This window comes from Stenotrophomonas sp. C9D9 (genome assembly GCF_056491205.1).
The window spans coordinates 1,347,140-1,403,729 of sequence record NZ_JBSZIF010000004.1 but is presented as its reverse complement, the minus strand read 5'-3'; the positions used below and the strand labels follow the sequence as shown (position 1 = coordinate 1,403,729).

Below are 56,590 nucleotides of genomic sequence, written 5' to 3'. Positions count from 1 at the left end.
AAACCACTGGAGCGTTGCTTCAGCCCTTGGCGACGGTGGCCACGGCCTTGGCGACGTATTCCAGGTTGTTCTGGTTCAGCGCGGCCACGCAGATGCGGCCGGTGCCGACGGCGTAGATGCCGAACTCGTCGCGCAGGCGCTCGACCTGCTCACGGCTCAGGCCGGAGTAGGAGAACATGCCGGCCTGCTCGTTGATGAAGCCGAACTGCGGTGCACCTGCAGCGGCCAGCTTCTCGACCAGGCCATGGCGCAGGGCGTGGATGCGCTCGCGCATCTCGGTCAGCTCCTGCTCCCACATCGCGCGCAGTTCCGGGTTGGTCAGCACGCCGGCCACCAGCGCAGCACCGTGGGTGGACGGGCTGGAGTAGATGGTGCGGATCACGCGCTTGACCTGCGACTGCACGGCCTTGGCGTCAGTGGCGGTCGGCGCCACCATCGACAGCGCACCCACACGTTCGCCATACAGCGAGAACGACTTGGAGTACGAGTTGGCGACGATGAAGCTGTCGATGCCGGCTTCGGCGATGATGCGCACGGCGGCGCCGTCCTGCTCGATGCCCTTGTCGAAGCCCTGGTAGGCCATGTCGATGAAGGGGAACAGCTGGCGGTCCTTCAGCAGCTGTGCCACCTGCTTCCACTGGCTGACCGTGAGGTCGGCACCGGTGGGGTTGTGGCAGCAGGCATGCAGCAGCACCACGGTGCCGGCGTCCAGCTTGCCCAGGTCGGCCAGCAGGGCATCGAAGTTGACGCCATGGGTGGTCGGGTCGAAGTAGGAATACTCCACCACCTCGAAGCCGGCCGCGCTGAACACGGCGCGGTGGTTTTCCCAGCTCGGGTTGCTCAGCGCAACGGTGGCGTGCGGCAGCAGCTTCTTCAGCACGTCGGCGCCGACGCGCAGCGCACCGCTGCCACCGACGGTCTGTGCGGTGGTGACGCGGCCGGCGGCCAGCAGCGGCGAGTCCTTGCCGAACACCAGCTCACGCGTGGCCTGCGTGTACGCCGGCAGGCCATCGATCGGCAGGTAGCCGCGCGGTTTGGCTTCAGCGGCAAGCTGCTGCTCGATCTGCTTGACGGCGCGCAGCAGCGGAATGCGGCCGCTCTCGTCGTAGTAGATGCCCACACCCAGGTTGACCTTGGTCGGGCGGCTGTCGGCGTTGTACGCCTCGGTCAGGCCCAGGATCGGGTCGCCTGGGACCAGTTCCACGTTTGCAAAGAAGGACACGGCGGTACTCGTTCGGTAGACGGAAAGGGGGAGGAAGTGCGCTACGCGGCTTGCGGCTTTTCGGCCGGAAACAGCCCATCGTAACAAAGCCTGCCGGGGCTGGCCGCCGCCATCGTCATCCGCGGCCCCGTACCATGGCGTGCGTTGCCGCCCGATCCATCAACCTGAATCATGAATCCTGCCGCACGCCGCCGTTGCCTGCCGTTGTCCGCCCTGCTGCTGTCGCCCTGGGCGGCCGTGGCCGAGCCCGCACCGACCGCCCTGCCCAGCGTGCAGGTGCAGGCTGCGCGGGTGCCGGGCATCGACCCGTTCGCGCTGCCCGCCAGCCTGGATACGGTCTGGATCGATGCCAGCCGCGCCGGCGCCGGCGCGCAGTTGTCCGAGGCGTTGGCCGGGGTCCCGGGCCTGGTCGCGCGCGACCGGCAGAACTTCGCGCAGGACACGCAGCTGTCGATCCGTGGCTTCGGTGCGCGCTCGACCTTCGGTGTGCGCGGGGTGCGGGTATTGATCGACGGGGTACCGGCGACCATGCCCGACGGCCAGGGCCAGCTGTCGCACGCCAGCCTGTTGGGCGCCGAACGCATCGAGGTGCTGCGCGGGCCGTTCTCGGCGCTGTACGGCAATTCCTCCGGCGGCGTGCTGCAGGTGTGGAGCGCGCAGGGCCAGCCCGGCGACCCGTGGCGGCTGCGGCTCAATGCCGGTGCCGACAACACGCTCAGCGTCGGCGCGCAACTGAAGGGTGCCGGCCGTGTTCTGGATTACAACATCGCCGCCAACCACTTCCGCACCGATGGCTGGCGCGACCACAGCCGCGCGCGCCGTGAATCGCTCAATGCGCGCATCGGTGGTGATCTGGGCGGTGGGCGGTTGGAGCTGCTGCTCAATGCGCTGGATGCCCCCGATGCGCAGGACCCGCTGGGCCTGAGCCGTGCCCAGGTGGCGGCGGATCCGCGCCAGGCCACCGCCGTGGCGCACCAGTACAACACCCGCAAATCGGTGCGCCAGCAGCAGGCCGGTCTGCGCTGGACCCGGGAGACCGGGGCGCAGCGCTGGCAGCTGATGGGCTATGCCGGCCAGCGCGCGGTGACCCAATACCTGCCGATTCCGCCGGCTGCCCAGGCCAACCCACTGCATGCCGGCGGGGTGATCGATCTGGAGGGCGGCTATGGTGGGCTGGACGCGCGCTGGGGCTGGCACGGCGACCTCGTCGGCCGGCCGCTGGACGTGGTGGCCGGGCTCAGCGCGGACCGGCAGCGCCAGCACCGCACCGGCTTCGAGAACTTCATCGGCAGTACGTTGGGTGTGCGCGGGCGCCTGCGCCGCGACCAGATCGACACCGTGCAGAACGTGGACCAGTTCGCCCAGGCCTGGTGGCAGTGGAGCCCGCGCTGGTCGTTGCTGGCCGGCGTGCGCCACAGCGCGGTGCGCTTCGCGTCCGACGACCGCTACATCGTCGGCGCCAACCCCGATGACAGTGGCCGCCGCCGCTACCAGGCGACCACGCCGGTGGCCGGGATCAGCTTCGAGGCCAGCCCGCAGTGGCGCCTGCATGCCGCCGTGGGCCGCGGCTTCGAGACACCCACCTTCAACGAGCTGGGTTATCGCGCCGACGGCCAGGCGGGCTTGGCGCTGGATCTGGCGGCGGCGCGCAGCCGCAGCCTGGAGGTCGGCAGCAAGTGGCGCGCACAGGATGGAACCCAGCTTGATGTCAGCCTGTTCCGCGCAGATACCGACGATGAGCTGGCAGTTGCCAGCAACAACGGAGGTCGCAGCACCTATCGCAACATCGGCCGCACCCGCCGCCAGGGGGTTGAACTGCAGTATCGCCAGCCGCTGGCCGAGCAGCTGGAGCTGCAGCTGGCGTGGACCTGGCTGCAGGCGCAGGTGCGTTCGCCGTACCTGACCTCGAATACCCTGGTTGCTGCCGGCAGCCGCCTTCCCGGGGTACCGCGCCAGCAGGCCTTCGCCCGGCTGCAATGGTCACCCGGCGAGTGGCAGTGGGCGCTGGAGGCCGCCGCCAGCAGCGATACCGTGGTCAACGACGTGGCGACCGAACGCGCGCCCGGCTTCGCCCTGCTGCATCTGGAAGCCGGCCGTCGCTGGACCCTGCCGGGTGGCGAGCTGCGCGCCTTCGCCCGGCTGGAGAACGTGCTGGACCAGGCCTACATCGGCTCGGTGATCGTCAACGATGGCAACGGGCGCTTCTACGAGCCGGGACCAGGACGGCGGGCCAACGTCGGCCTGCAATGGTCGTGGCGCTAGGAGGGTAGTGCCGGCCGCTGGCCGGCATCGCTTCGCCTCGGGTATTCAAGGTGCCGGCCAGCGGCCGGCACTACCCATCAGTCAGGCGCCTTGGCCGGCACGAAGGGCGAGGTCGGGTCGCTGGCCGGGAACGTCTCCTCCAGCGCCTCGTCCTGGTTGTCGCTGGCGCGCTGCTTGCGTTCGCGCCGCTTGAGCGGGCTTTCCTGGCCGCCGCGATGGCGGTCACCGCCGTCCTTGCGGTCCTGGGCTGCCTGTTCAGCCTCGTGCTTCACCGGCAGATGCTCTCCGGCGTGCCCGGCATCGAAGAACGGCGCGCCGGTGCCGCGGTAGTCGGCATTGTCGGCATCATGTTTGCCGCGCTGCTCGCCGGGAATGGGCGGATGGTTCGCGCGCAGCGGATCGCGGGAGGTCTCTCGGCTCATGGTCTGGCTACCTGCGCTCGGGGGTTCCCACTACACCGCGCCACAGGTAAAGCCACCGCGAACCTGGCGTCATGAACATCTCGCTCACCCCCCGGTAACGGCACCGCGCGTATTCCTGCCCACCCGCCCCCGCTGCAGGAGCCGGCCATGCCCCGTCTTGAACGACCCGCACCGTCCGTGTTCAACGCCCTGCTCGATCCGCTTGGCCAGCGCACCGCGCAGCGCCGCACGCGTCGCCATGAGGATCCGCAGGCGGTGGCCCAGGACTACCTGCAATACATGCTCACTGACTACGAGGAACGTCGCGGGCAAAGCCATCGCAACTGGCGAGATCTGTGCCCGGTCTATGCCTTCGCGCTGACCACCCATGCTGCCGACTGGCCGCGCGGTGACGCCGCCGATACCTGCGAGGAACTGGCCGAGCACTGGGAACAGATGCGCGGGCAGTCGCGGCTGGGCTGGTCACAGGCGCGGCCGGTGGTGGAAGACGCCTGGCGTGCGCTGGACCATATTCCGGCGGCGGCAGTGAGGCCGTTGCTGCAGTAACGCTGGGGTTCTGCGTACACGCGCGGGTGTGCTGTGGTTGCCGGCCAGCGGCCGGCACTACCGTTTTCCGTAGAAGCCACCTGCACGACATCGACACGGCCGGTTTACACCGCCCGGAACACGCTGGGCACCCTGCCCCATCAAAGGTGCACCCATGGCCCGCCCGATCTGGACCGGCACGCTGTCGTTTGGCCTGCTCAACGTGCCGGTGTCGCTGATGTCAGGCGAACGCAAGGTCGACCTGCAGTTCCGCATGCTTGACTCGCGCGACCGCAAACCGATCCGCTTCGAGCGGGTCAATGCCGATACCGGCGAGGAAGTGCCGTGGAAGGATATCGTCAAAGCCTACGAGTACGACAAGGGGAGCTATGTCGTGCTGGAGGAAGGGGATATCCGCTCGGCAGCACCGGAAAGCCACGAAGCGGTGGAAGTGGAATCGTTCGTGGATGCGGCGCAGATCGACCCGCGCTACTACGAGAAACCGTACCTGCTGGTACCCGGCAAGAAGGCCGAAAAGGGCTACGTGCTGCTGCGCGAGACCTTGCGCAGCACCGGCAAGGTGGGCATCGCACGGGTGGTGGTGCGCACGCGCGAATACCTGTGCGCGGTGATGCCGCATGAGGACGCGCTGGTGCTGATGATCCTGCGCTATCCGCAGGAACTGGTGGATCCCGAGGACTACAAGCTGCCCACCGGAAAACTCTCCGACTACCGCATCAGCAGCAAGGAAACGGCAATGGCAGAGCAGCTGATCGAGTCGATGGCCGGTGATTGGGACCCATCCCAATACCACGACGAGTTCCGCGAGCGACTGCAGCAGGTGTTGAACAAGCGCATCAAGTCCAAGGGCGGCACCACCCGGGTGGAAGATGAGCCCGCACCACGCGAGGACGCCACCACCAATGTGGTTGATTTCATGGCGCTGCTGCAGAAGAGCCTTGATGCGAACAAACGTACGCCAGCGAAGAAGACCGCAACGCGCAAGGCAGCCACAAAGTCGACGGTGAAAAAGGCCGCAAAAAAGGCGACGAAGAAGGCTGCAAAGAAGACCGCACCACGGCGCAAGGCAGGTTGAGCCATGTCGTTGCACCAGTACAGGCGCAAGCGCCGACTTGGAGGTGGCGCCGGGCAGACGCCGGAACCTGACGAAACGCCTGTACGTGCTGATCCCAAGCGGCGGCCGATCTTCGTCATCCAGCTGCACCATGCCAGTTCGCGCCACTACGACTTCCGTTTGGAGATGGACGGTGTACTGAAGAGTTGGGCGGTGCCGAAGGGACCTTCGCTGCGTGTCGGTGAGAAGCGGCTGGCCGTGGAAGTGGAAGACCATCCGCTGTCCTACGCCGGTTTCGAAGGAGACATTCCTGAAGGCCACTATGGTGCTGGCCACGTGGATGTCTTCGATCACGGCACCTGGGCCTGTGAAGGCGATCCACTGCAGGCGCTGGCCGCTGGAAAGATCGACTTCGTGCTGCATGGGCAACGCCTGGCGGGCGGCTGGAAGCTGGTGCGCACGGCAATGAAGGGGCGTCAGGTACAGTGGCTGCTGATCAAGCGCGGTGACGAGGAAGCGCGCGACGCCGAAGCAGACGATCTGCTGGGCGCGCCCGCGCCCGAGCGCGCATCCGCAGTGATGAAGCGCACTGCGGGGAAGACAGGGCGTGCTGTGCCGGCCGCACGCACGTCTACCCGCAAGGCCGATGCACGCTGGCATGCGCGCGCGCTGAAATTGGACGGCGCACGTGACGCGCCCTACCCGCATGGGTTCAAACCGCAATTGACCGATCATCGCGACAGTGCGCCGGACGGCGCGCACTGGCTGCACGAGATCAAGTGGGACGGCTATCGCCTGTTGGCCGATCTGCATGACGGCGAGGTGAAGCTGCGCTCACGCAATGGCCTGGATTGGACCGATGATTTTCCCGAGGTGGTGCAGGCCGTGCGGGCGCTGCCGGTGCGTGATGCGCGCCTGGACGGTGAGCTGGTGGTGCTGGACCCGGAAGGGCGCAGCGATTTCGCAGCGCTGCAGCGCGTGATCGATGGAAGCTCGAAGCAACCACTGCGCTACATCGTGTTCGATCTTCCGGGTGTGGCCAACGCGGACATCAGTCGTGCGCCATTGCTGGAACGCAAAGCGCTGCTGAAGGATCTCATCGGACCCATGCCGGGCATCCTGGCCTTCAGCGAACATGTGATCGACCACGGCCCGCAGGTGTTCGATGCCAGTGGCGAGGCGGGATTCGAAGGCATCGTCAGCAAGCAGGTGGACGCGCCGTACGTGAACGCCCGCGCCCGCAGCTGGGTGAAGGTGAAGCACGAAGACACCGACGAGTTCGTGATCGTCGGCTATACGGCGCCAAAGGGTTCACGCGTGGGCTTCGGATCGTTGCTGCTGGCAACGCCGGACAAGGAGGGCCTGCGCTATGTTGGCCGCGTCGGTACCGGCTTCGATGACGAGAACCTGCGCGCGCTGCTCAAGGCACTGCAGCCACTGGCAGTAAAGACGCCTGTGCTGCAGCTTCCGGCGCATGTACCGTTCCGCGCCGCCAGCGTGCGCTGGGTGAAGCCAGTGACGGTGGCGGAAGTGGCGTTCCGTGGCTGGGGCAAGGAAGGCCTGCTGCGCCAGGCCAGTTTCAAGCGGCTGCGCAGCGACAAGCAGAAGGAGGACCTGGGAATGAGCACAGCAACGGCAGATGATGAAGTCGGAGGCGAGGTCCAGATCACTCATCCGGAGCGGGTGGTGTTTCCCAGGCAGAGACTAGGCAAAGGCGACGTGGCCGACTATTACCGGCGCATGGCGCGCTGGATCCTGCCCGAGATCGCCGGACGGCCGCTGTCACTGTTGCGCTGCCCCGATGGGGTGGGCAAGGTCTGTTTCTTCCAGAAGCATCATGGCCCCGGCCTGGGTGACGCGGTGCATGCGGTGCCCCTGCAGCAGAAGAGCGGCCGCGAGGACTATGTCTATATCGACGATGCGCGGGGCCTGCTGCAGCTGGTGCAGATGAACACGCTGGAGCTGCATCCATGGGGTGCGACCGTGGCCGACCCGGAGCATCCGGATCGACTGGTGTTCGATCTCGACCCTGGTGACGGCGTCAGCTGGGCACAGGTGAAAGCCGGTGCACGCGATGTGCGTGACCGCCTGCAGCAGGCAGGTCTCGAGAGCTTCGTGCGGCTGTCCGGTGGCAAGGGCGTACATGTGGTGGTACCGCTGCAGCCCAAGGCTGGCTGGGACGAGGCGAAGGCATTCTGCGAAGCCTTTGCGCAGGCAATGGCACAGGAGCAACCTGATCGCTATGTGGCGACGATGAGCAAGGCCAAGCGCCGTGGCGTCATCTTCATCGACTGGTTGCGCAACACCCGGGGGGCCACCAGCGTGTGCTCGTGGTCGCTGCGCGCGCGCGATTCCGCCGGTGTGGCAGTGCCACTGCGCTGGGAGGAGCTGGCTCGTATCAGTGCCGCCGACGCATTTCCCATGGGCAAGGCGCTGGCGAGGGCGAAGCGCTTGAAGGGTGACCCTTGGCAGGGCATCGAGCGGTTGAAGCAGACGCTGCCGTCGCTGAAGCGGTAGTGCCGGCCGCTGGCCGGCAACAGCAGGATGGCCGAGGTTGCCGGCCAGCGGCCGGCACTACCTGTATGCGCTCAGCGCGGATCGCGCGAGGCGCGACGGCCGAACCACCAGCCGACCAGCAGTTGCAGCGGCAGCGATGCCAGCAGCGAAATGACGAACCAGAACGGGAAATCCGCACCGGCCGTCCACATTGCGTAGCCACAGCCCAGCGCGATCAGCGACCAGATCGAGAAGCCATGCGAACGCGGCCAGCAGGGGGCGTAATAGGTGGCGAAGGAAATGCCCGCGATGCCACCGAGCACGCTGAAGGTGAGATCCCACCCCAGCTGCACGCTGTTGTTGTCCGGCGACAGGCCCAGCAGCGGAGGCAGCCAGCTGGCGACGCTGCTGACCAGCGCAAGCGACAGCACGCCGCCGATCAGGGCGACGATGGACAGGAACAGGGTCTTGAGCAGGCCGGGCATGCGCGCATTGTACGGCGGCGCGAAGTGCCTGGGGTTGCGGGCCGGCGGCCGGCACTACCGATGGATCGGCATGGCCGCCGCGTCCGTGGGAGAGGGGGACGGAGCGACGGCGGCCATGCACAGGCGGTCAGGCGGCGAAATCGAGCACCACGCGGCCTTCGATGGTGCCCGCATGCATGCGCGCGAACACGTCGTTGATGTTTTCCAGGCGGTCGGTGCTGACCGTGGCCGCAACCTTGCCTTCGGCCGCGAACTGCAGCGACTCCTGCAGGTCCAGCCGGGTGCCGACGATCGAGCCACGCACGGTGATGCCGTTGAGCACCATGCCGAAGATGTCCAGCGGGAAGTTACCGGGCGGCAGTCCGTTGAGCGAGACGGTGCCGCCACGGCGGACCATGCCCAGCGCCTGCTCGAACGCCTTCGGCGACACCGCGGTGACCAGCGCACCGTGCGCGCCGCCGATTTCCTTCCTGAGGAAGGCGGCCGGATCGGTGGTACGCGCGTTCACGGTGATCTGCGCGCCAAGCTGCCGGGCCAATGCCAGCTTGTTGTCGTCCACATCCACCGCAGCCACGTTCAGGCCCATCGCGCGGGCGTACTGCACCGCCATGTGGCCCAGGCCACCGATGCCGGAAATCGCCACCCAGTCACCGGGTTTGGTGTCGGTGACCTTCAGGCCCTTGTAGACGGTCACGCCGGCACACAGCACCGGCGCGATCTCGACGAAGCCCACGTCCTTCGGAAGCAGGCCGACATAGTTGGCATCGGCCAGTGCGTACTCGGCGAAGCCGCCGTTGACCGAGTAACCGGTGTTGCGCTGTGTCTCGCACAGCGTTTCCCAGCCACCCAGGCAGTGTTCGCAATGGCCACACGCCGAGTACAACCAGGGGATGCCGACCCTGTCGCCTTCCTTGACGTGCCCTACCCCGCCTCCCACGGCCACGACGTGCCCCACGCCCTCGTGGCCGGGGATGAACGGCGGGTTCGGTTTCACCGGCCAGTCGCCCTCGGCGGCGTGCAGGTCGGTGTGGCAGACGCCACAGGCCTCGATCTTGACCAGCACCTCGCCCGCCCCCGGGCGCGGTACCGAGACTTCCTCGATCACCAGTGGCTTGCCGAACTCACGCACGACAGCGGCCTTCATGGTCGAATTCATGTTCGGATCTCCGTAGTGCGCTTGCCCACAGAATGACGCCGGCACGAGGCCGGCGCTTTGATCACGATCAAACCTTTGAAGATTCGTGGAGCGGGTTCAGCTGGCCAGCACCGAGGCCTCGCGGGCCAGGCGTTCAATGGCATCCCAGTCGCGGGTCTGCAGCAGCGCCGGGGTGGTCAGCCACGAGCCGCCCACGCACAGCACGTTGGGCAGGTGCAGGAACTGCGGCGCGGTCTGCGCACTGATGCCACCTGTCGGGCAGAAACGCACATCGGCGAACGGGCCGTGCCAGGCCGCCAGCAGCGCAGCGCCACCGGCCTGCACCGCCGGGAAGAACTTGAAGGTGTCGTGGCCGTGCTCCAGGCCCAGGATCAGGTCCGAGGCGGTGGCCGCACCGGGCAGGTACGGCAGGTCGGCATCACGCGCGGCCGCATACAGCGCCGGTGTTGCACCCGGGGACACCGCGAAGCGCGCACCGGCCTGCTTCGCTGCGTGCATCTGCGTGGCGTTGAGTACGGTGCCGGCACCGATCACCGCATCCGGCACAGCCTCGACCATCGCCTTGATCGCATCCAGCGCCTGCGGCGTGCGCAGCGTCACCTCGATCACCGGCAGGCCGCCACGGAACAGCGCCTGGGCGACGTCGACCGCTTCATTCACATCTTCGGGGGTGTACACCGGGATCACCGGTGCCAGCTTCAACAGCGCGCGCAGGCGCGGATCAGCGCTGGACATCGTCTTGCTCCTTGCCCGACCGGGCATCGCGGATCGCTGCCGGGTCCGGCAGCGCAGCGGCGCATGATGCCACGTGGATCGCGAAGGTGCTGGCAGCACCCTGCCCCCGTGCCTGGCTCAGGCGGGGTCGGCCTGCAGTGCCTGGATGCGGCGCTGGTACCAGTCGCCGCCGAGCGGGTCGAACACCGCCGAGCGCTCCATCTGCGCCTCGTACACGTGCACCGAGATCGCCAACGCGTCATCGCTGGCGTTGCGCAGGGTGTGGTACTCGTGCGGCGGGATCAGGCTGCCGGCACTGCCGCAGCCCCCGCGCAGCGCGGCGTGGCGGTGGAAACGCCAGCGCTCGCCGGCGCGCTCCAGCAACTCGTAACGGGTGATCTCCAGCTCGCCCAACCACACTCCCTCCACACACCACATGGCATCGTGGTCGTGCAGCGGCGTGCCCTGCCCTGGGCCCCAGCTCATGGCAATCACGCTGTAGCCGTGTTCGCGGCTGTGGTACAGCGGACGTCGCGCGTAATGATCACTGACCGGCCGATGCACGCATTCGGGCAATTCGATGCGGCTGTCGGTTATGGCTTCCTGCAGCGCCAGCTGCAGGTCGGCGGTGATGCGCCCGGCATCACCGGAGGTCATCGCCGCGTCGACCGCGGCGATCAACCGGTCGCGGCCACGGAACGGCGGAAACGGAGAGGTCATGCAGGTCCATGCACCTGACTGTAGCGGAGCATGGTTAAGGGAATGTTGGCGTTCGCGTGCGTCGCGTCCGCATTCAGGGTGAACACGCGCGGAAGAACGGTTCAGATGCAGAGGCAGTAGAGCGATCACAATGGAACCTCGCGCAGCAGAACGTGTCGAACACGACACGTTTCAGATCCGCTGCGACATTCCGCAACTTCGCGCCCGACGGGCGCAAGGCTAGAATTCTCCGACTTACCTGGTTCTATACATGTCAGTGCGAAATATTAGCGATGCCGCGTTGCCGGCATCGAAGGGCAAGGCAGCCACGATCAACGACATCGCACGACTGTCGGGAGTTATCCAAGAAAACGGTTTCAAGAATCATCAACAACTCGCCGCTGGTGCGCAAAGACACCCGCGACAAGGTCGAGGCGTTGATGCGCGAGGTCGGTTACGTGCCCGACCCCCTGGCGCGCGGACTCGCGTTCCGCCGCTCCTTCCTGATCGGCCTGGTGTACGACGACCCCGGCGCCCAATGCATTGTCGACCTGCAGCACGGCGCGCTGGAAGCGCTGCGCGGCACCGGCTATGAGCTGGTGGTGCACCCGTGCAACAGCCAGGATGCGGACTGTGCGGACGGCGTGCGCCGCTTCGTGCAGCAGCAGAAGCTGCATGGCGTGATCCTTGGCCCGCGCGCCTCCGAGTCGGTGGCGCTGGCGCAGATGCTGGACGCGATCGACTGCCGCTACATCCGCATCAATGCGCATGCATCGGAGGAAGACGTGCAGGCGGTGGTCACCCACGATCGCGACGGTGCCGCTGCGGCTGCGGGCTACCTGCTCTCGCTGGGCCATCGCGATATCGCGGTGATTGCGGGTCCGGGGGATCGCCGTAGCGCACGCGAGCGTACCCATGGCTTCCTCGATCGGCTGGCCCAGGTCGGCTTGACCCTGCCGGGTGAACGCGTGCTGGAAGCGGGCGATACGTTCGAGTCGGGCGTGCATGCCGCCGAGCGGCTGCTGATGGGCGGACAACGCCCCAGTGCGATCTTCGCCGGTAACGATGAAATGGCCGCTGGCGTCTACCAGGTGGCATTGCGCGCGGGCATCGCGGTGCCGCAGCAGTTGTCGATCGTCAGCTACGACGACAGCCCGCTGGCGTCGCGGCTGTGGCCGCCGCTGACGTCGGTGCGCCGCCACGTCTCCGACATCGGCCGCATGGCTGCCGCGATGCTGGTGCAGACCGACGTACCGGAGGCGCCGACTGCGGCCAGCGTGCATCCGCAGCTGATGGTGCGCGGTTCCTGCCGGGCCGTGGACGGCTGAGTGCCCTGCCCTCGCCTGCGCCGTGGCAACGGTGCAGGCCGGTGGAAACGAGAACGGCGCACCAGGGTGCGCCGTTCCAGTGCGAAGCGGTGTGCGTTGCGCGCTTACACGTCGCCGCCGTCGGCCCAGCCTTCGCCCGTGCCGGCCTGGAATACGCGGTCATCGCCCTGCACTTCACCGGCCGGAAGATGCGCCTGGTCGGCCAGTGCCGCGTAGATCGGGGTGAAGTCGGGTGACGTCGCCTGCATCAGCTGTTCGAAGCTGTCGATGACGAAGTAGGTCTTCTGGAAGGTATCGATGCGGTACCTGGTGCGCATGATCCGCTGCAGGTCGAAGCCGATGCGGTTGGGCGCGGCCGATTCCAGCGAGTACAGCGATTCGCCCTTCGACGACACGATGCCCGCGCCGTAGATGCGCAGGCCGTCGGGCGTATCGATCAGGCCGAACTCCACCGTGTACCAGTACAGGCGGGTCAGGTTCTGCAGCGCATCCGGGCCGATCGCGTGGGCTTTGACGCCGCCACGGCCGTACGCCTCCATGTAGTCGGCGAACACCGGGTTCATCAGCAGCGGCACGTGGCCAAACAGATCGTGGAACAGGTCAGGTTCGGCGATGTAGTCGATCTGGTCCGGGCGACGGATCCACCAGGTCACCGGGAAACGGCGGTTGGCCAGGTGGTCGAAGAAATCCAGTTCCGGCAGCAGGCCTTCAACGCCGACCAGGGTCCAGCCGGTGGCGGCGCCGAGCACTTCGTTGAGCTGGTCGAAGCGCGGAATCATGTGCGCGTTCATGCCCATCTCGTCCTGTGCATCCAGGAACTCCTGGCAGGCACGGCCGACCAGCAGCTCGCGCTGGCGCTGGTACAGCGTGCTCCAGGTGGCGTGGTCGTCGGCGCTGTAGGTGTCCCACGGCTGCTCGACGAGCGCGGTGGTATACACCGGCACGTAGCCCTTGTCGGTCTGCTGGTGTTCGACGCGGCGGGGCTGGGCGAGGTCCATGGGGCACTCCTTGACGGGATACCCACGATGCTAGGGCAGGGGGCGCGCAACAGGGTTGCAAAAGTTGCGTCGATTGGCCTTGTTGGCGCAATATCCTTGCGTACTCACCATGTTGCGGGGCAACAATGGCCGGAGAAGTCCAGTTCGATCGCACGGATATACGCCTGCTGGCTGAAATCCAGCGGGATGGGCGCGCCACCAACGCCGAGCTGGCGACACGGGTGAACCTCTCACCCTCGGCCTGCCTGCGCCGCCTGCAGCGGTTGGAAAGCGAGGGCGTGATCGTCGGCTATGGCGCGCGGCTGGAGCCACGGCAGCTGCGCCTCGGCCTGCAGGCCTTCGTGCGCGTGCAGCTGGAAAAGCACGACCAGGCCGCCATCGGCCACTTCGTGGACAGCGTGCAGGGCTGGGATGAGGTGGTGGCCTGCCATGCGCTGACCGGCGACATGGACTATCTGCTGCACGTCTACGTGCGCGACCTGGAGCATTTCTCGCACTTCCTGCTGGACCGGCTGCTCAACGCCGGTGGCGTGGCCGATGCCAATTCCAGCTTCGTGCTGCGCACGGTGAAAGGCTTCCAGGCGTTGCCGTTGTCGCAGCTGGAGCCCTGAGCGGCCACCAGGCGTGCCCGGTGGCCTGGCATCAACGGATCAGCACTTGTCCTTGCGGCCCATCAGCTTACCCAGGCGCGAAGCTTCCTCGCACTTCGGTGCGGCCACCGGCGCCGGTGCTGCTGCTGCGGCGCGCGCGCGCTGCAACTGCTGGATCTTCGCGCGGATCTGCGGCATGGCCGCCATCGCGGCCTTTTCACCTTCCAGGATCGCGGTGCCACGCTGGCTGAAATCGGCGGCGCCGATGTCCAGCACCTTCGGGCGGATGACGATGTCGGCGCGCGCCAGTTCCTGCTCGCCCAGGCGCTGGCCCATGATCGAGATGGACTGGTTGACGATGCCCAGCATGTCCGTCGGTGCCTTGCCGCTGGCCTTGCTGGAGATGTCCACGGCGATCACGAAGTCGGCGCCGAGCTGGCGCGCGGCATCCACCGGCACCGGGCTGACCACGCCGCCGTCGATGTAGTTGCGGCCACCGATCTTCACCGGTTCGAACACACCGGGAATGCTGCTCGACGCGCGCACCGCCTGGCCGACGTTGCCGCGCACGAAGATCGAGCGCTCGCCGGTTTCCAGCTGCGTGGCGACGGCGGCGAACGGCTTTTTCAGGCGCTCGGCGGGACGGTTGGCAACCTGCTCGTTGACGTAGTCCTGCAGCTTCTGGCCCTGCACCAGGCCACCGGAGAACAGGCGCACGTCGCGGATGCTGGCTTCGTCCAGCGCGACCGCCTTGCTCTGCATCTGGAAGGCGTCCATGCCGCTGGCATACAGCGCACCGACCACGCTGCCGGCGCTGGTGCCGGAAACCACGGCCGGCTCGAAGCCGTTGGCTTCCAGCATCTTGATCACGCCGATGTGGGCGAAGCCCTTGGCTGCGCCACCACCGAGAGCGATGCCGATCTTGATCGGCTTGGCCTGCGGCACCACGGTCGGCGCCGGCGGCGGCGTGGGACGGACCGGGTCGCCACCGCAGCCGGCCAGCAGGCCGATCAGGGCGACGGACAGCAGCATGCGGGGGCGGAACAGGCTCATCGGCAGTGCGCTCGCGGCGCCGGATTCAGGAAAGGGCGCCAGCATACCGAAGCTGTGGCGGGGCGGGCAGGGTGGGGGAGATCCCTATTCATAAAGGTAGTGCCGGCCGCTGGCCGGCAACCATTGGGAAACTGGCAACGGTCCACGGGGTTGCCGGCCAGCGGCCGGCACTACCGGAGGCGGTCAGAACCGGTTGTCGCCGTCCAGCATCCGGCCCAGGCCGCCCAGCACCGAGCCTTCGCCGCGGCTCTGGCCGCCGCCCTGCGGTGCGGCCATCCACATGCGGCCGGCCAGGCGCGAGAACGGCAGCGACTGCAGCCAGACCTTGCCCGGGCCGGTCAGCGTGGCCAGGAACACGCCTTCGCCGCCGAACAGCATGCTCTTGATGCCGGCCACCCGGCGCACGTCCATGTCCACGCTGGAGTGGTAGGCCACCACGCAGCCGGTATCCACGTCCAGGCGTTCACCCGCGGCCAGCTCGCGCTCGATCACGCAGCCGCCGGCATGGATGAAGACCCAGCCGTCGCCTTCCAGCTTCTGCATGATGAAGCCCTCGCCGCCGAACAGGCCGGTCATGATCTTGCGCTGGAACTGCACGCCGATCTGCACGCCACGTGCGCCGGCCAGGAAGCTGTCCTTCTGGCAGATCAGGCGGCCACCGTGCTGGTCCAGGCGCATCGCCAGCACCGTGCCGGGGTAGGGCGCGGCGAAGGCGACCTTGCCCTTGCCGTGGCCGGTCTGGGTGTAGACGGTGGCGAACAGGCTCTCGCCGGTCAGCACACGGCGGCCGGCGGCCATCACCTTGTCCATCAGGCCGCCGCTGCTGGCGGCGCCGCTGCCGAACACGGTGTCCATCTGCACCGTGGCGTCCTTGAACATCAACGCGCCTGCCTCGGCCACCGCACTTTCGCCGGGGTCGAGCTCGATCTCCACGAACTGCATTTCATGGCCGACGATGCGGAATTCGATATCGTCGGCACGATTGCCGGCGGTGTTGGAAGGTACCGGCGGCGGGGTTGGCTGGCCCGCACCCGGCGCACGCAGCTCGGCCACCTCGGCGGTCGGCGTCCAGCCCGCCATGCCCTGGCACCAGGCCAGCGCGCGCGGGTTGGCCTGCGCATAGCGGCGCGCGGCCTCGTCATCGAGGGGGCCGACGCGGTCGGCCTGGGCGGAGGCATGGAAGTACCACTGGGTCATTGCGGTGGCTCCGCGGCGCTGGAAAACCCCGAGTCTAGCGAGCGCACCGGGGGCAGGGCGACGGGGCCATGAACGGCCGGCATTTGCGGGGCAGGTGCTGTATTGCAACAATTATCTGGTAGCGCCGTTTTACCACCCCTCCAAACACAGCCTACCGCCATGTCCCCGACCCGCACTTCCCGTGGCCGATTTCCGGTCGCGCGCCCCCTCGTTGCCGCTCTTTCCGCCCTGCTGCCGCTGGTAGCAGCCGCCCAGGAAACCCCCGCTGCCAAGGATCCGGTTGCCCTCGACACCCTGCAGGTGACCGCGCAGCGCCGCGTCGAGAACGCCAAGGACGTGCCGGTCGCGGTCAGCGCGATCCAGGGCGAGAAGCTGGATGTGCTCGGCTCGGCCGGCGATGACATCCGCTTCCTGGCCGCACGCGTGCCCAGCCTCAACATCGAGTCGTCCTACGGCCGTGCCTTCCCGCGCTTCTACATCCGCGGCCTGGGCAACACCGACTTCGATCTCAATGCATCGCAGCCGGTGTCGCTGGTGTACGACGACGTGGTGCAGGAGAGCCCGCTGCTGAAGGGCTTCCCGCTGTTCGACCTGGCCAACGTGGAAGTGCTGCGTGGCCCGCAGGGCACGCTGTTCGGCCGCAACACGCCGGCTGGCGTGGTCAAGTTTGATTCGGCGCGTCCGTCGCAGGATGCCGATGGTTACATCCGCGTCGGCTACGGCAGCTACAACAGCTGGAACGTGCAGGGCGCCTACGGCGGCCCGCTGACCGACCGCTGGTCGGCACGCGTCTCGGCGATCTACCAGCGCCGCGATGACTGGGTCGACAACACCCGTGTCGGCGCCCCCAACAGCGGCTTCGAAGGCTACGACGAAGCCGCCGGCCGCGTGCAGTTCCTGTACGAAGGCGACGACTTCGAAGCGCTGTTCAACCTGCACAAGCGCAAGCTCAACGGCACCGCCCGCCTGTTCCGCGCCAACATCATCGAGAAGGGTGGCAACTCGCTGGTCGAGAACTTCGACCGCGACAAGGTGGCCAACGACGGCGTCAACTTCTCCGACCTGAAGACCTGGGGCGGCAGCGCGCGCCTGCAGTGGAACCTCGGCTCGGTGACGCTGCACTCGATCACCGGCTACGAAACCGCCGAATCGCTCAACCGCGGTGACATCGACGGTGGCTACGGTGCGGCGTTCCTCGGCGCCGGCAACTACGGCCCGGGCTTCATCCCGTTCTCGTCGGAGTCGGCTGACGGCCTGCCGCACCATCGCCAGTGGACGCAGGAATTCCGCATCGAGTCCAACGAGTGGGGCCGCTTCGACTGGCAGGCCGGCGTCTTCTACTTCGATGAAGACGTGACCATCAACAACTTCAACTACGACTCGCTGGCCCCGGGCAATCCGCAGACCGGCCACGTGGTGCAGAACCAGCGCAACAAGGCCTGGGCGGTGTTCGCCTCGGGTGACTTCGATGTCACCGACCGCTTCAAGCTGCGTGCCGGCGTGCGCTACACCCAGGACAAGAAGGACTTCAGCGCCAGCGTGCTGCAGGCCGTTCCGTTCGGCACCCCGGTCAGTGGCCCGTACCTGGCCAACACCGACGTCAACGACGTCAGCTGGGATCTGAGCGGCGTCTACAAGCTGACCGACGACATCAACGCCTATGCCCGCGTGGCCAAGGGCTTCCGCGCGCCGTCGATCCAGGGCCGCCTGGCCTTCGCGCCGGGCCTGTCGCAGGCCGATTCGGAGAAGGTGATCTCGTACGAAGCCGGCATCAAGGCTGATCTGTTCGAGCGCCGCGCGCGCCTGGGCCTGAGCGTGTTCCGCTACAACGTCGATGGCCAGCAGTTGATCGCAGTGGGCGGCACCAACAACACCGCCACCCTGCTCAACGCCGACAAGACCATCGGCCAGGGCGTCGAGCTGGACCTGGAGGCCTACCTGGCCGACAACGTCCTGCTGACCTTCGGCAGCAGCTACAACGACACCGAGATCAAGGACAAGAACCTGGCGGTGGCGATCTGTGGCGGTGGCTGCACCATCACCGACCCGACCACGGTGATCAACGGCCAGACCTATGCGCTGGTGAACGGCAACCCGCTGCCGCAGGCGCCGAAGTGGATCCACAACGCGACCCTGCGCGTGGGCTTCCCGCTCAGCGATGGCAGCGAGCTGTACGCCTACACTGACTGGGCCTACCGCAGCGCGGTGAACTTCTTCATCTATGAGTCGCCGGAATTCCGCGGCCGTAGTTCGCTGGAAGGCGGCCTGCGCCTGGGCTACAACTGGGATTACGGCCAGTACGACGTGGCGGTGTTCGGCCGCAACCTGACCAACCAGACCCGCGTGGTCGGCGCGATCGACTTCAACAACCTGACCGGCTTCCTCAACGAGCCGCGTACCTGGGGCGTGGAATTCACCGCGAAGTTCTGATGCGGTTGCTGCGTTGATGCAATGAAGAAGGGCCGGCGCAATGCCGGCCCTCTGCTTTACACCCATCGTTGCCGAATGGGGTCAGAGCCCTTTCCAGCGGAAAGGGATCCGACCCCGATGGCATCGGCATTCCGCGCTGGGGTCAGATCCCTTTCCGAAGGGAAGGGCTCTGACCCGGATCGCCGCTTACAGCGCGCTCTGCGGGCGGATCTTCAGCACAGCATTCTCGGCCGCGCAGTCGCGGCTGGAGTGCAGGCCGGCCTTGCGCGCGGCAGCGATTTCCCTGCGTGCGGCCAGCAGGTCCTTGTTGAACGCGGCGTTGTCGTGCAGGCGGGCCACGGCGGCGGCGCCCATGAAGCGGCCTTCAAGGATGTCGCTCTGCCAGTGCACGTTGCACACCAGGCGGCTTTCTCCGTAGTTGCGGCCGCGGGCCTGGATGGCATCGGCGCGGTCCGGCGCGATCTCCGACAGGATCAGTGCCCAGGCCCAGCCGATCGAGGTGTGGCCGGACGGGTAGGAACCGTTCTTGCGCAGGCCTTCCTCGTCCTTCGGCGAGCAGGTCGGCTCACCGTTGACCATGAACGGGCGCGGGCGCTGGTAGTGGTTCTTGGCCGCCTTGGTGGCGGCGCTGGCATCGATCCGGCTGCGCTCGAGCAGTCGGTACAGCGCCGGGCTCTTCACCGCATCGACGTCGATGTCGGCGGCGCAGGAGAAGTGGTTGGCGCCTTCGGGGAAGCCGAGTTCGGCATCGACGCCGGCCTGGGCGAAGCGCGGGCTGCCACGCAGCGCGCGGGCTTCACGGCTGACCTGTTCGTCCAGGGCGAGGGCGGCCGAACCGGCGACCGGTGGTGCCGGCACCAGGTCGAGGCTGGCCGGTACCGCGCTCTTGTCGAGATAGCCCACCGCCTTGGTGGTGATGTTGGCTTCGACAGCGGTCGGCTTGGCGGCGGTGGCGGCGCAACCGGCCAGGGCCGCGACGACGGCGAGGCCGAGCAGCGGGCGGGCAGGGTGGGAAATCAGCGACATGGGCAGGCTCCGGGCAGAAAACATCGCGCCATGATCGCAGCCCCCATACGACACCGCAGTGGCCATCGGTCATACGGCCAGACCCGGCATGGTCATCGGAGCGGTATGAAAAACGTCATCGACTGTCGTCAGTCTCCTGAATCCGGGCGCAGCGCACGGACTTTCACACGGCTGCGCCATGAGCATCGGCACAACGGTGATCGACAGGCCGTCCAGTTCCAGCCGGGTCGGGGGGATCCGCTGACAGAGGGAGAGAAGCGATGCGCAGCACCGCAACAGGAAGTACCGTCCTGGCCCTGCTCCTCGGGCTGGCAACCGCCCAAGCGCAGGCCGCCGACGTGGTTGGCGTGGCCTTCGTGCATGGCACCGGCGCGCAGACCAATGCCACCCAGGACTACTGGCAGCCGGCGATCATCGACACCGTGCGCCAGGGCCTGCCGAACAGCAGCAACTACGTCGTCATCAACTGTGACTTCACCCAGTACATGTGGAAGCCGGAAGCCGCCGGCTGCCTGGCCAACCAGTTGACCAGCTTCATCGCCAGCCGTGGCATCACCCAGCTGGTGGTGATCACCCACTCCAACGGCGGCAACGTGATGCGCTGGATCCTGTCCAACCCGACCTACGACAGCCGCTATCCGAAGATCATCCGCACGGTGCGCAAGGTCAACGCACTGGCACCGTCTTCGGCGGGCACGCCGTTGGCCGATGCGGTGCTCAACGGCAACACCTTCGAAACCTCGCTGGGCTGGCTGCTGGGTTACAAGAACGACGCCGTGCGCCAGCAGCAGGTGGCGAGCATGGCCACCTACAACGCGCAGAACCTGTACGGCACCGCAGGTCGCCCGGCGCTGCCCAAACCGTTCCGCGCCGTGGTCGGCAGCGACGTGGAATCGGCGGTGTGGGACAGCAACAGCTACTGCGGTGGCTACGCCGCCAATGTCGGCCTGGAGTTCACCCAGAACTGGCTGTCGTCCTGCTCCGATGGCTTCCTGGAGTGCAGCAGCCAGAAGGCCGCCGGCACCACCTGGTTCACCGACAAGCAGCGCACCAAGGATGCCGAGCCGCTCAGCCACAACCAGAGCCGCCGCGAGTGCTTCGGCCTCGGCACGATCCTGCGCACCGACCTGGCCCAGTGAGGAAGACGACCATGACGAACCATTCCACTCTGCTGGCCAGTGCGGTGCTGGCCGTGCTGTCCCTGTCCACGGCGCAGGCCGCGCAGCCGCTGCAGGCCGCCCGTGCAGGCGATCAGGTGCCTGCCGCATTGGTGGCCGCGCCGCTGCCGGCTGATGAAAGCGAACACGCACCGTTGTCGTTTGCCTGGGCGCTGGACCCGGCACAGCCGCTGCAGGCGGCCACGCCGTATGCCTCGGTCAGCCGCAGCTACTGGCAGCAGGTCGATGGCACGCAGCTGCAGCGCGGCCTGGACCTGCCGCTGACGGCGCCCGATGCGGTGATCCAGCTGAGCCCGGCCGCAGGTGCCCGCGCAGTGCCGGCCAACACCCTGCAGGTGCGCGATCCGGCTGGCCGCAGCAGCGTGGCGCGTAGCGTCGATGCGCGCGCGCTGCAGGATGCCGGCATGCCGGTGGGGGATGGCAGCAGCATGCTGCGCACCGGCGCGACCAGTGCGGCCGGTGCGTACACCCTGCAGAGCACGCAGGCGCAGGGCCGCTATGTGGTGCAGGTGCTGGAGCCGAACAGCCCGCTGCGGCTGGAAGTGCAGGCCAACCAGGCGCAGGTGCTGGCCGGTGGCAACGTGCAGCTGCAGGCACGCCTGCTGGAAGACGGCGCCACCACCGCGCAGCTGGCATCGCGTCGTGGCGGCCTGGGCGGTGAAGCCCTGCTGGTCGCGCCGGATGGCCGCAGCTGGCCGCAGCGCCTGCTGCGCACCACCGATGGCAGCCTGCGCGCGCAGGTACGGATCCCGGCCGATGTCGGCACTGTGCAGGGCCTATGGGAACTGCAGGTGTTCGCCCAGGCCGATGGCGTGCTGCGCGATGGCAAGGTGGCCTTCGCGGTGGCACGGCCGACCGCGCGCTTCAGCGGCCAGGCGGCACCGGACCCGGCCAGCCGCCAGGTGGCGCTGCCGCTGCAGGTAGCAGCGGCCGGACGCTATGAGGCGCGGGGCACGCTGTATGCCACGGCCCGCGATGGCCAGTTGAAGCCGGTCGCGCAGGCACATGCGGCCGCGTGGTTCGATGGCCCGGGCGCAGGCCAGCTGGTGCTGCCGTTCGACCAGGCTGCGTTGCCGGTCGGCTTCGGTGCGCCGTATGAGCTGCGCGACCTGCAGCTTCAGGACCAGAGCCGGATGGCGCCGATCGAGTCGCGTGCGCTGGCGCTGAAGTTCTGAGCGAGGGTGCAGTGGGCCGGGATATCCGGCCCGCTGCACTGCGCATGTCGATCACCCCGCATACGCGGTCAGCCGGCCTTCCTGCTCGATCACCGTGATCGCGCCGTCGAACACCGCCGACAGCGGTTCGTTGCGCAGCAGCTCGGCGCGGGTGCCGTCGGCCAGTACGCGGCCATCGCGCAGCAGCACCACCCGCTCGATCTCGGGAATGATCTCTTCAATGTGGTGGGTCACCAGCACCAGGGTGATGCCCTGCTGCGCCAGCACCCGCATGGTCGCCACCAGCTGCTCGCGGGCGACCAGGTCCAGCCCGGTGGAGGGTTCGTCCAGCAGCAGTGCCTGCGGCCGATTGACCAGCGCGCGCGCGATCAGCACGCGGCGCGTTTCGCCGGCCGACAGCTCGGCATAGGCGCGCTCGCGAAGGGACAGGGCGCCGGTCATCGCCAGTGTTTCGCCGACGCGCGTGCGCATGTCGGCGGTCACTTCGCGGAAGGCCGGCACCACGTAGCTGGCGAAGAAGCCGGACAGCACCGCCTGTTCCACGGTCAGCCCGGGCATGTCGGCCAGGTTGCTGCTGAGGTCGCCGGTGACGATGCCCAGCTGTGAGCGCAGCCGGTCCACCTGCCAGCGGTTCTGGCCCAGTACCTTCACCGCCACCGTGCCGTCGCCCTGGGCCAGCGGGTACAGCTCGCGGGTGATCAGCTTGATGAAGGTGGACTTGCCGCAGCCGTTGGGGCCTAGCAGGGCGGTGTGCTGGCCCTGCGCGATGCGCAGGCTGAGCCCGTGCAGCACCTTCACCTGGCCGCGCACCACGGTGGCGCGGTCCAGTTCGATCAAGGGGGGCAGCTCCGCGACGGGCGGGGCGGCGGTCATGGCGCTGGCGCGTGGATCAAGGCTCGACAACTCAGGTCCCCAACTGTGAACGGTGCCACGGATGGCGATGGGATTCATCGCCGCAGGGATGCAGTTTGCAACGCAAGCGCCCATCATGTCTGCCATCCCCGCGTCGATCCGGAGAGCTGCCATGCCTGATGCCCTGATGTCCCTGTTGACCGGTGGTGTGCTCGGCCTGGGCTGGTGGGCCATGCTGGTGGTGTTGCTGGTCTTCACCCAGATCACCATCTTCTCGGTGACCCTGTACCTGCACCGCAGCCAGGCCCATCGCGGGGTCGATTTCCACCCGGCGCTGGCCCATGTGTTCCGCTTCTGGCTGTGGCTGACCACCTCGATGATCACCCGCGAGTGGGTGGCCATCCATCGCAAGCACCACGCCAAGGTGGAGACCGAGGACGACCCGCACAGCCCGGTTACCCGCGGCATCGGCAAGGTGTTCTGGCACGGCGTGGAGCTGTACCGGGAAGCGCGCGGCATGCGCGCGGACATCGAGCAGTACGGGCGCGGCACCCCGGACGATGCGATCGAGCGCCACCTGTATACCCCGCACGCGACGCTGGGGCCGGTGCTGCTGCTGGTGATCAACAGCGTGCTGTTCGGTCTGCCCGGCGTGGCCCTGTGGGCGATCCAGATGGCGTGGATCCCGTTCTGGGCTGCGGGCGTGGTCAATGGCCTGGGCCACTGGTGGGGCTACCGCAACTATGAGTCGGCCGATACCTCCACCAACCTCACGCCGTGGGGGGTCTGGATCGGTGGCGAGGAGCTGCACAACAACCATCATGCCTTCCCCAGTTCGGCGCGCTTCGCGATGCGGCGCTGGGAGTTCGACATCGGCTGGAGTGCGATCCGCCTGCTGCAGGCGCTGCGCCTGGCCAGGGTGCTGCGGGTGGCGCCGGCCATGGACGTGCGCCCGAACATCGCCGTGCCCGACGCCGAGACCCTGAAGGCGCTGCTGTCGCACCGCTTCCAGGCGATGACCGATTACCAGCGCAATGTGTTCATGCCGGCCCTGCGCGAGGAAGCCGTACAGGCTGGGGCCAAGCTGCGCCGCCTGCTGCCGCGCCGGCTGCGCCGCGGCCTGGTCAACGATGGCCGCTGGCTGAAGCCGGACAGTCGTGCCCAGCTCAGCGAATGGGTGGCGCAGCGCCCGCGCATCCGCACCCTGGTCGAGTACCGCGCGCGGCTGGCGGCGCTGCTGGAAGCCCGCGGCCACGATGCCGCCGAGCGCCTGCATCAGCTGCAGGCGTGGTGCCGCGAGGCCGAGGAAAGCGGTATCGCGGCGTTGCAGGCCTACGCCGCACGCTTGAAGGGCTACAGCCTGGTGGGCGCGTGAGGGCAGGGTACGGGCTTCTGCTGGCGGCGTTGCTGCCGGGCGCGGCGCTGGCCCAGGTCACCGATACCGCCAGCTATCTGCAGCGGATGGACAGCGATGGCGACGGCAGGGTCAGCGAGGCCGAGTACGTGCAGTGGATGCTGTATGCCTTCGACCGCATGGACCGCAATGGTGACGGTGTGCTGACGGCCGAGGAGCTGCCCGGTGGCAAGGGCAGGGTGATCAGCCGCGAGCAGCAGCGGCAGGTGATCGTGCAGCGCTTCCACAAGCAGGATGCCAACGGTGATGGCTTCCTGGATGCGCGCGAACTGGCAGCGCCTCCGCGCTAAAGATTCCCAGCGTGCTGCCGATGGTGGGTTCGACGCGATCCCGGGAACCGGTCGATCCGCACGGGTAAGGCGAGCTGGCATGTCGACCGCGATGGATCGCGGTAGGGGGAAGGACATGGAAGGGAGTGCTGTGCCATTGCGATGATCGATGCCGAACGGAATCGCCTGCACTGGCCCGACACGACCCAAGGATCCCCCATGAAATCGAACCCACCGCTTCTGGCGGCCGCGCTGCTCGGCAGCCTCGTCATCGCCTCGCCTGTGCTGGCCAATGAGCCGCCCCCAACCACCCCGTCCGACACGGCGACGGCTGCAGACGTTCCCGCAGCTGATGCCGGTGCTGTCGCCGTCGTGGAAGACACGGCGGCGGCCACCGTGGCGGAGGTGCCTGCCTGGCAAGGCCGGGTGCCGTTGAGCGTCAAGCTGCAGATGGGCGCAGATGGCCAGCCGGTCGGCGACAAGACGCTGCGCCTGGTGCAGCGTTCCACCACCGGCAAGCTGGTGGCCGCGCAGGTTGCCGTGTCCTTGTTTTCCGGCACGCTCGGTGGCAGCTCGTTCAAGAAGGATCAGCTGAAGGGAACCCGGGTCGAGACTGTTCCGAACCCGGCCTTCGGTTACCTGCAGGACCAGGTGCGCCTGCGCCTGGCCGAATACTTCACCGCGCATCCGGGCGCTGTGCCGGCAGAGGTCCGGCCGGTGCAGATCACCGCCGATGGCTTCACCCTGATCTACAAGGAACTGGGCGATGCCGATACCCAGTACGAGCTGCGCCAGACCCAGCACGTCGGCTTCCCGTATACCCGCAAGCTGCTGCGCCTGGTCGGTGGCGAAGGCGTGCAGTGCCAGGTGGACGAGCCGGTGGCCGCACCCCTGGAAGCCTGGCAGGCCGACGACTACGCCTTGGTCAAGCAGACGGCCGAGCGCTACAGCGACCAGTGCCTGGCCCGGTTCGTGGAAACGCTGCCGTCGCTGTTCCCGGACCGTTCCGCCGCTGCCGCACCTGTCCCGGCGGAGCCTGCGCGCGCCGGGCAGGACGCCTGACACCCGTCGAAGCCGGGGATCATTCCCCGGCTTCGACGGCCAGGTGCCGGCGGCAGAGCAGCGATAGAATCCCTGCATGCCTGAACTGCCCGAAGTCGAAACCACCCGCCGCGGCCTGGCGCCGCACCTGCAGGGCCGCCGCGTGCACGGGGTGATCCTGCGCCGCGCCGACCTGCGCTGGCCGATCCCACCGGAAGTGGCCGAGCTGCTGCCGGGGCAGCGCATCGAGGACATCCGGCGGCGCGCCAAGTACCTGCTGCTGGACACCGCCATCGGCAGCGCGGTGCTGCACCTGGGCATGTCCGGCAGCCTGCGCGTGCTGCCCGGCGATACCCCGCTGCGTGCGCACGACCACGTCGACATCAGCCTGGACAACGGCCGCCTGCTGCGCTTCAACGACCCGCGCCGCTTCGGCAGCCTGCTGTGGCAGCCCGCCGGTGAGATTCACCCGCTGCTGCAGGGGCTGGGCCCGGAACCGCTGGACGACGCGTTCGACGGCGACTACCTGTTCGCCCGCAGCCGTGGCCGCAGCGCGCCGGTGAAGACCTTCCTGATGGACCAGGCGGTGGTGGTGGGCGTGGGCAACATCTACGCCGCCGAGAGCCTGTTCAAGGCTGGCATCAGTCCGTTGCGCGAGGCGGGAAAGATCTCGCGCGAACGCTACCAGCGGCTGGCCGACGCGGTGAAGGAGATCCTGGGCTACGCCATCACCCGCGGTGGCACCACCCTGCGCGATTTCATCAGCCCCGATGGCGCGCCGGGCTACTTCGAACAGGAACTGCTGGTGTACGGCCGTGACGGGCTGCCCTGCCCGAACTGCGGCCGTGCGCTGAAGCACGCCACCATCGGCCAGCGTGCCAGCGTCTGGTGCAGCCACTGCCAGCGCTGAGCCGGGCCGCCAGCGGCAGCTGAACGGGCAGGGCGCGTCTCCGCTGCCCGTTAACGTTTGTCTGCCTATGATGGCCGACCTTCCTCCCTGTGCCTGACGCGCCTGCATGCAACGACGCGACTTCATCCGCAATGCCTCCCTCGCCCTGGCTGCATTCGGCCTGCCGTCCCTGCCCGCGTGCGCGGCCAGCAAGAGCGGCCAGATGGGCCTGCGCCGCCTCGGCCAGCCGCAGCCGTTCGACTTCGCCACCTTGAAGGGCCAGGCGCGCGCGCTGGCGCAGGCGCCCTACAAGAGCCACAAGCGGGTGCTGCCGGGCCGCCTGGAGGGACTGGACTGGGACCAGTACCAGTCGATCGGCTACCGCCAGGACCATGCGCTGTGGGCTGACCAGCCGGGCAAGTTCCAGGCCAAGTTCTTCCACCTGGGCCTGTACTTCCATTCGCCGGTGCGCATGTTCGACGTGGTCGACGGCAAGGCGCAGGAGCTGGCCTATGACGGCGCGGCGTTCAACTACGGCAAGAGCGGCATCAAGGACGGCGAGCTGCCGGCCGACCTCGGCTTCGCCGGTTTCCGCCTGAACACCCGCAAGGACACTGACCGCGACTTTGCCGCCTTCCTCGGCGCCAGCTACTTCCGCGCGGTCGGCAAGGAAGGCCAGTACGGCCAGTCCGCGCGTGGCCTTGCGATCGACACCGGCATGGGCAAGCCGGAGGAGTTCCCGGACTTCATCGCCTACTACCTGGAACAGCCGTCGGCCGATTCGGAGACGATCGTGGTCTACGGCCTGCTGGATTCGCCCAGCGTGGCTGGCGCCTACCGCTTCGCGATCACCAATGGCGACGTGCTGTTGATGGACATCGACAGTGCGCTGTACCCGCGCAAGGCGATCGAGCGGTTGGGCATCGCCCCGTGCACCAGCATGTACCAGGTGGGCGAGAACGACCGCCGCATGGCATGGGACTGGCGCCCGGAGATCCACGATACCGATGGTCTGTCGCTGTGGACCGGTGCCGGTGAATGGATCTGGCGGCCGCTGCTGAACCCGCGCAACCTGCGCTTCAACATGTTCGTGGACCGCAACCCGCGCGGCTTCGGCCTGCTGCAGCGCGACCGCAACTTCGACCATTACCAGGACGACGGCGTGTTCTACGAGAAGCGCCCGTGCCTGTGGGTGGAGCCGAAGGGCGAATGGGGCGAGGGCTCGGTGCAGCTGGTGGAGATTCCCACCGTGGACGAGACCTTCGACAACATCGTGGCGTTCTGGAACCCGAAGGAAAAGCCGCAGCCGGGCCAGGAGCTGCTGGTCGGCTACCGCCTGTACTGGGGCGCCGAACCGCCGGCGCGGCCGCCGCTGGCGCACTGCGTGGCCAGCCGTACCGGCCTGGGCGGTGTGGTTGGCAAGAAGCGCGAGTACTTCAGCTGGCGCTTCGCGGTGGACTTCGAAGGGGGCGAGCTGGCCAGCCTGATCGACAAGGGCGAGGTCGAGGCGGTGGTGGAAGCCAGCCGTGGCCGGGTCGAGATCGTGTCGGCGCGCCCGCTGCGCGAGATCAACGGCTATCGCGCGATGTTCGACCTGGTGCCGCCGGAAGGCAGTACCGAGCAGATCGACATCCGCCTGTTCCTGCGCAGTGGTGGCAAGACGCTTACGGAGACCTGGCTGTACCAGTACACCCCGCCGCCGGCGGGCGCGCCGGAGCGCACGCTGTACTAAGTGGGTTTATCGGCAGGGCTGCGCCCTGCACCCGCAGAGGCTCCAAGCAACGGCAACAGCCGAAGCAAAAGCCGGCATTCCGTGGGTAGGCGGGGTGGGTCCGGTGGTGGGAGACGCCGTAAACCCGTCCATGGGGGCTTGGCCGCGGCATCCATGCCGCGGACACTCCCGCCACCGGACCCACCCCGCCTTCGACAGATCTCCGCGATCTGTGGGAATTGCTCTGGGGGTCAGATCCGTTTCCCGAAGGAAAACGGATCTGACCCCCGGAATTTCATTCGATATCTGACAGATGTGTCGACCAAGGTCGACACCTACCAACAGCCGTGGGGATCTGACAGAGGTGGGGCGGTGTGGGCTTGCAGGACCGTTGGCGCCATGGATGGCGCCATCGAGCCCCCAGGGATGGGTTTACGGCGTGTCCTGCAAGCCCACACCGCCCCGCCATCCCACGGGATACCAGCTTTCGCTGTTGCTGTTGCGTTGAGCAGGTGCAGGGCTGCAAGCCCTGCAAAAGAACACCCCTTACAGCGGCAGGGGTGCCTGCGCCGGATCGATCCGTCCTTCGCCGCGGGTGATCTTCTTGAACTCGGCACGGCTGACCGACACGTAGCGCTCGTTGCCACCGATCTCCACCTGCGGGCCGTCCTGCACGGCGTGGCCATGCTCGTCCACGCGCACGGTCATCGTCGCCTTCTTGCCGCTGTGGCAGATGGTCTTGATCTCCTGCATCTCGTCGGCCCAGGCCAGCAGGTACTGGCTGCCCTCGAACAGCTCGCCGCGGAAGTCAGTACGCAGGCCGTAGCACAGCACCGGAATGCGCAGCTGGTCGACCACTTCGCTGAGCTGCCAGACCTGGGCACGGGTCAGGAACTGCGCCTCGTCCACCAGCACGCAGCCCATCGGACCGTTGGCTGCCAGATCCTGCTCGACCCAGTGCTGCAGGTCGGTATCGCGGTCGAAGGCCATGCCATCGGCGCGCAGGCCGATCCGCGAAGCGACAACGCCGGCGCCGGCACGGTCGTCCAGGCGCGGGGTCAGGATCGCCACCCGCATGCCGCGTTCGCGGTAGTTGTGTGCGCTCTGCAGCAGGGTGGTGGTCTTGCCGGCGTTCATCGCCGAATAGTAGAAGTAGAGCTTGGCCATCGGCCAATTCTAGTCGCCACCCGGCCCGCCGTCGCGGATCTGCCGCGGTGCACCGATCTCGATGCTGGGCCGCAGCCGGGTGTTCTGCCAGATCTGCTCCTGCAGGCACCAGTAGGCCGCCGGTTCCCAGAAGGCATCGCGGTAGTAGTCATCGCCGGTGACCGGCCGGTTGGCCTCCGGCCCCTCGCCCAGCGCCATGCGCAGGCCCGGGTTGACGAAGCCGGTGCGGCTGCCGGTCATCGCATGGCGGGCGTTCCGCAGCACGGTTTCCATGCGCGGCTTGGCCACGGCATCGCCGTACTGCGCGTACAGCGCCGGGCCTTCGGCAAGTACCCGCTGCCGCTGCGCCGTATCCAGCCGTTGCCAGTAACGCTCGCGTTCAACCAGCAGGTCGCGGTAACCGCGCTCGGCGGCCAGGTCCATCCAGATGTAGGCCAATACCGGATCGGCGTCGATGCCGATGCCTTCCTGGTACATGCGCGCAACCAGCGACTGCGAGAACTTGTCGGCGTACAGGCTGGCGCGCTGGAAGCGCAGCCGCGCCTGTGCCGGCTTGCCACGTCGCCACGACAGCTGGCCCAGGTCGCGCCAGTACAGGTCGGGATGGGCCTGCAGGAAACCCTCGGTCAGCAATGCCGACGGAATCGACGCGGCCGGGTCGGGCGCGCAGGTGCTGGCGGCCGCGTACCCCGGTGCCAGCAGCACCAGCACGAAGGCACCGATGGCCCGGCAGGCGCGGGTCATCGCCCCGACCTGGCCAGTTCCTCGTCCTGCCATTGCCGGTAGGCCACCGGGTCCCAGTAACGTGCCAGCTGGTGCTTCTCCGGTTGCAGCACGCGCGGCCCGGCATCGCCGCGGCCCTGGCTGCGCATGGCGCCGCTCCAGCCGGCGCGGCTGCCGGTCTGCTGCATGCTGCCGGCGCGCAGTTCGCGTTCCAGCCGCGGCGTGGCGGCGGGGTCGCCGAACTCGGCGTACAGCGTGCGGCCCTCGCGCACCGCGCGCTCGCGTTCATCCGCTGACAGCGCCTCCCAGAAGCGTTCGCGCTGCGCCACCAGCCATTCGGTGCCACGCTCGGCCGCCAGATCCATCCACGCATAGCCCAGGGCGCGGTCGGCGGGGCCGCCTTGCCCGTTCCACAGCATGTCGGCCAGCGCCGCCTGTGACAGCTTGTCGCCATAGCGCGCGGCATTGCGGAAGTTGTTGCGGGCTTCTTCGTCGCGGCCCCGTTCGCGGGCCTCCATGCCCAGCTGGCGGAAGCGCAGGTCCGGGTGGTAGACGAGGAACTCGTGCGACTGCAGCACGATCGTTTCATAGGCATCCGTGCGCGGCGGCGGGCCGGACCCGGCCGCAGGCATGGCCAGCAGGCCCAGCAGGACGGCCGCAAGCGGACGGGCGATGACAGTCGAGGACATGGACCACGCTCCTGTGTTCCGGTGCCGATTCAATACCTTACGGGCGGGCGCCATGCAAGTCAGGTGGGCCTGCCAGCACCCCGCTACAATCCTGTCCCCATGCACGGTCTGAATCCTCCCCAAGCTGCCGCGGTCCTGCACATCGAAGGCCCGTTGCTGGTGCTCGCCGGCGCCGGCAGCGGCAAGACGCGCGTGATCGTGGAGAAGATCGCCCACCTGATCAGCTGTGGCCGCTACCCGGCCCGCCGCATCGCCGCGATCACCTTCACCAACAAGTCGGCCAAGGAAATGCGCGAGCGCGTGGCCAAGCGCCTGCGTGAGCAGGACGCCGACGAGGTGACCATCTGCACCTTCCATGCGCTGGGCCTGAAGTTCCTGCAGATCGAACATGCCGCCGTGGGCCTGAAGCGCGGTTTCTCGATCTTCGATGCCGACGATGCCGCCGCGCAGATCAAGGACCTGATGTACGGCGCCAAGCCTGATGACATCGAGGACATGAAGAACCTGGTGTCGCGCGCGAAGAACGCTGGCCTGTCGCCCGAACAGGCGATGGCCGCCGCGCGCAGCAACCGCGAGAAGGAAGCGGCCAGCGTCTACGAGCGCTACCAGCTGCGGTTGACCGCGTTCAACGCGGTCGACTTCGACGACCTGATCCGTCTGCCTGTGCAGATCCTGGAAGAGAACCCGGAGATCGCGATGGCCTGGCGCGAGCGCATCGGCTACCTGCTGGTGGACGAATGCCAGGACACCAACGACGCGCAGTACCGCCTGCTCAAGCAGCTGGCCGGCGACAAGGGCAATTTCACCTGCGTGGGCGACGATGACCAGTCGATCTACGCCTGGCGTGGCGCCAACCCGGAAAACCTGCAGCAGATGGGGCGTGATTACCCCGCGCTGGAGATCATCAAGCTGGAGCAGAACTACCGCTGCTCCAACCGCGTGCTGCGCGCGGCCAATGCGTTGATCGCCAACAATCCGCACGAGCACCTGAAGAAGCTGTGGAGCGACCAGGCCGACGGCGAGCGCATCCGCGTATGGGAATGCCGCAACAGCGAACATGAAGCGGAGAAGGTCGCTGCGGAGATTGCCTTCGTGGCGCAGTCGCGCAACGTGCCGTGGAGCGACTTCTGCATCCTGTTCCGTGGCAACTTCCAGTCGCGCCCGCTGGAAAAGGCGATGCAGCTGCTGCGCATCCCCTACCACCTGACCGGCGGCACGATGTTCCTGGAGCGCCAGGAAGTGAAGGACACGCTGGCCTGGCTGCGCCTGCTGGTAAACCCGGACGATGACACCGCGTTCATGCGCGCGGTGCAGTCACCCAAGCGCGACGTCGGTGCCGGCACGCTGGCCAAGCTGGCCGAACTGGCGCAGGAAAAGGACATGCCGATGGCGCAGGCCGCCGAAGCGATCGGGGCGCTGCAGCAGCTGCCACCGCGCGCGGCCAACAGCCTGGCGCGCTTCACCGACATCCTGCGCGACCTGCGTGCGCAGACCCGGCAGGTCACCTCCGGCGACATGATCCGCAAGGTCGCCAAGGAATCAGGGTTGCTGAGTGAGCTGCGCCAGCAGGCCAAGGAAGAGGCCAGCTACCAGCGCCGTGCCAACAACATCGAGGAACTGGCACAGTGGTTCGAGGGTGGCCCGCGCGGTGCCACCGCTGCCGACCTGGCCGGCCAGCTGGCGCTGCTGTCGCGCAGCGACAAGGACGAGGGCGGCAACCAGGTGCGCATGATGACCATGCATGCTTCCAAGGGCCTGGAATTCCCCTACGTGTTCATCGTCGGCTGCGAGGACGGCGTGCTGCCGCACCAGGTCAGCCTGGACGAGGGCAACCTGCAGGAAGAGCGCCGCCTGCTGTACGTGGGCATCACCCGCGCCAAGATCCAGCTGTGGATGAGCTACAGCAAGCTGACGCGCAAGTTCGGCGAGCACGTGCGGTTGAAGCCGAGCCGGTTCTTCGAGGAGATTCCGGCCGAGGAGATCCAGCGCGATGGAGCTGATCCGGTGGCCGATGCGGCGCGCAAGAAGGAGCGGGCGACGGCGGGGTTGGCGGCGATCGAGGCGTTGTTCGACTAAGCCGCTCCAACGGCGCCGCCCCTCCGTGGTGGAGTGCGCGTTGGTCCTGCGGTGTGGCCGGTCGGGGTGGGTTCGCGGGGGACGCCGTGAACCCGTCCTTGGGGGCTTAGCCGCGCCATCCATGGCGCGGATACCCCCGCGAACCCACCCCGACCGGCCTCTGACAGATTCCGGGCGCGTCCTTCCACGGCAATGCAAGGAAAATCAAATTCAACAGCCGGGGGTTGAGGCAGAATCGGGGTTTCGGCTGGAGGTCTGCGCGTGCATCCGATTGAAAGTGAACGCCTGCGACTGCGTGCGATCGAACCTGATCGCGATGCGGCGCCGATGCTGGCGCTGTTGAATGATCCGGGCTTCCTGCGCTTCATCGGCGACCGAGATGTGCGCAGTGAAGAGCAGGCGAGGGAGTACATCGCGCTGCGGGTGCTGCACAGCTATGCGTTGAACGGGTTCGGCATGTATGCCATCGAGCGCTTGTCCGATGGTGCCTGGCTGGGCAATGCCGGGCTGGTGCGGCGGGATGGCCTGCCGGGGCCGGATATCGGCTATGCAGTGCTGTCGGAATTCGCCGGGCAGGGCTATGCCGGCGAGGCGGCGCGGGCGGTGTTCGCGCATGCACGTGCGGAGCTGGGCATCGTGGATCTGTACGGCATCACCGACCTGGACAATGTGGTGTCCGGGAAGATCCTGCTGGGCCTGGGCATGCAGGAACGCGGGGTGATCCAGCTGCCGGGCGTGGACAGCCCGAGCCGGCTGTATGCCACGCCGGGCGCGGCCGAGGTTTGATCGTGGCGGGTGCCGACCGTTGGTCGGCACTGCATCGGCAGGACATCCGGTAGTGCCGGCCGCTGGCCGGCATCTCGGTGAACCTGGGTTGCCGGCCAGCGGCCGGCACTACCGCATATGGACGTTCAACCGCGTAGTTCGGCCAGCTGCGCCTGCAGATCGACCACGGCCGCTTCCAGCTGGGCCACGCGCTCGGCCAGGCCCGGGTCGGCGGCCTCGCTGCCACCACCGCTGCCGGCGTACTTCGCCGCCAGCGCCGCACCGTCCACTTCACCACACAGCAGGTGCATGTAGCGGTCTTCGCGCTGGCCGCTGGCGCGTGGCAGCACCACCAGCAGCGCGCGCTGCTGCAGGCGCTCGATGGCGTGGCGGGCTTCGTCGGTATCGGCGAAGCGGTGCAGGCGTTCGCTGCGCGTCACCAGCTCGCCCAGCGTCTGCGGCCCACGCAGCAGCAGCATCGCCAGCAGCACGGTCTGCTGCCGGGTCAGGTCCAGCGCGGCCTGCAGGCGGTGCTCGTAGCGGTCGGCGCGCGAGGAGAAGTGCTGGCGGGCCAGGCCCAGCGTCTCCAGCTGGCGCAGGGCGTGCTGCACGCTGCCGGCATCAACGTTCATCACCGGCTCGCGGGCGGTCTTCTGGTTGGCGGCCGACTGGGCGGCGTTGACCGTCAGCGGGTAGGTGTCCGGGGTGGTCGCCTCCTTCTCCACCAGGCAGCCCAGCAGGCGGGCCTGCACGGCGTCGAGCAGGGGGACGTCGGGGGTCTGGGCGGAATCGGTCATGGCGGCCTCCGGAAGGGCAACGGGTCAACCGCCAAGCATAGCCGTCCCAAGGCCGGCTTTGCCGGTAAAATGCGCCGGTATATCTGATTGCCGGTGAACCCATGCGTCGTCCCGTTTCCCTGTCCCTGACCCTGCTCGCCACCGCGGCGCTGGGCCTGTCCGCCTGCAAGCGCGTGGATGCGCCTGCCGCCGAAGCCGCTGCCCCGCAGGCCCCGGCCGCCGCCGCCAAGGCCGATGGCGCGCTCGATGCCACCGCCAACGACAACCTCAACGCGGTGCTGTGGATGCAGCGCGCGCAGGAGTACAAGGCGATCACCGAGCAGACCTACCGTGCCGCCGCCGACCGTCTCGACGCGGCGCTGAAGGAAGCCCACTGGGACGCACTGGTGCCGGAAGAACGCGGCAACGAGGCCAAGGGCCTGAAGCCGGCGGTGGTGCTGGACGTGGACGAGACCGTGCTGGACAACTCGCCCTACCAGGCGCGCCTGGTGCGCGATGGCAAGGAATACGACGAGCTGACCTGGGACCAGTGGGTAGCCGAAAAGAAGGCCAAGGCGATCCCGGGCGTGGTCGACTTCGCCAAGGCCGCCAATGCCAAGGGCGTGACCCTGCTGTACATCTCCAACCGCGCCGTGCACCTGAAGGACGCGACCCTGGCCAACCTGCGCGAGCAGGGCCTGCCGGTGGCCGACGACAGTGTGTTCCTTGGCCTGGGCACGGTGGTGCCGGGGTGCGAGCAGAACGGCAGCGAGAAGAACTGCCGCCGCCGCCTGGCCGGGCAGGAGTACCGCGTGCTGATGCAGTTCGGTGACCAGCTGGGCGACTTCGTGGAAGTGACCGCCAACACCAACGACGGCCGCGACGCGCTGCTGCAGCAGTACCACGACTGGTTCGGCGAGCGCTGGTGGATGCTGCCGAACCCGACCTACGGCGGCTTCGAGCCGGCACAGTTCAACAACGACTACAGCCAGTCGCGCCAGGCCCGCCACGACGCCAAGCGCGCTGCGCTGGACTACGCACCGTGAGCCGCGCACCGCTGCCGCTGCGCGATGACGAGCGCCTGATCTTCGCGCTGGACGTACCCGACCGCGTGCAGGCACTGGAGTGGGTCGACCGCCTCGGCGACAGCGTGGCGTTCTACAAGATCGGCATGGAACTGCTCGCCTCCGGCGAGTACTTCCAGGTGCTCGATGCGCTGGCCCGCCGCGACAAGCGCGTGTTCGTCGACCTGAAGTTCTTCGACATCCCGGCCACCGCTGCGGCGGTGATCAAGCGCCTGTCGCAGTGGCCGGTCAGCTACGCCACCATCCACGGCTGGCACCCGGCCATGATGGAGGCCTGCGCAGCCGCCAACAGCAGCGACATGCGCCTGCTGGCAGTGACCGTGCTGACCTCGATGGGCCGCCCCGACCTGGCGCAGATGGGCATCGACCGCGAGCCGGTGGACGTGGTGGTCGAGCGCGCGCTGGCCGTCCAGGCCGCCGGCATCGACGGCGTGATCGCCTCGGGCCAGGAAGCCGCCCCGATCCGTGCCGCCACCGGCGCTGGGTTCTCGATCGTCTGCCCCGGCATCCGACCCGGTGGCCCGGTCGGCGATGACCAGAAGCGCACCGTTGGCGTGGCGCAGGCCTTCGCCGATGGCGCCGATGCCATCGTGGTTGGCCGACCGATCCGCCTGGCGGCTGATCCGCAGGCCGCAGCGCGGGCAATCCAGCAGGAAATCGCGTCGGCTCTGGCTGCCCGCTGAGCCCACCGCCGACGTCGGTCACGCCGGCACGTCGAACGCCATCCCTATCCATGCGGGATGGCGTTCGCATTTGTGGGTCTGCAGCTGTCGCAGGCGGCGCAAGGCTCCGGAACTGTGCGCGCGTTCGCGCTGTTGGCCTCATCACTGCTCCCCAATCGATGCACCGGCACGGACCGCGGCCGCGCCGGTTCCAACCATCGATAGAGGAGTACAGGGATATGTATCGCAGCACCTCTTTGTTCATCGGCCTGCTGTTGGCCGCGTCTGCCGTACCCGCCATCGCTGCGCCGCAGGCACGCGAAGCACCACGCATCATCGGCGGTGAAGCGGCTCCGGCCGGCGAATACCCGTTCATGGTCAGCATCCAGGGCATCTTCGACGGCGATTCGGATCATGACCGCCACTTCTGCGGGGGCACCCTCATCTCGCCCTCGTGGGTGCTGACCGCCGCGCACTGCATGCAGGGGGAAGCGCCTGGCGGCATCGCCGTCGTCGGCAACGCCGCTGCCCTGTCCACCGACGCCTCGCCCCGCGCCTCCAACGTCAAGGCGATCCACGTCCATCCGGCATTCAACAGTGGTAACTCGCTGGAGCACGACGTGGCCCTGATCCAGCTCAGCGCCCCCTTGGATGGTGCACAGCCGGTGGCACTGCGGCTGCGGCCCGACGCCAGTTATCTCAAGCCGGGCCGCGAATTCACCGTGATCGGCTGGGGGGACACCGACATCGGCGATGGCCGGGTCTACCCGACCCAGCTGCAGACCGTGCAGGTGCCGTTCGTGGCATTCAATGAATGCCAGCAGGCCTACGGTGGGGAACTGTCGCGTGGCAAGGTCATCTGCGCCGGCCGCGAGGGCATCGACAGCTGTCAGGGGGATTCCGGCGGGCCGCTGCTGCTGCGCCTGCGCGATGGCTGGACCCAGTTCGGCATCGTCAGCTGGGGCGAGGGCTGCGCGCTGGCCGGCTATCCGGGGATTTATGCCCGAATCGCCGAAAAACACGCCGTAGATTTCATTGAATCTGTCTGGCAGCGTGATTGATTCAATAAAATCAAATACATACATGGCATTACGTGAAGTATTGCCTTAACTTGAAGGGCAGCGTAGGATCGCCGCCATCCGGTCCTCGGACCGGACATGTGCCACAACACTGTCCTCCGGCCTCGCGCCGGTTTGAAGAGCCTGTGATCCCCGTGATCCGGGCTCTTTTTTTATGCCGGCGGCGGCTCCGCGGTCAGATCCCTTCTGCCCGCGGCAGAAGGGATCTGACCGCCTTGGCCGAAAACCGTGACGTCCCGGCTTGCCGCTGTCACGTCGCAGGCCGCAAGATGCGGGCCGGTCCGGGGAGTCCGATTGCATGAGCGTGGCGGTGCGAGGAAGGTCTGCGCGTGGATGGGGGCTGGCGGCCATGCTGCTGCTGGCCGTGGCGGCGTGCCGCGAGTCTGCCAACGATCCGGCCAGGCCGGCGGCCGAGCCGGTGGCTGCGGTGCAGGCGATGGCGTTGCGCCTGGCCGAAGATGATCTGGTCGGCTACGCGAAGCTGTCGGTACCGCCGGGCCAGTACCAGCGCCTGCAGCAGGCCTGGGCGGAGGGCCACAGCCAGTGGCCGCTGACCGAGCTGCCGCTGGGGGACCAGCTGCTGCCGATGCTGGCCGCGCTGCGCAAGCCCGATGCCAGCGCCGAACTGCAGCGCAGCTTCGACCGCCAGCTGGCCGGCCAGGCCAGCGCCGTGCGCCAGGCCGCGCAGTCGATGGGCAACTTCGGCGTGCAGTACCTGCGCCATCAGAAGGGCTACACGCCCGGCCAGCAGGCCCACTACATCGCCCTGGTCGAAACCCTTGCCGTTTGGGCCCAGGGCGCGCCGATCAGTGACCGCGCCCGCGCACGCAGCACCATTGCCGCGCTGGTCGGCGCCGCCAACAAGGTCGGCTTCGATGACGAAGCCGGCCTGCAGGCGGCCGGCATGGAAGGCAGCCTGCAGCAGCTGGCGCCGTTCATCCACACCCTCAAGGCGGTGCTTGGCAGCTACGGGCTGGGCGTGGATGACGCGCTGCGCAGCGTCCGGGGCGAGCTGCTCTCGGTGGAGGGCGACAATGCGCTGGTACGCCTGCACTACGACCTGGCCGGGCGCGAGATGACCCTGCAGCTGCCACTGAGCCGGCGCGAGGGCCACTGGTACCTGACCCGTACCCTGGCCGACACCGACGCGCTGCTGCGCAAGGCCGACGCGGCCCGCGCGGCTGCGTCGCCGGCACCGGCTGAAGCCCCCGCGGAGGGTGGGGAAGCGGCAACGCCGCCGCCTAAGCCATAATGGCGCCGATGTCGAAACAGAACCCGCTGCCGTTCCCCGGCGAAGAATCCCAGTCGACGCCCGCCGATACGGTGCCGGCGTCCCCCTCGACCGGTACCGGCCCGAACCCGGTACCGCCGCCCGCGCACGCGCGTCCGGCCGGCCGCCGCCCGCTGTGGGCGCGGTTGCTGGGCCGCCTGGTCGAGCCGTGGCTGTCGCTGAAGATCGAGCCGGAAGACCCGGGCCAGTACAACGATGGCCGCCCGGTCATGTACGTGCTGGAAGACTACGGCCTGTCCAACGCGCTGATCCTGGACAAGGCCTGCCGCCAGGCCGGCCTGCCGTCGCCGCTGGTGCCGCTGGCCGGTGACCCGACCGGCCGCAAGCGCGCCTACCTGGCGCTGTCGCGGCGCAGCTCCAGCAACTCGCTGATTCCCGAGCAGCGCGGCGCGAAGACCCACTCCGACTCGCTGGCCAAGGTCCTGCAGGCACACCGCGTGCGCGATGACCTGGACGTGCACCTGGTGCCGGTGTCGATCTTCGTTGGCCGCGCCCCGGACAAGCAGAGCGGTTGGTTCGCGGTGCTGTTCTCGGAAAACTGGGCACTGGTCGGCCGCTTCCGTCGCCTGCTGGCGGTGTTGCTCAACGGCCGCAGCACCATCGTCCGCTTCGCCCCGCCGATCTCGCTGCGCAACACCGTGGATGAAGGCCTGGAGCCGGAGCGCACGGTGCGCAAGCTGCAGCGCGTGCTGCGTACGCACTTCCGACGCATCCGTGAATCGGTGATCGGCCCCGACCTGTCGACCCGGCGCCTGCTGGTGGACCAGGTGCTGGCCGCCGAGCCGGTACGCGAAGCGATCGCCGCGCAGGCCAAGCGCGACAACTCGAAGCCGGCCGATGCCTGGAAGAAGGCACACGCCTACGCCTGGGAAATCGCTGCGGACTATTCCAGCCCGGTGGTGCGCTCGGCCAGCTTCATGCTCAGCCACGTGTGGAACCGCATCTATGCGGGCGTGCTGGTGCACCACCTGGACAAGTTCAAGGCCGCCGCGCCGGGCCACGAAGTGGTCTACGTGCCCAGCCACCGCAGCCACATGGACTACCTGCTGCTGTCGTACCTGCTGTACGACCGTGGCATCGTGCCGCCGCACATCGTGGCCGGCATCAACCTCAACCTGCCCGTCGTCGGCACCCTGCTGCGCAAGGGCGGTGCGTTCTTCATCCGCCGCTCGATCCGTGGCAATGCGCTGTACTCGGCGGTGCTCAGCGAATACGTCGCGCAGCTGGTGGCCGGTGGCTACTCGCTGGAGTACTTCGTCGAAGGCGGCCGCTCGCGTACCGGGCGCCTGCTGCAGCCCAAGGGCGGCATGATCTCGATGACGTTGCGCGCGTTCCTGCGCCAGCCGCGCAAACCGGTGCTGTTCCAGCCCATCTACATCGGCTACGAGAAGCTGATGGAAGGCGGCAGCTACCTGGACGAACTGTCCGGCCGGCCGAAGGAAAAGGAATCGATCTGGTCGCTGCTGTGGGGCATCCCCAAGGTGCTCAAGCAGAACTACGGCCAGGTGGTGGTGAACTTCGGCGAGCCGATCGCGCTGAACGACGTGCTGGCCGAGAAGGCGCCGGAGTGGAAGGGCGAGGCGGTGTCCGAGGACGAGAAACCGGCCTGGCTGTCGACCACGGTGGACACGCTGGCCGAACGCATCCAGGTGCGCATCAATGGCGCCGCCGACGTCAACCCGATCAACCTGCTGGCGCTGGCCCTGCTGTCCACGCCGAAGCACGCGATGGGCGAGGCCGACCTGATCGCGCAGATCGAGCTGTGCAAGACCCTGCTGGTCGAGATGCCGTACTCGGACCGGGTGACGGTGACCCCGCACTCGCCGGAGCGGATCATCGCCCACGCCGAGGAAATCAACGTCCTCACCCGCATCAAGCACCCGCTGGGCGATGTGCTCAGCGTCAGCGGCGACACCGCGGTGCTGCTGAGCTACTTCCGCAACAACGTGGTGCACCTGTTCACCGCCTCGTCGTGGGTGGCCTGCTGCTTCCAGAACAACCGCCGCATGAGCCGCACCGGCCTGGTCCAGCTGGGCCGTACGGTGTACCCGTTCCTGCAGGCCGAGCTGTTCCTGCCGTGGAGCGAGGACGAGTTCGCCCTGCGCATCGACCGGACCATCGATGTGTTCGTGCGCGAGGGCCTGCTGCAGAACGTCAACGATGACGACGGCGGCATCCTGGCGCGCAATACCGGGCAGACCGACGAGGTGTTCCGCCTGCGTGCGATCGGCCATTCGCTGCAGCAGGCGTTCGAGCGCTATTACATCGCCATCTCGGTGCTGGTGAAGAACGGCCCCGGCGTGCTCGGCGCCGCCGAGCTGGAAAGCCTGTGCCAGCAGGCGGCGCAGCGGCTGAGCCTGCTCTATGCACCGGCGGCACCGGAGTTCTTCGACAAGGCCCTGTTCCGTGGCTTCATCCAGAAGCTGCGCGAACTGCGCCTGGTGTGGCCGGACGAGAACAGCAAGCTGCTGTTCGACGAGCGCCTGGATGCCTGGGCCAAGGACGCCAAGTTCATCCTCGGCCGCGAGCTGCGCCACACCATCGAACGGGTCAGCCCGGAAGCGGCCCGCCCGGACGAGCCTGCGCCGCAGGATTGAAGGCAGCGCCGGGCGATGCGGTGGGTGTGGACCTTGGTCCACACCTTCCAGCCGTGCCAACCAAGGTTGGCACCCACCAGAGCAGTGGGCCAACCAAGGTTGGCATCTACCGGGGCGAAGCAGTAGATCCACGCCATGCGTGGATGGGCCACCGCTCAGGCCGGTTCGTCGGGAATCTGCAGGCTTTCCAGCCTGGCGATGCAGTCCTTCAGCTGCAGCTTGCGCCGCTTCAGGCGCTTGGACTCCAGCTCGTCCTCGCCGTTGGCCGCCATGCGGGTGATCTGTTCATCCAGCAGGCGGTGCTCGGCGCGCAGGGCGGCGAGGTGCTCGACGATCTCGGCGGGGCTGTAGGTGTCCACAGCCTCCGAGCATACACAGCGATGATGACCGCCGGGAGAGGGGAACCCCGACCCCCGGCCGGGGCGGCTCCGAGCCGTTAGAATGGAACCCATGAGTGCCGTCATTTCCCTTCCCGATCCCCAGCCGCGCGCCGCCCGTGATCCGCGCGTGGCCGAGCGCGAGCAGCACAAGCTGGCCAAGCGCCTGCGCCGCCAGGTCGGCGAGGCGATTGCCGACTTCGGCATGATCGAGGCCGGCGACAAGGTCATGGTCTGCCTGTCCGGCGGCAAGGACAGCTACACCCTGCTGGACGTGCTGCTGCAGCTGCAGAAGAAGGCGCCGGTACCGTTCGAGCTGGTGGCGGTGAACCTGGACCAGAAGCAGCCGGACTTCCCCGAGCACGTGCTGCCGGAGTACCTGGCCGGGCTGGGCGTGCCGTACCACATCATCGAGCAGGACACCTATTCGGTGGTCAGCCGGGTCATCCCGGAAGGCAAGACCATGTGTTCGCTGTGCTCGCGGCTGCGTCGTGGCGCGCTGTACAACTACGCCGAGACCCATGGTTTCACCAAGATCGCGCTGGGCCACCACCGCGACGACATGGTGGCCACGTTCTTCATGAACCTGTTCCACCACGCCAGGCTGTCGGGCATGCCGCCGAAGCTGCGCAGCGATGACGGCAGGCACGTGGTGATCCGGCCGCTGGCCTACGTGCGCGAAAGCGACATCGTCGAGTACGCGCAGGCCCGCCAGTTCCCGATCATTCCCTGCAACCTGTGCGGCAGCCAGGAGAACCTGCAGCGCCGCCAGGTCGGCCTGATGCTGAAGCAGTGGGAAAAGGACCACCCGGGCCGCATCGAGCAGATCGCGCGCGCCATGGGTGAAGTCCGACCCTCGCAGCTGGCCGACACCACCCTGTTCGACTTCATGGCGCTGGGCCGTCGCGACGACGCGCCGCTGCCCGACGCCCATGCCTGGCTGGCCGGCTCCCCGGCCGACGCCGACGCAGATCCCGAGACGCCCACCGTTTAAGGTCGGTCGCCCTTCCTCTTTGCCATCCGGAATTCCATGTTCTTTCGCAACCTGACGTTCTTCCGTTTCCCGACCACCACCGATTTTTCCGAAGTCGACACCCTGCTGCCGCACGCCCTGCTGAAGCCGGTCGGCGCGCTGGAAATGAATTCGCGCGGCTTCATCTCGCCGTTCGGCCGCGAGGAGAAGGAGCTGCTCTCCCACCGCATCGCCGAACATCTGTGGCTGACCGTGGGCGGCGAGGACAAGATCCTGCCGGCGGCGGTGGTCAACGACCTGCTCGAGCGCAAGCTGGAGGAGATCGAGGAGAAGGAAGGCCGCCGCCCGGGTGGCCGCGAGCGCAAGCGCATGAAGGACGACCTGCTGCATGAACTGCTGCCGCGCGCTTTCGTGAAGTCCTCGCGCAACGACGCCTTCATCGACCTGCAGCACGGCTACGTGGCGGTGGATACCTCCAGCCGCAAGACCGGCGAGTACTTCATGTCCGACATCCGCGGCCTGCTCGGCAGCTTCCCGGCGATGCCGCTGAACGCCGAAGTCGCACCGCGTTCGATCCTGACCGGCTGGATCGCCGGCGAGCCGCTGCCGACCGGGCTGAGCCTGGGCGAAGAGTGCGAGATGAAGGATCCGGTGGAGGGCGGCGCCGTGGTCAAGTGCCAGCACCAGGAACTGCGCTGCGACGAGATCGACAAGCACCTGGACGCCGGCAAGCAGGTAACCAAGCTGGCGCTGATCTTCGAGGACAACCTGTCCTTCGTGATCGGCGACGACCTGATCGTGCGCAAGCTGAAGTTCCTCGATGGCGCCCTGGACCAGCTGGAGCATGCCGACGAAGACGGCCGCCGCGCCGAGTTCGACGCCCGCTTCGCCCTGCAGAGCGCCGAGATCCGTCGCCTGTTCCTGCTGCTGGAAGAAGCCTTCAAGCTCAGCAAGGCTGACTGAACAGGCACCCTGTGGGCCGCCGGTCATCCGGCGGCCCGAAGCAGCGCTATGCTGGGCGCATGAGCCGTCTGCTGCGCCGCCTGATCAGCCCGACCCCGCCCGCCACCGTGCAGCGCGACACCGTTCGCCTGCGCCTGGAGGACGCCGAGATCGAGGTACTGCGCGTGCGCGATCCGCGCGCGCGACGGATCAAGCTGAGCGTGGACGAGCGCGGCGCACGGTTGACGCTGCCGCCGCGGGCCAGCCTGGTGATGGGCGAGCGTTTCCTGGAACAGCACCGCGACTGGTTGGCGCTGCAGCTGCGCCAATACCAGAGCCATGGCCTGCCCGCCCCGTTGCAGCCAGGCGAGGACGGCGTGCTGCCATTGCGCGGCGAACTGTTGCCGCTGCGCTGGCAGGAAGGCCGCTATGCGCGGCTGGAGATCGACGAACACGGCGCCTGCGTGCAGTGGCCGGCCCGTGCCGGCGATGCCACCCTGCGCCGCCTGCTGCGCGAATTCTACGAAGCACAGACCCGTGCCGATGTCGGCCGCTGGCTGCCGAAGTACCTGCCGACCCTGCCACGTGCACCCAGCCGCCTGCGGCTGAAGGTGATGTCTTCGCAGTGGGGATCGTTGGCGCCGGACGGCAGCATGGCACTGGACCTTGCGCTGGTGCTGGGGCGTCCGGACGCGTTCGAGTATGTGCTGGTGCACGAACTCTGCCACCTGATCCAGCCGAATCATTCGCCCGCGTTCTGGTACGAAGTGGAACAGCGCTTCCCCGCGTGGCGCGAACAGCGCGACTACTTCCAGCTCGAAGGGCGACGCCTCAAGGCTATGCTCCGGCAACTGCTGTAGCGCCAGCGCTACAGCAGTTGCCCACGCATTCTTCCTCTACCCCCGCCTTCGGCGCGCCCCTTCAACAGAAGGGGCTTCACTCCAGACCGTGTGCTGAGCAGTCGAGCAAGCTCGACGCTACAGAGTGAAGAACAACAACTCCGCGGAATGGGAGCGCGCCGCAGAGCGCGCGCAGCGCGCGACCCGCTCCTGCTCTTCTTTTCTTTCTTCCGTGGTGGGCACACCGGAATCTGTCGAATGACGGGATGGGTGGGATTGCGGGGGTGTCCGCGGCATGGATGCCGCGGCCAAGCCCCCATGGATGGGTTCACGGCGTCCCCCGCAATTCCACCCATCCCGGCCAACCTCATGACCGCGCAGGCCCAACCCACCACGAGGGGCTCAGCCGTTGGCCGAAACCCTCACCCCGCCCGCAACGCCGCCGCCGCCGCCCAGCGCGCCGCCACCCGCGGCGCCGTGATGCACACCGCCTGGTCGGTCACCGTCGTCACCGCGCGCTCCAGCAGCTGGATATCGGCCTCGTGCTGGCGAGCCACATGCGGGTCCTCGAAGAAGATCGCGCGCTGGCAGCGCCCCTCCAGCACCCGGTCGGCAATCTGTGCATCGCCGCCCATCGGGCCACTCTGGTAACGCGTCACCCACGGCGTATCGCTGGGCCACCCCCGGCTCCAGGCCAGCTCGTTCAAGCGCTGCCCGGTGGTGCCCGTCGCCACGCGTTGGCCAAATCGGGCCAGCACATCGAAGTGTTCATCGGCAAAGGCCAGCATCGCCGGCTTCATCGCATCATGCGCGATCAGCGCCAGCGTCTGTCCCTGGAAGGCATGCAGGTCGTCGGCACCGGTGTCGGCCGCCAGCCCGGCGTGGATGCGCTCCACCTCGATCCAGTCGCGTGCGGTGGCCACGGTTGAGATGAACGGCTTGCCGTGGATCACGCACTGCCGCTTGAGCGCGGTTGCTTCCGGAAACACCGAGGACGGATCGACCGGGTCGATCAGGTAGATCGCACCGTCCAGTGTCCGCTCCGGCCCCATGCCGACCACCTCGGCCACCAGCTTCATCAGGCCACCCTCGCGCCCGTAGGGATACCGGTGCAGGCCACCGTAGCCGGCCAGGAAGCCCTGCCGCTCGATCGCATCGTGGGTGCGCCCGACCGCATGCAGTGACACCCCCAGCTCACGCAGGCCTGCCTCGCTGGCACGCAGCCAACGGAACAGCGCGGCGCGTGCATCGTGGTGATGGAGACGGTTGGCGGCCAGGCCGATACGCATCGAGCGCTCCGTAGGGACGGGTAGAAGCGGCAGTGTATGTCGGCATTCGCCGATGCGGATGCTTTTCCAATTTTTCTCATTGTCGCGGAAGCCTGCCTCGCTAGCGTGGCTGCAGCGGTACCGCTGCGCGGCCGTGGTTCCTGCCCGCGAAATGAGGACGTCCATCGTGAATGTCGCCGGCCGCCGCGCCGTCGCCGCTGTCATGGCATCGCTGTTGCTGCCCGGCATCGCCGCTGCATCCGGGTGTGCGAACCCCCTGCAGGTGGCATGGCGCTCCGACCGGCCGCCACTGTCGTACAGCCAGCAGGGCGAGGTTGCGGGACTGGCCGCGGACTACCTGCCGCTGCTGGGCACGCAGGCGATGCAGCATGCGAAGCCGTTGCCGGCGGCGGTGCTTACCGAGGGCTCACTGCCGGCCGGCACCCAGGTGCTGCTGGGCTGGCCGCGTGCGCAGCTGCCGGCCGACTGGGTGGCCAGCAGGGCCTACCTGGAGGTGCCACAGGTGATTGTGCGGCGCGAGGGCGCCGCTGCGGTGCTGGGGCTGGAAGGCCTGCGTGGTCGCAGCGTGGCCAGCCCGGACCGGCTGCCGCTGGAGGCGTTGCTGGCCGAGCAGGCCCCGGGGGCGCAGCTGCTGGCACCTGCGCCGCTGGAGCACGCGCTGTCACTGCTGCGTGCCGGGCTGGTCGACGCCGTGGTCGCCAATCTCGCTGAAGTGGAAGCTGCGCTCCGCGCGGAGCCGGGGGATGCCGTGGTGATCGCGGCACCCGCGGGCTTCGGCGATGCACTGGTACTCGCGGCCGCACCGGCCTGTGCCGAGGTGGTCGCTGCTTTCGACCAGCGGCTGCTGCAGGAGGGCGATGCACGTCGCGCGTCGAACCGCAGCGCCTGGCTGCCGGATCGGCCACGCGCGCAGCTCACCGGGTCGGCACTGCGCTGGCTGGTGCCGGCGTCGCTGATCCTGCTCGCACTCGTGTTGCTGCATGCCTTCGGCTACTGGCGCGTGCATCGCGAGAGCGTGCGTCGTCGCGTGCTGGAGCAGCGGTTGCGCGACGTCACCGCGAACCTGCCGGCGGTGGTCTACCAGGCCCGCCGTTCGGCAACCGGCCACTACAGCCTGGCGCAGATCGCCGGCGACGTGCAGGCGCTGTTCGGGGTAAGCGTGGAGACCGCGCGGATCGACCATCTGCAGCTTCTGGCCGCGGTGCATGCCGACGACCGCAGCCGGGTGATGGCGTGCATCGAAGCGGCCGCGCTGGTGCGCGGTCCCATCGACGTTACCTTCCGCACCCGCTCGGCGCAGGGCTGGCGCTGGGTCCGTTCGCAGGGACGACCGCTGCAGTGCGATGACAGCAGCGTGGAGTGGAGCGGCTACTGGTTGGATGTCAGCGAAGCGCAGGCGCGTGCCGCAGCGCTGGCCGAGGCGCGCCGCGCGGCCGAGCAGGCGGCGCTGGCCAAGAGCCATTTCCTGGCGACCATGAGCCACCAGATCCGCACGCCGATGAGTACCCTGCTGGGCATGCTGGAGCGGCTGGCGGGCAGTGACCTGGATGCGGGCCAGCGGCAGGTGCTGACCACCGTGGGTGACGCCGCGCAGATGCTGCGGCAGATCCTCGACGATGTGCTGCACAGCCAGCGCCTGCAGCCAGCGCCACTGCAGCTGCGGCCGACCGACCTTGCGGCGCTGGTGCGCGCGGTGCAGCAGCTGTTGATGCCCGTTGCGGCCAGCCGCGGCCTGCACCTGCACAGCGAGATCGACCCCGCGTTGCAGCGGTGGTCGCTGGCCGATGGGCTGCGCCTGCGCCAGGTCCTGTTCAACCTGGCCGGCAATGCACTCAAGTTCACCCTGCAGGGAAGCGTGGTGTTGCAGGTCCACGTGCTGCAGCAGGGCGATGGCGGCCAGCGGCTGCGCCTGCAGGTGACCGATACGGGCATGGGCATCAGCGTGGAGCGGCAGCAGGCGGTGTTCGCTGCCTACGAGCAGGCCGAGACTTCGACCACGCGCCGCTTCGGTGGCAGTGGGCTGGGCCTGTCGATCTGCCGCGAGCTGGCGGCATCGATGGGCGGGCAGCTGCACCTGCGCAGCGCGCCCGGCAAGGGCACCACCGTATGGCTGGAGCTGGCTCTGGCGGACTGTGCGGCACCAACGGCGGTACCGGTGCTCACGACGGCCGCGCAACGGCCGCTGCCGGCGGCACGGGTGCTGGTTGTCGAAGACCATCCGACCAACCTGCAGTTGCTGGAGCAGCGCCTGCGCGAACTGGGGCTGCAGGTACACGCCTGCGACGACGGCTTGCAGGCATGGGAGGCCTGGCAGGCGCAGCCGTTCGACCTGGTGATCACCGATTGCCATATGCCGCACATGGACGGCTTCGCGCTGGCACGCACGATCCGCAGCGACACCTGCGCCATCCGTGCGCAGGTGCCGATCATCGCGCTGACCGCCAGCGTGCTGGAGCGCACGCGCGAGGCCTGCCGTGATGCGGGCATCGACCATTTCCTGGCCAAGCCGGTGGAGCCGTGCGAACTGCGCGCACTGCTGGAAGTGCTGCTGTTGCCGGACTCAGTGCGCCAGTAGGCGGACGATGCTGGAAGCGGCGTCGCGGCCTTCGGCCACGGCGGTCACCACCAGGTCTGCACCGCGTACCGCGTCGCCACCGGCGAACAGGCGTGGATGCGCGGTCTGGAACGGCAGGCGGTCCTTGCCCCCGGCGACGATGCGGCCGTTGGACTGGCCTTCCACGCCCAGCTCGGCCAGCCACGCCGGCACGCTCGGCGAGAAGCCGAAGGCGATGATCACCACGTCCGCTTCCAGCAGCGATTCACTGCCTTCGATCGGCACCGCGTTCTGGCGGCCATTGGCATCGGGTTCGCCCAGCCGGGTTTCGACCACGGTCACGCCGATCACTTCGTCGTCGGCGCCGGCTTCGATCGACAGCGGCTGGCGGTTGAACAGGAAGCGGACGCCCTCTTCGCGCGCATTGGCCACTTCGCGCGCGCTGCCGGGCATGTTGGCTTCGTCGCGGCGGTAGGCACAGGTGACCTTGGCCGCGCCCAGGCGCACCGCGCTGCGCACGCAGTCCATGCCGGTATCGCCACCACCGAGCACCACCACGCGCTTGCCGTTGAGGTCGGGCAGGGCGATGGTGTCTTCCCAGCCGGCAATCGGCCGGCCCTTCGGGTCATCGCCGCCAACGATGCGGCTGTTCTGCACCAGGAACGGCAGCGCCGGCAGCACGCCCTTCAGGTCCTGGCCGTCGAGGCCACCATCGGTGTAGCGGTAGGCGCCGGTGCCGACGAACACCGCATCATGGGTCTCCAGCAACTGCTGCACGCTGAGGTCGCGTCCGATCTCGACGCCGAGGCGGAACTGCACGCCCATGCCCTCCAGCACTTCGCGGCGGCGATGGATCACGTCCTTGTCCAGCTTGAAGCTGGGAATGCCGAACTGCAGCAGGCCGCCGATCTGCTCATAGCGGTCGTAGACCACGGCGGTAATGCCGGCGCGGGCGAGGCGATCGGCGCAGGCCAGGCCGGCTGGACCCGCGCCGATCACCGCCACGCTGTGGCCGCTGGGCTGCACCGCGCCCAGGTCAGGGCGCCAGCCGCTGGCCAGCGCGGTATCGACGATGTACTTCTCCACCGCACCGATGGTGACCGCCCCGAACTCCTCCAGCGTGCAGCTGCCTTCGCACAGGCGGTCCTGCGGGCAGACGCGGCCGCAGACTTCCGGCAGCGGGTTGGTGCTGTGGCACAGCGTAGCCGCTTCGTGGATGCGGTTCTCCTGCACCAGCTGCAGCCACTGCGGAATGGCGTTGTGCACCGGGCACTTCCAGCTGCAGTAGGGGTTGCCGCAATCCAGGCAGCGACCGGCCTGGTACTGGGCATCTTCCTTGCCGAACTTTCCGTACAGCTCGCCCCAGTCGCCGGACGTGCGCAGTTCCACCGGGATGCGCTGCGGCATGGTGCGGGGCAGGTCGAGGAACTGGAAGGCGTGCTTGCGGCTCATGGCGGGCTCTGGAATGCGAGGGGGAACGTTGCCGGCCAGCGGCCGGCACTACCGGAAAACATCACGCAGCGCGTCGCAGGGTTTCGGTCAGCGACTCGATGCTGGCGGCCTTGGGTTTGACCAGCCAGAACCTGCCGATGTAATCGCGGAACTCGTCCAGGATCTGCTGCGCCCAGATGCTGCCGGTCAGCTCGCGGTGGCGACCGATCAGGCGGTGCAGGTGCTGGCGGTAGTTCTCGAAGCCTTCGGCGGATACGCGATGGATGTCGATCAGCTCGTGGTTGTAGCGGTCGACGAAATCGCGGTCCACGTCCAGCACGTAGGCCAGGCCGCCGGTGAAGCCGGCGCCGAAGTTCAGGCCGACCTTGCCCAGCACCAGCACCACGCCATCGGTCATGTACTCGCAGCAGTGGTCACCGGCCCCTTCCACCACCGCCAGCGCGCCGGAATTGCGCACCGCGAAACGCTCGCCGGCGCGGCCCGCGGCGAACAGTTCACCGCCGGTGGCGCCGTACAGGCAGGTGTTGCCGATGATCGCGGTACTGCGTGCCTCGAAGCGGGCACCACGCGGCGGGCGCACCACCAGGCGGCCACCGGCCATGCCCTTGCCGACGTAATCGTTGGCTTCGCCTTCCACTTCCAGGTGCAGGCCGCCCACGTTGAAGGCGCCGAAGCTCTGCCCGGCGCTGCCGCGGAAGCGCAGCTCCAGTGGCGCCTCGGCCATGCCCTGGTTGCCATGCGCGCGCGCCACCGCCCCGGCCAGGCGGGTGCCGATGCTGCGGTCGGTGTTGTGGATCAGGAAGCGATGCTCGCCACCACGCTTGTGCGCGATGGCCGGCGCCAGCAGCCCATCCATCTGCGTGGCCAGGCTGTCCGGCGATTCGTACAGGCGTTGCGCCGCGCAGTGGCTGCCCTCGTAGCGGCTGTCGGCCAGCAGGCGCGACAGATCCACGCGCACGCCGTCGCGCGGCGCGGCGTCGATCTGTCGCAGCAGGTCGGTACGGCCCACGATTTCTTCCAGCGAACGCGCACCCAGGTACGACAGCCAGCCACGCACTTCCTCGGCCAGCAGGCGGAAGAAGTTCTCCACGCGCTCGGGCTGGCCGGTGAAGTGGTTCTCGCGCAGGCGCTCGTCCTGGGTGGCCACGCCGGTGGCGCAGTTGTTGAGGTGGCAGATGCGCAGGTACTTGCAGCCCAGCACGATCATCGGCGCGGTGCCGAAGCCGAAGCTGTCCGCGCCCAGCAATGCGGCCTTGACCACGTCCAGGCCGGTCTTCAGGCCGCCATCGGTCTGCAGCAGGGTACGCCCGCGCAGGTCGTTGGCGAGCAGCGCCTGGTGCGCCTCGGCCACGCCCAGCTCCCACGGCACGCCGGCATAGCGGATCGAGCTGACCGGCGAGGCGCCGGTGCCGCCGTCGTGGCCGGAGATGGTGATCAGGTCCGCACCGGCCTTGACCACGCCCGCCGCGATCGTACCGACGCCGGCATGGCTGACCAGCTTCACCGACACCAGCGCGGTCGGGTTGACCTGCTTGAGGTCGTAGATCAGCTGCGCCAGGTCCTCGATCGAATAGATGTCGTGGTGCGGCGGTGGCGAAATCAGGCCGATGCCCGGACGTGCATAGCGCAGCCGCGCGATCAGTTCGTTGACCTTGTGCCCGGGCAGCTGGCCGCCCTCGCCGGGCTTGGCACCCTGCGCGACCTTGATCTGCAGCACCTCGGCATTGACCAGGTATTCGGCGGTGACGCCGAAGCGGCCCGAGGCCACCTGCTTGATCTTGCTGCGCTTGGCGGTGCCATAGCGTGCGGGGTCTTCGCCGCCTTCGCCGGAATTGCTGCGGCCACCCAGGCGGTTCATCGCAATCGCCAGCGCCTCGTGCGCCTCAGGTGACAGAGCACCCAGGCTGATCGCCGCGGTATCGAAGCGCGGGAACAGTGCACTGGCCGGTGCCACTTCATCGAGCGGCGTGGGCGTGGCGGCCGGCACCAGCTCCAGCAGGTCGCGCAGCGCCGACGGCGGACGCGCGTGCACCGCATCGCAGTACTGCTGCCAGGCGCGCGGATCACCGCTGCGTGCCGCGCGCTGCAGGGTGGTGACCACGTCCGGGTTGTACATGTGGTACTCGCCGCCGTGCACATACTTCAGCAGGCCGCCGACATCCACGTCCTGCTGTGCGTCCCACGCCTGCGCGCACAGTTCGCGTGCGTCGGCATCCAGGCGCGCGAAGCCCGCGCCACCGATGCGCGAGGCGGTATCCGGGAAGCACAGGTCCACGACCTCCGGTTCCAGGCCGATGATCTCGAACAGCTGCGCGCCACGGTAGCTGGCCACGGTACAGATGCCCATCTTCGAGATGATCTTCGACAGCCCCTTGTAGACGCCCTTGCGGTAGCGGCGGCCGATCTGCGACTGCTCACCGCCCTTGCTGAGCTTGAGGATGCCGCGGCGGCCCAGGTCGAACAGGGTCTGGTAGGCCAGGTACGGATACACCGCCGTGGCACCGAAGCCGAGTAGGCAGGCCATGTGGTGCGGGTCGCGCGCGGTGCCGGTCTCGACGATGAGATTCACGTCGCAGCGCAGGCCCAGCCGCGAGAGGTGGTGGTGGATGGCGCTGGTGGCCAGCAGCGCATGCACCATCGGCCGCCCGGCCACCGGGTAGCGGTCGGACAGCAGCAGCATCACCATGCCCTCGCGCGCGGCCTGTTCGGCCTCGGCGCAGATGCGCTCGATGCCGGCGCGCAGGCCCTCGTCTTCGCTGTAGGACAGGTCGAGCAGGCGGTTGGCCTGCACGTACTGGTCCATCTTCAGCAGTTGGCGCAGCTTGCGCTGGCTGAGCACCGGCGAATTGAGGATGACGTGGTTCACCGTCTCCGGGCCGGCATGGAAGATGTTGGTCTCCTTGCCGAGCTGGGTGGACAGGGACATCGCGCAGTCTTCGCGCAGCGGGTCGATCGGCGGGTTGGTGACCTGTGCGAAGGCCTGGCGGAAATAGTCGTACAGCGGACGGCTGCGCTGGCTCAGCACCGCCATCGGCGTGTCGTCGCCCATCGAGCCGGTGGCTTCCTGTTCGGTCTCGGCCAGCGGCCGCAGCACCTGTTCCACTTCCTCGCTGCTGAGCTGGTACAGCTTGTGGTAGCTGCGCAGGGTGCCTTCGTCGAACGGCTCTTCCACCAGCGAGGGATCGATCAGTTCGGTCTGCAGGTAGGTCACGCCCTGCTGCAGCCACTGCTTGTACGGTGCGCGGCCGCGGTTGATGCGGTCCACCGCATCGGAGTCGAGCAGGTCACCGCGCTTGAGATCGATGGCCACCATTTCGCCGGGGCCGAGCTTGCCCTTGCGCACCACGCGCTCGGTCGGCACTTCCCACACACCGGCTTCGGAGGCGACCAGGAAGTGGCGGTCGGCGGTCAGCATCCAGCGCGCAGGGCGCAGGCCATTGCGGTCGAGGGTACATACGGCGTAGCGGCTGTCGCAGGCGACGATGCCGGCCGGGCCATCCCACGGTTCGCTGTTGAGGCCGTGGAATTCGTAGAACGCGGCCAGGTCCGGATCCTTGAACTCCAGCGACTGGGTGGCCGGTGGCACCAGGATGCGCAGCGCCTGGATCAACTCCATGCCGCCGGCGACCATCAGTTCCAGCATGTTGTCCAGGCTCTGCGAGTCCGAACCGTGCATGGAGATCACCGGGTCGAACTCGGCGATGTCGAAGCGCGGCGTCTTCCACACCTTGCTGCGCGCCTGCGCCCAGCGACGGTTGCCTTCGATGGTGTTGATCTCGCCGTTGTGGGCAAGCATCCGGAACGGGTGGGCCAGCGGCCAGCGCGGCAGCGTGTTGGTGGAGAAACGCTGGTGGAACACGATCGCGCTGGAGGCCAGTTCGCGGCGCTGCAGGTCCGGATAGAAACGGCTGAGCTTGTCCGGCAGCACCATGCCCTTGTAGCTGATCGCATCCGGGGTGAGGGTGGTGACGTAGAAATCGGCGTGTTCGCGCAGCTGCTGTTCGCTGCGGCGACGGGCCAGGAACAGCGCCAGCGCGAAGCCGCCGTCATCCTGGCCGACGCCGGCATCGACGAACACCTGCTCGATGCGCGGCAGCGTATCGCGCGCCAGCTGGCCGCAGACGCTGTCGTCGATGGGTACCTCGCGCCAGCCGGCGACCTTGCAGCCGACCGCTTCGACCTGCGCCTGCAGCTGGGTGCGGCAGGCGTGGGCCGCATCGGCATCGTGTGGCAGGAACACGACGCCGGCAGCGAACCGCGCAGCCGGCGTGATGCCGGCTTCGCCGGCCAGCAGTTTCAGGAATGCATCGGGGCGGCGCAGCAGCAGGCCGCAGCCATCACCGGTCAGGCCGTCGGCGGCGACGCCACCACGGTGGGTCATGCGCGAAAGCGCGGCGATGGCGGTATCAACCAACAGGCGCGAAGGTTGATCGTCGAGCTGGGCGACCATGCCAAATCCACAGGCATCGCGCTCGGAGCGCGGGTCGTAAAGCCCTTGGCGGTTGCGGGGGGCCATCTCTACCTCGATGCGGGATGAATTGAACGGGGACACTCAAGCCCGCTCAATCCCTGGAGCGCATCGTGAGGCCACCGGATGCCTCGACTAGATCACAGGTTGCTGCAGCGCCGCAATACACGGTTGCAGGTGCAACAGAACGCGCCGGCAACCCCGTGCCGGCGCGGGGTCGAACTCAGCCGCAGCGCACGCCGCTGACCAGGCCCTTGTCGTCCACTTCGATGTTCAGGCGGTCGCCGAGGAACTCCATCGTGGCCACATCATTGGGCTTCATGACACGCAGCTGGTGGGCACCGGCGTCTTCCTGCGCCTGCTTGCCCAGCGCGTCGGCGTAGGCCTGGCCGACCAGGCTCTGCACCTGGCTGGCATCGCAGGTGCCGACCGGCGGTGCCTCGGTGGCCTTGCCGGCTTCATCGGCCGGTGCCTTGGCGGCTTCGGCAGCCTGCTGGGCATGGGCCGTGGCCGAATCCTGTTCATCCAGCGCCGGTGCCTGGCAGGCGGTCAGGGCCAGTACGGCCGGCAGCAGCAGGGCGGAGAGCGAACGGGCGCGAATCGGGAACGACATCATGACTCCGGAAGGGATTGTGAAAGCCCGAGCATAGCGGCGAACCGACCCTCACGTGTTTGTCTTGTGTTATCGACAGGTTCGCGGCATCGCGGCGGCGACACTGCGGGCATGCCAACCCCCTCTACCCCCGAACGACAGGCTGCGCGTGCTGCAGGCCTGCGCTATGTCGATGACACCCAGCCGGGCATCAGCCGGCGCCGCGCCGGCAAGGGTTTCAGCTATCGCGATGCCGATGGCCACGCGGTCCGCGATGCCGCCACCCTGCAGCGCATCCGCGCGCTGGCGATTCCACCTGCGTATACCGCCGTGTGGATCTGCGCCCACGCCAATGGCCATCTGCAGGCCACCGGCCGCGATGCCCGCGGGCGCAAGCAGTACCGCTACCACGCCAACTGGGCGAAGGAGCGCGACGCCGGCAAGTTCGACCGCATCATCGCCTTTGGCGAGGCGTTGCCCACGCTGCGGCGGCGGCTGTCGCGGGATCTCAAACGGCCCGGGTTTCCGCAGGAAAAGGTACTGGCCATGGTGGTCGCGCTGCTGGCCGATACGCTGGTACGGGTCGGCAATGAAACCTATGCGCAGCAGAACCGTTCGTTCGGGCTGACCACGCTGCGCAACCGGCATCTGGAACTGCTGCGCGGCGGCCGCGTGCGCATGCGCTTCCGTGGCAAGTCCGGGCAGCTGCAGGAGGTGACCGTGGGCGATCGCAGGCTGGGGCTGCTGGTGCGGCGCCTGCAGCAGCTGCCGGGGCAGGCGCTGTTCCAGTACCGCGATGACGACGGTGCGCTGCAGCCGGTGGACTCCGGTGCGGTGAACGATTACCTGCGCGGGGTGATGGGCGAGGACTTCACCGCCAAGGATTTCCGCACCTGGGGCGGCACGGTGGCGGCGGTGCAGGCGTTCGCCGCCACCGAGCTCCCGGAACCGGCCAGCCAGCGCGCCCTGGCGCAGGCGCAGCGCGCGGTGGTGTGCGAGGTGGCGTCGCTGCTGGGCAACACCCCGGCGGTGTGCCGCAAGGCCTACATCGACCCGTGCGTGTTCGCCGGCTGGGAGCGCGGCGAACTGGCCAAGCTGGCCGGCCTGCGTGGGCCGCGCCAGTGGGAACAGGCCACCCTGCGCGTGCTGCGCAGGGCGCGCCGGCTCAGCCGCAGTCGTCAGCCGCAGTAGATCGCGACGATGTTGTTGGTGCGGCCCTTCTCGATGGTCAGGCGGTCGCCGCCCTCGCTGGCCGGCGGCACACGCGGACCATCGTGGCGCAGCACCCGTACGTGCAGGCTGTCGCTGTCCACGCGTGCACGGGCCACGGTGGCGTCCGACGCGGCCAGGCCCAGTGCGCCGCGCACCATGTCGCTGTGGCACTGGCCGGAAATCACGCCGTCGATCGGCTGCACCTGGGCCATCGGCGTGCTGCTGCAGGCGGCGAGGGCAAGACAGACGGCGGCGGTGGCGATGGCATGTTTCATGGAAGGATTCCTTGGTGTGGTTGGGTGCAGCGTGCGACGCCGCACGTGGTGGCGGAATGAATACCGTGCACATCGTGGACACGGCGCGCTCACTGCCGCCAACAGCCTGGGTGGAGACACTGCAGGAGCGGCGTGCGCCGCCCCCGGTAGTGCCGGCCGCTGGCCGGCAGCCCCTTTCCCTCCCGAGGAGACCTGCATGGCCACCACCCGAAAGACCCCCGTCCGCCGCAAAGCCTCGCCCAAGGTGCGCAAAGGCAGCACCGCGACGAAGACCGCTGCCGACCCCGCTCGCCCACGGGTGGTGAAGACCGCAACCCGCAAGGCGGCGGCCAGCGATCCACGGGCAGCGCGCGTCGCGGCCCGGCAGCGACGCCTGCAGGACCAGGAGAAGGCCAAGGACGTGCGCGCGGCAAAGAAAGCCACAAAGAAGCCCGCTACCCAGGCCGGTGCACGCCGGCAACCGGAAGCGATGCCGGCGCAGCAGCTGGCCAAGCCCGGGC

Annotated in this window: 47 protein-coding genes and 1 pseudogene (1 of these 48 only partly in view); 27 read left to right on the top strand and 21 right to left on the bottom strand. The window is 68.1% G+C overall.

All coding sequences use genetic code 11. The features are described from left to right. Window positions 1–19: 19 nt before the first annotated feature. Complete coding sequence (locus ACXI0D_RS11850; protein ID WP_049446804.1) at window positions 20–1,222, bottom strand: amino acid aminotransferase; 1,203 nt, start codon at window positions 1,220–1,222, stop codon at window positions 20–22. Window positions 1,223–1,393: 171 nt separating this feature from the next. Here ACXI0D_RS11850 and ACXI0D_RS11845 point away from each other — a divergent pair, with 171 nt between their 5' ends. Continuing rightward, window positions 1,394–3,484, top strand: coding sequence for a TonB-dependent receptor family protein (locus ACXI0D_RS11845; RefSeq protein ID WP_049446802.1), 2,091 nt, complete (start codon window positions 1,394–1,396; stop codon window positions 3,482–3,484). A 77-nt stretch (window positions 3,485–3,561) separates the two neighbouring features. On the opposite strand, the gene ACXI0D_RS11840 is transcribed toward ACXI0D_RS11845, so the two are convergent. Continuing rightward, window positions 3,562–3,906, bottom strand: a complete 345-nt coding sequence (locus ACXI0D_RS11840) for a hypothetical protein (protein WP_071228660.1) — start codon at window positions 3,904–3,906, stop codon at window positions 3,562–3,564. A gap of 147 nt (window positions 3,907–4,053) precedes the next feature. Between ACXI0D_RS11840 and ACXI0D_RS11835 the strand changes: the two genes are divergently transcribed. The 3 genes from ACXI0D_RS11835 to ligD all read left to right on the top strand — a co-directional run bounded on the left by ACXI0D_RS11835 (window position 4,054) and on the right by ligD (window position 8,023). Continuing rightward, complete coding sequence (locus ACXI0D_RS11835; RefSeq protein WP_071228659.1) at window positions 4,054–4,452, top strand: hypothetical protein; 399 nt, start codon at window positions 4,054–4,056, stop codon at window positions 4,450–4,452. Window positions 4,453–4,606: 154 nt separating this feature from the next. Further along, window positions 4,607–5,527: a non-homologous end joining protein Ku gene (gene ku / locus ACXI0D_RS11830; RefSeq protein WP_049446799.1), complete on the top strand. Its 921-nt coding sequence runs from the start codon at window positions 4,607–4,609 to the stop codon at window positions 5,525–5,527. A gap of 3 nt (window positions 5,528–5,530) precedes the next feature. Then, on the top strand, window positions 5,531–8,023 hold the full coding sequence (gene ligD / locus ACXI0D_RS11825; RefSeq protein ID WP_049446797.1) for a DNA ligase D: 2,493 nt from the start codon (window positions 5,531–5,533) through the stop codon (window positions 8,021–8,023). A 71-nt stretch (window positions 8,024–8,094) separates the two neighbouring features. Here the strand turns inward: ligD and ACXI0D_RS11820 are convergent, their stop codons facing one another. The 4 genes from ACXI0D_RS11820 to ACXI0D_RS11805 form a co-directional block, all read right to left on the bottom strand. After that, window positions 8,095–8,487, bottom strand: coding sequence for a hypothetical protein (locus ACXI0D_RS11820; protein WP_014035435.1), 393 nt, complete (start codon window positions 8,485–8,487; stop codon window positions 8,095–8,097). A gap of 127 nt (window positions 8,488–8,614) precedes the next feature. Beyond that, window positions 8,615–9,643 carry an alcohol dehydrogenase AdhP gene (adhP, locus tag ACXI0D_RS11815; RefSeq protein ID WP_014035436.1) on the bottom strand — a complete coding sequence of 343 codons (1,029 nt, stop codon included), beginning with the start codon at window positions 9,641–9,643 and terminating at the stop codon, window positions 8,615–8,617. A gap of 96 nt (window positions 9,644–9,739) precedes the next feature. Further along, window positions 9,740–10,378: a bifunctional 4-hydroxy-2-oxoglutarate aldolase/2-dehydro-3-deoxy-phosphogluconate aldolase gene (gene eda, locus ACXI0D_RS11810; protein WP_119007389.1), complete on the bottom strand. Its 639-nt coding sequence runs from the start codon at window positions 10,376–10,378 to the stop codon at window positions 9,740–9,742. Window positions 10,379–10,495: 117 nt separating this feature from the next. Next, window positions 10,496–11,077, bottom strand: coding sequence for a cysteine dioxygenase family protein (locus ACXI0D_RS11805; RefSeq protein ID WP_479642600.1), 582 nt, complete (start codon window positions 11,075–11,077; stop codon window positions 10,496–10,498). Window positions 11,078–11,327: 250 nt separating this feature from the next. Here ACXI0D_RS11805 and ACXI0D_RS11800 point away from each other — a divergent pair. Continuing rightward, window positions 11,328–12,384: pseudogene (locus tag ACXI0D_RS11800) on the top strand (LacI family DNA-binding transcriptional regulator). Window positions 12,385–12,488: 104 nt separating this feature from the next. On the opposite strand, the gene phhA reads toward ACXI0D_RS11800, so the two are convergent. Next, window positions 12,489–13,382 (bottom strand): phenylalanine 4-monooxygenase, encoded by an 894-nt coding sequence (phhA, locus tag ACXI0D_RS11795; protein WP_119007388.1) that lies wholly within the window; start codon window positions 13,380–13,382, stop codon window positions 12,489–12,491. 125 nt (window positions 13,383–13,507) lie between these two features. Here phhA and ACXI0D_RS11790 point away from each other — a divergent pair, with 125 nt between their 5' ends. Continuing rightward, complete coding sequence (locus ACXI0D_RS11790) at window positions 13,508–13,993, top strand: Lrp/AsnC family transcriptional regulator (RefSeq protein WP_049446786.1); 486 nt, start codon at window positions 13,508–13,510, stop codon at window positions 13,991–13,993. A gap of 39 nt (window positions 13,994–14,032) precedes the next feature. Here the strand turns inward: ACXI0D_RS11790 and ACXI0D_RS11785 are convergent, their stop codons facing one another. Further along, a complete protein-coding gene (locus ACXI0D_RS11785) occupies window positions 14,033–15,025 on the bottom strand; it encodes a patatin-like phospholipase family protein (RefSeq protein WP_014035442.1) in 993 nt (330 codons plus the stop codon). A gap of 183 nt (window positions 15,026–15,208) precedes the next feature. Continuing rightward, the gene (locus tag ACXI0D_RS11780) at window positions 15,209–16,222 is read right to left on the bottom strand and encodes a TIGR00266 family protein (RefSeq protein ID WP_119007387.1); all 1,014 of its coding nucleotides are present in this window, start codon (window positions 16,220–16,222) and stop codon (window positions 15,209–15,211) included. Window positions 16,223–16,381: 159 nt separating this feature from the next. Between ACXI0D_RS11780 and ACXI0D_RS11775 the strand changes: the two genes are divergently transcribed. Continuing rightward, entirely contained in the window at window positions 16,382–18,652 is a 2,271-nt protein-coding gene (locus ACXI0D_RS11775) for a TonB-dependent receptor (protein WP_049445741.1), read from the top strand. A 186-nt stretch (window positions 18,653–18,838) separates the two neighbouring features. Here ACXI0D_RS11775 and ACXI0D_RS11770 read toward each other — a convergent pair whose 3' ends face one another. Then, window positions 18,839–19,678 (bottom strand): acid phosphatase, encoded by an 840-nt coding sequence (locus ACXI0D_RS11770; protein WP_119007386.1) that lies wholly within the window; start codon window positions 19,676–19,678, stop codon window positions 18,839–18,841. Window positions 19,679–19,938: 260 nt separating this feature from the next. Here ACXI0D_RS11770 and ACXI0D_RS11765 point away from each other — a divergent pair, with 260 nt between their 5' ends. Both ACXI0D_RS11765 and ACXI0D_RS11760 read left to right on the top strand, forming a co-directional pair. After that, window positions 19,939–20,817, top strand: coding sequence for a hypothetical protein (locus ACXI0D_RS11765; protein WP_479642599.1), 879 nt, complete (start codon window positions 19,939–19,941; stop codon window positions 20,815–20,817). 11 nt (window positions 20,818–20,828) lie between these two features. Further along, window positions 20,829–22,031, top strand: a complete 1,203-nt coding sequence (locus ACXI0D_RS11760; RefSeq protein ID WP_049445734.1) for a DUF4785 domain-containing protein — start codon at window positions 20,829–20,831, stop codon at window positions 22,029–22,031. A 51-nt stretch (window positions 22,032–22,082) separates the two neighbouring features. Here the strand turns inward: ACXI0D_RS11760 and ACXI0D_RS11755 are convergent, their stop codons facing one another. Further along, window positions 22,083–22,904, bottom strand: coding sequence for an ABC transporter ATP-binding protein (locus ACXI0D_RS11755; RefSeq protein WP_119007385.1), 822 nt, complete (start codon window positions 22,902–22,904; stop codon window positions 22,083–22,085). Between the two features lie 151 nt (window positions 22,905–23,055). Between ACXI0D_RS11755 and ACXI0D_RS11750 the strand changes: the two genes are divergently transcribed. The 5 genes from ACXI0D_RS11750 to ACXI0D_RS11730 all read left to right on the top strand — a co-directional run bounded on the left by ACXI0D_RS11750 (window position 23,056) and on the right by ACXI0D_RS11730 (window position 28,228). Beyond that, window positions 23,056–24,258: a DesA family fatty acid desaturase gene (locus ACXI0D_RS11750; RefSeq protein ID WP_119007384.1), complete on the top strand. Its 1,203-nt coding sequence runs from the start codon at window positions 23,056–23,058 to the stop codon at window positions 24,256–24,258. After that, entirely contained in the window at window positions 24,255–24,587 is a 333-nt protein-coding gene (locus ACXI0D_RS11745) for an EF-hand domain-containing protein (RefSeq protein WP_014035450.1), read from the top strand. Before ACXI0D_RS11750 ends, ACXI0D_RS11745 begins: the two co-directional genes overlap by 4 nt. A 198-nt stretch (window positions 24,588–24,785) precedes the next feature. Beyond that, entirely contained in the window at window positions 24,786–25,628 is an 843-nt protein-coding gene (locus ACXI0D_RS11740) for a hypothetical protein (RefSeq protein ID WP_049445955.1), read from the top strand. Between the two features lie 76 nt (window positions 25,629–25,704). Continuing rightward, window positions 25,705–26,517: a bifunctional DNA-formamidopyrimidine glycosylase/DNA-(apurinic or apyrimidinic site) lyase gene (gene mutM, locus ACXI0D_RS11735; protein ID WP_005421105.1), complete on the top strand. Its 813-nt coding sequence runs from the start codon at window positions 25,705–25,707 to the stop codon at window positions 26,515–26,517. A gap of 106 nt (window positions 26,518–26,623) precedes the next feature. Next, a complete protein-coding gene (locus ACXI0D_RS11730; RefSeq protein WP_049445726.1) occupies window positions 26,624–28,228 on the top strand; it encodes an OpgD/OpgG family glucan biosynthesis protein in 1,605 nt (534 codons plus the stop codon). 525 nt (window positions 28,229–28,753) lie between these two features. Here ACXI0D_RS11730 and ACXI0D_RS11725 read toward each other — a convergent pair. The 3 genes from ACXI0D_RS11725 to ACXI0D_RS11715 are packed head-to-tail and all read right to left on the bottom strand — an operon-like array spanning window position 28,754 to window position 30,786. Then, window positions 28,754–29,374: a thymidine kinase gene (locus ACXI0D_RS11725; protein ID WP_049445723.1), complete on the bottom strand. Its 621-nt coding sequence runs from the start codon at window positions 29,372–29,374 to the stop codon at window positions 28,754–28,756. A gap of 9 nt (window positions 29,375–29,383) precedes the next feature. Next, window positions 29,384–30,118: an SEL1-like repeat protein gene (locus ACXI0D_RS11720; protein ID WP_259337441.1), complete on the bottom strand. Its 735-nt coding sequence runs from the start codon at window positions 30,116–30,118 to the stop codon at window positions 29,384–29,386. After that, complete coding sequence (locus ACXI0D_RS11715; protein ID WP_101764641.1) at window positions 30,115–30,786, bottom strand: SEL1-like repeat protein; 672 nt, start codon at window positions 30,784–30,786, stop codon at window positions 30,115–30,117. Before ACXI0D_RS11715 ends, ACXI0D_RS11720 begins: the two co-directional genes overlap by 4 nt. A 99-nt stretch (window positions 30,787–30,885) precedes the next feature. On the opposite strand from ACXI0D_RS11715, the gene ACXI0D_RS11710 reads away from it, so the two are divergent. Together ACXI0D_RS11710 and ACXI0D_RS11705 are read left to right on the top strand one after the other, a co-directional pair. Next, a complete protein-coding gene (locus tag ACXI0D_RS11710) occupies window positions 30,886–32,862 on the top strand; it encodes a UvrD-helicase domain-containing protein (RefSeq protein ID WP_119007382.1) in 1,977 nt (658 codons plus the stop codon). 261 nt (window positions 32,863–33,123) lie between these two features. Next, window positions 33,124–33,648 (top strand): GNAT family N-acetyltransferase, encoded by a 525-nt coding sequence (locus ACXI0D_RS11705; protein WP_119007381.1) that lies wholly within the window; start codon window positions 33,124–33,126, stop codon window positions 33,646–33,648. Window positions 33,649–33,773: 125 nt separating this feature from the next. On the opposite strand, the gene ACXI0D_RS11700 is transcribed toward ACXI0D_RS11705, so the two are convergent. Continuing rightward, window positions 33,774–34,424, bottom strand: a complete 651-nt coding sequence (locus ACXI0D_RS11700) for a YceH family protein (RefSeq protein WP_119007380.1) — start codon at window positions 34,422–34,424, stop codon at window positions 33,774–33,776. A gap of 101 nt (window positions 34,425–34,525) precedes the next feature. Here ACXI0D_RS11700 and ACXI0D_RS11695 point away from each other — a divergent pair, with 101 nt between their 5' ends. From ACXI0D_RS11695 to plsB, 5 genes are all read left to right on the top strand, one after another. Then, window positions 34,526–35,449, top strand: coding sequence for a 5'-nucleotidase, lipoprotein e(P4) family (locus tag ACXI0D_RS11695; protein WP_119007379.1), 924 nt, complete (start codon window positions 34,526–34,528; stop codon window positions 35,447–35,449). Continuing rightward, entirely contained in the window at window positions 35,446–36,171 is a 726-nt protein-coding gene (gene pyrF, locus ACXI0D_RS11690; RefSeq protein ID WP_119007378.1) for an orotidine-5'-phosphate decarboxylase, read from the top strand. The genes ACXI0D_RS11695 and pyrF overlap by 4 nt, the downstream gene beginning before the upstream one ends. 218 nt (window positions 36,172–36,389) lie before the next feature. Continuing rightward, complete coding sequence (locus tag ACXI0D_RS11685; RefSeq protein ID WP_119007377.1) at window positions 36,390–37,211, top strand: S1 family peptidase; 822 nt, start codon at window positions 36,390–36,392, stop codon at window positions 37,209–37,211. A gap of 316 nt (window positions 37,212–37,527) precedes the next feature. Then, window positions 37,528–38,481 carry a hypothetical protein gene (locus ACXI0D_RS11680; RefSeq protein WP_119007376.1) on the top strand — a complete coding sequence of 318 codons (954 nt, stop codon included), beginning with the start codon at window positions 37,528–37,530 and terminating at the stop codon, window positions 38,479–38,481. Continuing rightward, on the top strand, window positions 38,481–41,117 hold the full coding sequence (gene plsB, locus ACXI0D_RS11675) for a glycerol-3-phosphate 1-O-acyltransferase PlsB (protein ID WP_049443568.1): 2,637 nt from the start codon (window positions 38,481–38,483) through the stop codon (window positions 41,115–41,117). Before ACXI0D_RS11680 ends, plsB begins: the two co-directional genes overlap by 1 nt. 155 nt (window positions 41,118–41,272) lie before the next feature. Here the strand turns inward: plsB and ACXI0D_RS11670 are convergent, their stop codons facing one another. Further along, the gene (locus ACXI0D_RS11670) at window positions 41,273–41,476 is read right to left on the bottom strand and encodes a YdcH family protein (RefSeq protein WP_004153435.1); all 204 of its coding nucleotides are present in this window, start codon (window positions 41,474–41,476) and stop codon (window positions 41,273–41,275) included. A 91-nt stretch (window positions 41,477–41,567) separates the two neighbouring features. Between ACXI0D_RS11670 and ttcA the strand changes: the two genes are divergently transcribed. Genes ttcA through ACXI0D_RS11655 form a run of 3 tightly spaced genes read left to right on the top strand, consistent with a single transcriptional unit; the run spans window position 41,568 to window position 44,269 of the window. Continuing rightward, entirely contained in the window at window positions 41,568–42,488 is a 921-nt protein-coding gene (gene ttcA / locus ACXI0D_RS11665; protein ID WP_182474436.1) for a tRNA 2-thiocytidine(32) synthetase TtcA, read from the top strand. A gap of 36 nt (window positions 42,489–42,524) precedes the next feature. After that, window positions 42,525–43,430 carry a recombination-associated protein RdgC gene (locus tag ACXI0D_RS11660; protein ID WP_005411825.1) on the top strand — a complete coding sequence of 302 codons (906 nt, stop codon included), beginning with the start codon at window positions 42,525–42,527 and terminating at the stop codon, window positions 43,428–43,430. Between the two features lie 59 nt (window positions 43,431–43,489). Then, window positions 43,490–44,269: a M48 family metallopeptidase gene (locus ACXI0D_RS11655; protein WP_119007408.1), complete on the top strand. Its 780-nt coding sequence runs from the start codon at window positions 43,490–43,492 to the stop codon at window positions 44,267–44,269. Between the two features lie 401 nt (window positions 44,270–44,670). Here ACXI0D_RS11655 and ACXI0D_RS11650 read toward each other — a convergent pair whose 3' ends face one another. Continuing rightward, window positions 44,671–45,537 carry a methylglyoxal synthase gene (locus ACXI0D_RS11650; RefSeq protein WP_014035467.1) on the bottom strand — a complete coding sequence of 289 codons (867 nt, stop codon included), beginning with the start codon at window positions 45,535–45,537 and terminating at the stop codon, window positions 44,671–44,673. Window positions 45,538–45,703: 166 nt separating this feature from the next. Between ACXI0D_RS11650 and ACXI0D_RS11645 the strand changes: the two genes are divergently transcribed. After that, window positions 45,704–48,112 (top strand): response regulator, encoded by a 2,409-nt coding sequence (locus ACXI0D_RS11645; RefSeq protein ID WP_479642598.1) that lies wholly within the window; start codon window positions 45,704–45,706, stop codon window positions 48,110–48,112. On the opposite strand, the gene ACXI0D_RS11640 is transcribed toward ACXI0D_RS11645, so the two are convergent. The 3 genes from ACXI0D_RS11640 to ACXI0D_RS11630 form a co-directional block, all read right to left on the bottom strand. Then, on the bottom strand, window positions 48,098–49,543 hold the full coding sequence (locus tag ACXI0D_RS11640) for an FAD-dependent oxidoreductase (RefSeq protein WP_479642597.1): 1,446 nt from the start codon (window positions 49,541–49,543) through the stop codon (window positions 48,098–48,100). The genes ACXI0D_RS11645 and ACXI0D_RS11640 overlap by 15 nt on opposite strands. 61 nt (window positions 49,544–49,604) lie before the next feature. Then, window positions 49,605–54,059, bottom strand: coding sequence for a glutamate synthase large subunit (gene gltB / locus ACXI0D_RS11635; RefSeq protein ID WP_479642596.1), 4,455 nt, complete (start codon window positions 54,057–54,059; stop codon window positions 49,605–49,607). A 175-nt stretch (window positions 54,060–54,234) separates the two neighbouring features. Next, window positions 54,235–54,624, bottom strand: a complete 390-nt coding sequence (locus ACXI0D_RS11630) for an I78 family peptidase inhibitor (protein WP_014035471.1) — start codon at window positions 54,622–54,624, stop codon at window positions 54,235–54,237. A 111-nt stretch (window positions 54,625–54,735) separates the two neighbouring features. Here ACXI0D_RS11630 and ACXI0D_RS11625 point away from each other — a divergent pair, with 111 nt between their 5' ends. Continuing rightward, window positions 54,736–55,794 (top strand): DNA topoisomerase IB, encoded by a 1,059-nt coding sequence (locus tag ACXI0D_RS11625; RefSeq protein ID WP_101764652.1) that lies wholly within the window; start codon window positions 54,736–54,738, stop codon window positions 55,792–55,794. Here ACXI0D_RS11625 and ACXI0D_RS11620 read toward each other — a convergent pair. Then, window positions 55,782–56,090 carry a hypothetical protein gene (locus ACXI0D_RS11620; RefSeq protein ID WP_049443579.1) on the bottom strand — a complete coding sequence of 103 codons (309 nt, stop codon included), beginning with the start codon at window positions 56,088–56,090 and terminating at the stop codon, window positions 55,782–55,784. The genes ACXI0D_RS11625 and ACXI0D_RS11620 overlap by 13 nt on opposite strands. Window positions 56,091–56,286: 196 nt before the next feature. On the opposite strand from ACXI0D_RS11620, the gene ACXI0D_RS11615 reads away from it, so the two are divergent. Further along, window positions 56,287–56,590 carry the beginning of an SDR family oxidoreductase gene (locus tag ACXI0D_RS11615; protein ID WP_479642595.1) on the top strand. The gene runs 803 nt beyond the window's last position, so only the first 304 of its 1,107 coding nucleotides appear in the window; it begins with the start codon at window positions 56,287–56,289; its stop codon lies off the right edge, out of view.

Coding starts and splice junctions, on each gene's coding strand:
- ACXI0D_RS11845 (WP_049446802.1), top strand. CDS start 1,394: ATGAATCCTGCCGCACGCCGCCGTTGCCTGCCGTTGTCCGCCCTGCTG.
- ACXI0D_RS11840 (WP_071228660.1), bottom strand. CDS start 3,906: ATGAGCCGAGAGACCTCCCGCGATCCGCTGCGCGCGAACCATCCGCCC.
- ACXI0D_RS11835 (WP_071228659.1), top strand. CDS start 4,054: ATGCCCCGTCTTGAACGACCCGCACCGTCCGTGTTCAACGCCCTGCTC.
- ku (WP_049446799.1), top strand. CDS start 4,607: ATGGCCCGCCCGATCTGGACCGGCACGCTGTCGTTTGGCCTGCTCAAC.
- ligD (WP_049446797.1), top strand. CDS start 5,531: ATGTCGTTGCACCAGTACAGGCGCAAGCGCCGACTTGGAGGTGGCGCC.
- ACXI0D_RS11820 (WP_014035435.1), bottom strand. CDS start 8,487: ATGCCCGGCCTGCTCAAGACCCTGTTCCTGTCCATCGTCGCCCTGATC.
- adhP (WP_014035436.1), bottom strand. CDS start 9,643: ATGAATTCGACCATGAAGGCCGCTGTCGTGCGTGAGTTCGGCAAGCCA.
- eda (WP_119007389.1), bottom strand. CDS start 10,378: ATGTCCAGCGCTGATCCGCGCCTGCGCGCGCTGTTGAAGCTGGCACCG.
- ACXI0D_RS11805 (WP_479642600.1), bottom strand. CDS start 11,077: ATGACCTCTCCGTTTCCGCCGTTCCGTGGCCGCGACCGGTTGATCGCC.
- phhA (WP_119007388.1), bottom strand. CDS start 13,382: ATGGACCTCGCCCAGCCCCGCCGCGTCGAACACCAGCAGACCGACAAG.
- ACXI0D_RS11790 (WP_049446786.1), top strand. CDS start 13,508: ATGGCCGGAGAAGTCCAGTTCGATCGCACGGATATACGCCTGCTGGCT.
- ACXI0D_RS11785 (WP_014035442.1), bottom strand. CDS start 15,025: ATGAGCCTGTTCCGCCCCCGCATGCTGCTGTCCGTCGCCCTGATCGGC.
- ACXI0D_RS11780 (WP_119007387.1), bottom strand. CDS start 16,222: ATGACCCAGTGGTACTTCCATGCCTCCGCCCAGGCCGACCGCGTCGGC.
- ACXI0D_RS11775 (WP_049445741.1), top strand. CDS start 16,382: ATGTCCCCGACCCGCACTTCCCGTGGCCGATTTCCGGTCGCGCGCCCC.
- ACXI0D_RS11770 (WP_119007386.1), bottom strand. CDS start 19,678: ATGTCGCTGATTTCCCACCCTGCCCGCCCGCTGCTCGGCCTCGCCGTC.
- ACXI0D_RS11765 (WP_479642599.1), top strand. CDS start 19,939: ATGCGCAGCACCGCAACAGGAAGTACCGTCCTGGCCCTGCTCCTCGGG.
- ACXI0D_RS11760 (WP_049445734.1), top strand. CDS start 20,829: ATGACGAACCATTCCACTCTGCTGGCCAGTGCGGTGCTGGCCGTGCTG.
- ACXI0D_RS11755 (WP_119007385.1), bottom strand. CDS start 22,904: ATGACCGCCGCCCCGCCCGTCGCGGAGCTGCCCCCCTTGATCGAACTG.
- ACXI0D_RS11750 (WP_119007384.1), top strand. CDS start 23,056: ATGCCTGATGCCCTGATGTCCCTGTTGACCGGTGGTGTGCTCGGCCTG.
- ACXI0D_RS11740 (WP_049445955.1), top strand. CDS start 24,786: ATGAAATCGAACCCACCGCTTCTGGCGGCCGCGCTGCTCGGCAGCCTC.
- mutM (WP_005421105.1), top strand. CDS start 25,705: ATGCCTGAACTGCCCGAAGTCGAAACCACCCGCCGCGGCCTGGCGCCG.
- ACXI0D_RS11730 (WP_049445726.1), top strand. CDS start 26,624: ATGCAACGACGCGACTTCATCCGCAATGCCTCCCTCGCCCTGGCTGCA.
- ACXI0D_RS11725 (WP_049445723.1), bottom strand. CDS start 29,374: ATGGCCAAGCTCTACTTCTACTATTCGGCGATGAACGCCGGCAAGACC.
- ACXI0D_RS11720 (WP_259337441.1), bottom strand. CDS start 30,118: ATGACCCGCGCCTGCCGGGCCATCGGTGCCTTCGTGCTGGTGCTGCTG.
- ACXI0D_RS11715 (WP_101764641.1), bottom strand. CDS start 30,786: ATGTCCTCGACTGTCATCGCCCGTCCGCTTGCGGCCGTCCTGCTGGGC.
- ACXI0D_RS11710 (WP_119007382.1), top strand. CDS start 30,886: ATGCACGGTCTGAATCCTCCCCAAGCTGCCGCGGTCCTGCACATCGAA.
- ACXI0D_RS11700 (WP_119007380.1), bottom strand. CDS start 34,424: ATGACCGATTCCGCCCAGACCCCCGACGTCCCCCTGCTCGACGCCGTG.
- ACXI0D_RS11695 (WP_119007379.1), top strand. CDS start 34,526: ATGCGTCGTCCCGTTTCCCTGTCCCTGACCCTGCTCGCCACCGCGGCG.
- ACXI0D_RS11685 (WP_119007377.1), top strand. CDS start 36,390: ATGTATCGCAGCACCTCTTTGTTCATCGGCCTGCTGTTGGCCGCGTCT.
- ACXI0D_RS11680 (WP_119007376.1), top strand. CDS start 37,528: ATGAGCGTGGCGGTGCGAGGAAGGTCTGCGCGTGGATGGGGGCTGGCG.
- plsB (WP_049443568.1), top strand. CDS start 38,481: ATGGCGCCGATGTCGAAACAGAACCCGCTGCCGTTCCCCGGCGAAGAA.
- ttcA (WP_182474436.1), top strand. CDS start 41,568: ATGAGTGCCGTCATTTCCCTTCCCGATCCCCAGCCGCGCGCCGCCCGT.
- ACXI0D_RS11660 (WP_005411825.1), top strand. CDS start 42,525: ATGTTCTTTCGCAACCTGACGTTCTTCCGTTTCCCGACCACCACCGAT.
- ACXI0D_RS11655 (WP_119007408.1), top strand. CDS start 43,490: ATGAGCCGTCTGCTGCGCCGCCTGATCAGCCCGACCCCGCCCGCCACC.
- ACXI0D_RS11650 (WP_014035467.1), bottom strand. CDS start 45,537: ATGCGTATCGGCCTGGCCGCCAACCGTCTCCATCACCACGATGCACGC.
- ACXI0D_RS11640 (WP_479642597.1), bottom strand. CDS start 49,543: ATGAGCCGCAAGCACGCCTTCCAGTTCCTCGACCTGCCCCGCACCATG.
- gltB (WP_479642596.1), bottom strand. CDS start 54,059: ATGGCCCCCCGCAACCGCCAAGGGCTTTACGACCCGCGCTCCGAGCGC.
- ACXI0D_RS11630 (WP_014035471.1), bottom strand. CDS start 54,624: ATGTCGTTCCCGATTCGCGCCCGTTCGCTCTCCGCCCTGCTGCTGCCG.
- ACXI0D_RS11625 (WP_101764652.1), top strand. CDS start 54,736: ATGCCAACCCCCTCTACCCCCGAACGACAGGCTGCGCGTGCTGCAGGC.
- ACXI0D_RS11620 (WP_049443579.1), bottom strand. CDS start 56,090: ATGAAACATGCCATCGCCACCGCCGCCGTCTGTCTTGCCCTCGCCGCC.